Source organism: Aeromicrobium sp. (genome assembly GCF_032084975.1).
In the GTDB taxonomy this organism is placed as follows: Bacteria; Actinomycetota; Actinomycetes; order Propionibacteriales; family Nocardioidaceae; genus Aeromicrobium.
The window spans coordinates 1-55,826 of record NZ_DAMDLR010000017.1 but is presented as its reverse complement, the minus strand read 5'-3'; the positions used below and the strand labels follow the sequence as shown (position 1 = coordinate 55,826).

The following is a 55,826-nucleotide window of genomic DNA, read 5'->3' as shown; positions in this document are numbered from 1 at the left end:
GCTCGCGGCCCTCATGGGCCTGCCCGTCACGTACGTGTGGACGCACGACTCGGTCGGCGTCGGCGAGGACGGTCCGACGCACCAGCCGGTCGAGCACCTGTGGTCCCACCGCGCGATCCCGGGCCTCGACGTCGTGCGCCCCGGCAGCTGGACCGAGACGATCGACGCGTGGACGCGGATCCTCGAGTCCGACCGCCCGTCCGCGCTCGTGCTGAGCCGCCAGGGTGTGCCCGTCACCGGCGACCACGTCCTGCCCGAGCACGGAGCCGCCCGCGGCGCCTACGTGCTGGCCGACACCGACGGCACGCCCGACGCGATCATCGTCGCGACCGGCTCCGAGGTCGGCCTGGCGATGACGGCGCGCGAGCAGCTGGCCGAGGCCGGCGTCGCCGTCCGCGTCGTCTCCGCGCCGTGCCTGGAGTGGTTCGAGGAGCAGGACCGCGCCTACCGTGAGTCCGTGCTGCCGCGCTCGATCACCGCCCGGGTGAGCGTCGAGGCCGGCACCGGCACCGGTTGGCACAAGTACGTCGGCACGGACGGTGAGATAGTGAGTGTGGAGGAGTTCGGCGCGAGCGGTGCCGGTGACCTCGTGCTCGCCGAGCGCGGCATCACCGTCGACGCCGTCGTCGCCGCGGTCCACCGCAGCATCGCGTCCACCGCACCCGACCAGACCAGTCCGCTTCCCGGAGGGAACAGCTGATGACCAAGACCCTGATCGCCGGGCTCGACCGCCTGCCCGGCGTCGACCAGGTCGGCCTCGAGTCACGGGCGGCGCAGCTGGCCACCCGCTCGATCAAGACGACCTCCAAGCAGTGGGCCATCGACCTGGCCATCTCGATGGTCGACCTGACGACGCTCGAGGGCGCCGACACCCCCGGCAAGGTCCGCGCGCTCGCCACCAAGGCGCTGCGCCCCGACCCGACCGACCCGTCGTGCCCGCAGGCCGCCGCCGTCTGCGTCTACGGCGACATGGTCCCGTACGTGCGTGAGGTCGTCGGCGATCGCGTGCACGTCGCGGCCGTCGCCACCGCGTTCCCGTCGGGCCGCGCCGCGCTCGAGGTCAAGCTGGCCGACACCGCCGCCGCCGTCGCGAACGGCGCCGACGAGATCGACATGGTGATCGACCGGGGTGCGTTCCTCTCCGGCGACCTCGCGACCGTCCACGACCAGATCGTGGCCGTCAAGGAGGCCTGTGGCCCGGCCCACCTCAAGGTGATCCTCGAGACCGGCGAGCTGCAGACCTACGACAACGTCCGCCGCGCCTCGTGGCTCGCGATGGACGCCGGCGCGGACTTCATCAAGACCAGCACCGGCAAGGTCCAGCCCGCCGCGACGCTCCCGGTCACCCTGTTGATGCTCGAGGCCGTGCGCGACTACCGCATCGCCACGGGTCGTCAGGTGGGCGTCAAGCCCGCGGGCGGCATCCGGAACACGAAGGACGCGATCAAGTACCTCGTGGTCGTCAACGAGATCGCCGGCGAGGACTGGCTCCACCCGGACTGGTTCCGCTTCGGCGCCTCCTCGTTGCTCAACGACCTGCTCATGCAGCGCCAGAAGATGCTCACCGGCCGCTACTCCGGCCCCGACCACGTCACCTTGGACTGATACCCATGCCGAAGTTTGAATACGCCCCGGCCCCCGAGTCGCGCGCCATCGTCGACCTGGCCGCCAGCTACGGCCTGTTCATCGACGGTGAGTTCACCGACGGTGGCGGCGAGCCCTTCAAGACCGTCAACCCCGCGACCGAGGAGGTCCTGGCCGAGGTCGCCGAGGGCAACGAGGCCGACGTCGACCGCGCCGTCCGCGCGGCCCGCAAGGCCTACCAGCGCGTCTGGGGCCCGATGCCCGGCCGCGAACGCGCCAAGTACCTCTTCCGGATCGCCCGCATCCTGGCCGAGCGCAGCCGCGAGTTCGCCGTCCTCGAGACGCTGGACAACGGCAAGCCGATCAAGGAGTCGCGCGACGTCGACGTCCCGCTCGTCTCGCAGTGGTTCTTCTACCACGCGGGCTGGGCCGACAAGCTCGATCACGCCGGCCTCGGCCCGAACCCGCAGCCGCTCGGCGTCGCCGCCCAGGTCATCCCGTGGAACTTCCCGCTGCTCATGCTGGCGTGGAAGGTCGCGCCGGCGCTGGCGGCCGGCAACACCGTCGTGCTCAAGCCCGCCGAGACCACGCCGCTGACCGCCCTGCTCTTCGCGGACGTGTGCCGCCAGGCCGAACTGCCGGCCGGCGTCGTCAACATCGTCACCGGCGCCGGTGAGACGGGCCGGCTGCTCGTCTCGCACCCCGACGTCGACAAGGTCGCGTTCACCGGCTCGACCCCGGTCGGTCGCGAGATCGCCCGCACCGTCGCCGGCACGGACAAGCGCCTGACGCTCGAGCTGGGCGGCAAGGCCGCGAACATCGTGTTCGAGGACGCGCCGATGGACCAGGCGATCGAGGGCATCGTCCGCGGCATCTTCTTCAACCAGGGTCACGTGTGCTGCGCGGGCTCGCGCCTGCTGGTGCAGGAGAGCGTCGCGGAGGAGGTCCTGGACCGCCTGAAGACCCGCATGGCCACGCTGCGCCTGGGTGATCCACTGGACAAGAACACCGACGTCGGCGCGATCAACTCGGCCGAGCAGCTGGGCCGCATCCGCGACCTGGCCGCCACCGGCGACGACGAGGGCGCTTCGCGCTGGAGCGCTCCGTGCGAGCTGCCCGAGCGCGGCTACTGGTACGCCCCGACGATCTTCACCGGCGTCACGCAGGCCCACCGGATCGCCCGCGAGGAGATCTTCGGCCCCGTCCTGTCGGTGCTGACCTTCCGCACGCCCGCCGAGGCCGTCGAGAAGGCCAACAACACACCGTTCGGCCTGTCCGCGGGCGTGTGGACCGAGAAGGGCTCGCGCATCCTCTCGATCGCGAACCAGCTGCGGGCCGGCGTCGTCTGGGCCAACACGTTCAACCAGTTCGACCCCGCCTCGCCGTTCGGTGGGTACAAGGAGTCCGGCTACGGCCGCGAGGGTGGCCGCCACGGGCTGGCCTCCTACCTGGAGGGAAGCAAATGAGTGATCGACTCGACGTCCGCAAGACGTACAAGCTGTTCATCGGCGGGGCGTTCCCGCGCTCGGAGTCCGGTCGCACCTTCGAGGTGACCGACTCCAAGGGTCGCTTCCTGGCCAATGCCTCGAAGGCCTCGCGCAAGGACGGTCGCGACGCGGTCGCCGCCGCGCGCAAGGCGTTCGGCGGCTGGTCGACGCGCACGCCGTACAACCGCGGCCAGATCCTCTACCGCGTGGCCGAGGTCCTCGAGGGCCGCCGCGACCAGCTGGTCGCCGAGGTCCGTGCCGCCGAGGGCGTCACCGAGAAGCGAGCCAACGCGATCGTGGACAACGCGGTCGACACGTGGGTCTGGTACGCCGGTTGGGCCGACAAGCTCTCGCAGGTCGCCGGCAACGCCAACCAGGTGAACGGGCCGTTCTTCAACCTGACGTCCCCCGAGCCGACGGGCGTCGTCGTCATCGCGGCCCCGCAGCAGTCGTCACTCCTGGGACTCGTCGAGGTGCTGGCCCCCGTGCTGGTGGGCGGCAACACCGCCGTCGTCGTCTCCTCGTACGGGCGCCCGCTGCCGGCGATCACGCTGTCGGAGATCCTGTCGACGTCCGACGTGCCGGGCGGTGTCGTGAACATGCTGACGGGCGACATCACCGAGGTCGGGTCGTGGCTGGCCGGGCACCTCGACGTGAACGCGCTCGACCTGACCGGCGTGGACGATGCCGACGTCGCGCGCGACCTCGAGGCCGAGGCCGCGATCAACCTCAAGCGCGTCCTGCGTCCCGGCACGCCGACGGCCCAGTCGCTGCAGCGGATCACGCCGTTCCTCGAGACCAAGACCGTCTGGCACCCGATCGGCGTCTGACCGTCCCGGGGGACGCAGGATGAGGCATCTCGCCCCGCTGGGGTACCCGAATGCATCGTCCTGCGTCCCCCCGGCGGCCCGCTGACCCACGGCGATAACCTCGTACCTGTGCCGCACGTCGTGATCCTCGCCGGCCCCTCCGGCTCGGGGAAGTCGCACCTGGCCGAGCGGCTCGGGTGGACCGTCCTGCGGCTCGACGACTTCTACCACGACGTCGACCACCCGAACCTGCCGCGGAGCACGCTGGGCATCCCCGACTGGGATGATCCCCGCTCATGGAACCACGAGGCCGCGATGGCCGCGATCACGTCACTGTGCCGCGACGGGCGCGCCCACGTCCCGGTCTACGACATCTCGGTCAGCCGCGTGGTCGGCACGCACGAGGTCGTGCTGACGGGCGACCGCTTCATCGCCGAGGGACTGTTCGCGACCGACATGGTCGCGCCGTGCCGCGAGGCCGGCGTGCTGGACGCGGCGATCTGCCTCACCCGGCCCCGGCCGATCGTCTTCGCGCTGCGCCTCGTTCGCGACCTGCGCGAGGCCCGCAAGCCCCCGATGACCTTGGTGCGCCGCGGCTGGCGCCTCATGAAGGACCAGCCCCGCGTCATCGCCGAGGCACTCGAGGCCGGCTGCGTTCCCATGCACCCCAAGCGCGCCTACCGCTTCCTCACGCGCTGACCCGAGCCACCGTCCCCGCCACCAGCGGTCACGCCTGGGCTGCGTACCCCGGCTTGATGACCTCGTTGATCAGCACGAGTCGCTCGTCGAACGGCAGGAACGCGCTCTTCATCGCGTTGACCGTGAACCAGCGCAGGTCGCCGAGGCTGTAGCCGAAGGCGTCGGTCAGCAGGTTCATCTCGCGACCGATGGAGGTACCGCTCATCAGCCGGTTGTCGCTGTTGACCGTGACCCGGAAGTTGAGCTCGGCGAGCGGGCCGATCGGGTGGTCGGCGATCGACGTCATCCCCGGGACGGCACTGGTCTGCAGGTTCGACGACGGGCACATCTCGAGCGGGATGCGCGAGTCGCGGATGTACGACGCGAGACGCCCGAGCCGGGGAGTGCCGGAGAAGTCGATGTCGTCGACGATCCGCACGCCGTGGCCCAGCCGGTCGGCGCCGCAGCGCTGGACGGCCTGCCAGATGGACGGGAGCCCGAACGCCTCGCCGGCGTGGATCGTGAAGTGCATGTTCTCGCGGCGCAGGTACTCGAACGCCTCGAGGTGCAGGATCGGCGGGAAGCCGTCCTCGGCACCGGCGATGTCGAAGCCCAGCACGCCGCGGTCGCGGTACTCGACGGCCACCTTGGCGATCTCGAGCCCGCGCATGGCGTGACGCATGGCGGTGAGCAACTGGCCGACCACCATGGTGCGACCCGAACCGGTCACGTCGGCGACACCTTGGTCGATGCCCGACTGGACGGCCTCGACGGCTTCCTCGATCGAGAGCCCGGCACCCTGGTGCTGCTCGGGTGCCCAGCGCAGCTCGGCATAGACGACACCGTCGGCGGCCAGGTCGTGGACCGCCTCGCGGGCCACGCGGGCCAGGTCCTCGGGGCGCTGCATGACGGCGGTCGTGTGCTGGAACGTCTCGAGGTACCGCACGAGCGAGCCCGACGACGACGCCTCCTCGAACCACGCACCGAGCTGGTCGGGCGCCGCCGGCAGGTCGTGGCCGATCTCGAGCGCGATCTCGGCGACGGTCTCGGGGCGGACTCCCCCGTCGAGGTGCTCGTGCAGCGCGACCTTGGGGACGACCGCGATCTGCTCGGGAGTGGCCCTCATGCGCCCGGCTCCATCAGCAGCGTGACGGCCTCGGCGATGCAGGCGGGCTTCTCGCCGCCCTCGATCTCGACGGTGTGCTGCAACGTGACCTGCTGCCCCTTCTCGATGTCCGTGACCTCGAGGACCTCGACGCGGATGCGGACCCGCGAGCCCACCCGCACGGGCGCCATGAACCGGACGCGGTTGAGGCCGTAGTTCACGCGAGCGAGGTCGCCGGCGAAGGCGAAGACCTGGGCACCCAGGAACGGCAACAGGGACAAGGTGAGGTAGCCGTGGGCGATCGTGGTGCCGAACGGGCCCTCGGCCGCACGCTCGGCGTCGACGTGGATCCACTGGCGATCACCGGTGGCGTCGGCGAACATGTCGATCCGGTCCTGGTTGATCTCGATCCACGAGCTGACGCCCAGTTCGGTCCCTGCGGAGGCAGCGATCTCGTCTCGGTCGTTCAGGATGCGCATGACCTCGAACCTACCTTGTCGCCTCGGGCCGCCGGCGTGGTGCGTGTGCCCCTCAGCCGATCCTGTCGATGACCAACGGAGTCGTCTCGGGAGCGGAGTCGCCGATCTCCCAGCCGCCGTCGAGGGCCTCGCGCGCCCGCTCGAACCGCTCGGGCGTGTCGGTGTGCAGGGTCAGCAACGGCTGGCCCGCCCGTACCGTGTCACCGGGCTTCGCGTGGATCTCGACGCCGGCCGCCGCCTGCACGTCCTCGCCGGGTCGTGAGCGTCCGGCACCGAGCCGCCACGCCGCCACGCCGACCGCCATGGCGTCCAGCGAGGTCAGCACGCCATCGGTGTCGGCCGTGACGACCTCGGTCTCATGGGCCGTGGGCAGCGCCGCGTCCGGGTCGCCGTCCTGGGCGCGGATCATGGCCTTCCAGACGTCCATCGCGCGGCCGTCCCGCAGCGCGTCGGCCGGATCGACGTCCGTCACGCCGGCGCCGGCGAGCATCTCGCGGGCCAGGGCGACCGTCAGCTCGACGACGTCGGCCGGCCCTCCGCCGGCCAGCACCTCGACGGACTCACGAACCTCGAGCGCGTTGCCCGCCGTGAGGCCCAGCGGCACCGACATGTCCGTCAGCAACGCGACGGTCCTGACGCCGGCATCGGTGCCCAGCGCGACCATCGTCTCGGCGAGCTCACGCGCGTCCGTCAGGCTTTTCATGAAGGCGCCCGACCCGACCTTGACGTCGAGCACGAGCGCGCCCGTGCCCTCGGCGATCTTCTTGCTCATGATCGAGCTGGCGATCAGCGGGATCGCCTCGACGGTGCCGGTGACGTCGCGCAGCGCGTAGAGCTTCTTGTCCGCCGGCGCCAGCCCCGAGCCGGCGGCGCAGATGACCGCACCGATGTCCTCGAGCTGGGTCATGATCTCGTCGTTCGACAGGGCGGCGCGCCAGCCGGGAATCGCCTCGAGCTTGTCGAGCGTGCCGCCGGTGTGGCCCAGGCCGCGCCCGGACAGCTGGGGCACGGCGACGCCGCAGGCCGCCACGAGTGGCGCCAGCGGGAGGGTGATCTTGTCGCCCACGCCGCCGGTGCTGTGCTTGTCGGCGGTGGGGCGCGAGAGCGACGAGAAGTCCATCCGCTCGCCGGTGCTGATCATCGCGGCCGTCCAGCGGGCGATCTCGCGGCGGTTCATGCCGTTGAGCAGGATCGCCATCGCGAGGGCCGACATCTGCTCGGGCGCCACGACCCCGCGGGTGTAGGCGTCGACCACCCAGTCGATCTGGTCGTCGGTCAGCTCGTGGCCGTCGCGCTTGGCGATGACCACGTCCGTGGGGGCGAACTTCTCAGTCATGCCGGCACCTCCGTGGAAAAGGCACAGCACGCCGGCACCGGCATCGACGTTCTCATTTCTCGCTCCCGCTCAGTCATGCAGACACCTGGATGCTCTCGTAGCCGCGCAGCACCCAGGTGGGGCGCCGCGGGGACTCGCCGGTCAGGACGAGGTCGGGGAATCGGTCGAGCAGGGCACGCAGCGAGATGCTCAGCTCGAGGCGCGCCAGCGGCGCACCCAGACAGAAGTGGATGCCCAGGCCGAAGCCGACGTGCGGGTTCGGGTCGCGGCCGACGTCGAACGTGTCGGCGTCCTCGAACACCTCGGGGTCGCGGTTGGCCGAGCCCATCAGGCACGCGACCTTCTGGCCGGCCGAGACCACCTGGCCGGCGACCTCGACGTCCTTCGTGGCCGTGCGCTCGAACAGCTGGAGCGGAGCGTCGAAGCGGATCAGCTCCTCGAGCGCGATCTCGATCGGCACCTCGCCGCTGGTGACCCGCGCCAGCTGGTCGCGGTGGGTCAGCAGCGCATGGAAGCCGTTGCCGAACGTGTTGACGCTGGCCTCGTGGCCCGCGTTGAGCAACAGCACGACGGTGGCGACCAGCTCGTCGTCGGAGAAGCCCTTGCCCGCGTCGGTCTCGGCGATGAGGTCGCTGACCAGGTCTTCGCCGGGCTGGCGGCGCCGCATCGCGATGACCTCGTGCACGTAGTCCGAGAACGCGGCACTGGCCTCGAGCGCGGCGAGCTTCGTGGCCTCGTCGATGTCCTTCTCGTACATGTGCACGATCGCCTGACTCCAGCGGCGCAGGTCCTCGTGGTCCTCACGAGGAACGCCCAGCAGGTCGCAGATGACGTAGACGGGCATCGGCTCGGCGTAGTCGGCCAGCACGTCGAACGTGTCCGGCAGGGCGGCGACCATGTCGGCGGCCAGGGCCTCGATGCGGGGGCGCATGCGCTCGACGTGCCCGCGACCGAACGCGCCGGCCAGCAGGCGCCGCATGCGCGTGTGGGCCGGGGGCTCGTTCTCCATCAGCTGGTTGCGGTGGAGCGCGTTGAACGGCTCCATCTCCTCGACCGGCTCCCAGTCGTTCCACAGCCGGCCGAACGCGCGGTTCTTCAGGACGGCGCCGACGGTCGCGTGATCGGTGGCGAGCCACATCGACCACGGTTCGTGCCACACCAGCGGACCCTGCCGGCGCAGTCGCGCCAGCGCCGGATACGGATCCTCGAGGAACTGCGCCTCGGTCGGGTCGAAGCCGGTCATCAGGGTCACGCCAGGTCCTCCACGTCGAACGCGTCCGGCAGCACGTCGGTCATCGGCTTGACGCCGGAGACGGTCATCAGCTCGCAGGACGGGCCGCCGTTCTCCCACAGCAGCTGGCGACAGCGGCCGCACGGCATGATCACCTGGCCCTCGCCGTCGACGCAGACCACGGCCCGCAGGCGGCCGCCACCGGTGGAGTGCAGGGCCGAGACCATGCCGCACTCGGCACACAGGGCGACCCCGTACGCCGCGTTCTCGACATTGCAGCCCAGCACGACGCGGCCGTCGTCGACGAGGCCGGCCGCGCCGACCTTGTACTTCGAGTAGGGCGCGTACGCGCGCTCCATGACCTCGACCGCGTACTTCTGCAGGGCCGCCCAGTCGACGGGAGCCTCGGGCGGCGTGAAGCCGAAGCCGCTCATACGGCGTCCTTCGTGAGCTGGTGAACGGTCATCCTGCAGAGCCCTTCCGGTAGACCTTGCCGTCCGCGGCGGGCATCCTCAGGTTCTGGCTGAAGACCGCCAGCACGAGCAGCGTCGTGACGTAGGGGGTCATGGTGGCGAGCTCGTTGGGAACCTCGTCCGTGACCATGTAGATCCCTGCCACGAAGATACCCAGCACGGCCGCGATCAGGGCCGCGCGGTGTCCGTGCTGGCGCCACTGCCAGATCGCGAGCATGACCAGGAAGACGGCGACCAGCAGCAGCACCGCGTGGACGGTCTCGCCGCCGCCGCGCAGCCGCAGCGTGTCGGTGTAGCCGAACAGCGTGGCACCGGCGAACAGGCCGCCGGGACGCCAGTTGCCGAAGATCATCGCGGCCAGGCCGATGTAGCCGCGGCCGCCGGTCTGGCCGTCGCGGAAAGCGTTGGCCGCGACGAGCGCCAGGAAGCCGCCGGCCAGTCCGGCGAGGCCGCCGGACGTGATGACGGCGATGAACTTGTAGCGGTACACGTTGACGCCGAGCGACTCCGCCGCGGCCGGCGACTCACCGCACGAGCGCAGGCGCAGGCCGAACGCGGTGCGCCACAGCACCCACCACGTCACCACGAACAGAGCGATCGCGATGACCGTCAGCACGGACATGTTCGTCACGAGCGCCCGCAGCACGGAGGCGAAGTCCGAGACGAAGAACCAGTGCTTCTGCTCGATCTCGCCCAACGGCTCGGACAGGCCCGAGATCGTGATGTTGGGCAATCGGTCGATCGGCGGCGACTGGGTCTGGCCGCCACCGGGCACGCCGCTGAAGGCCATGCCCGCGAGGAACTGGACCGCGCCGGCCGCGATGATGTTGATCGCGACACCGGAGACGATGTGGTCGACCCCGAAGTAGACGGTGGCGACGGCGTGCAGCAGGCCACCCGCGGCGCCGAGCAGGATCGCGCCGACGACGCCCTGCCACGGACCGTAGAAGTAGCCGAAGTAGCCCGCACCGAAGGTGCCGAGCATCATCATGCCCTCGAGGCCGATGTTGACGACGCCCGCGCGCTCGGACCACAGGCCACCCAGGCCGGCCAGGCCGATCGGGACGGCCGCGATCAGGGTCGCGCGGATCGTGCCTGAGGACGTGAGGTCGTCGACGCCCGTGACGATGCGCAGCAGAGACATCACGACCAGGATGCCGGCGATGCCGATCAGCATCCACGGCCAGCTCAGGCGGAAACGACGCTTGGCGGCCGGGGCGCCGGCGACGGGGTCGGTCGCGACGCTCATCGCGCCACCTCCTGGGAGAAGCAACGGTAGGCAGGTGCCGCCATGAGCAGCCCCATTCTCGCTCGCTGGCGCTCGCTCATCGCGCCACCTCCTTCTCACGGGGTGCGGCATCCAGGGCCGCGGCGACGTTTCGCTGCTCCATGCGGACGCCGTAACGGCGCACGACCTCGTAGGCGATGACGACGGCCAGGACGATGACGCCCTGGGTGACCTTGACGATGTCCGGCGAGACGTCGAGCAGGATCTGCAGCGGGTTGGACTGCTGGTCCAGGAACGCGAACAGCAAGGCACCGAGTGCGATGCCGACCGGGTGGTTGCGTCCCAGCAGCGCGATGGCGATGCCGGCGAAGCCCAGCCCGGACTGGAACGTGGAGCCGTAGGCGTAGTCCTGGCCGAAGAGCAGCGGCAGGCCCACGAGGCCTGCGATCGCTCCCGACAGCAGCATGGTGACGAGCATCATCTTCTTGACGTTGATGCCCGACGCCACGGCGGCGCTCTCGGACTGGCCCGCGGCACGCAGGTCGAACCCGAAGCGCGTGCGGTTGATCACGAGCCAGTAGCCGATGCCGACCAGGATCGCGATGACCACGAAGCCGTAGACCTCGCCGCCGAGGAAGGGGATCCCCGGGATGTGGCTGCTCTCGGGCAGCGGCTTGGTCGAGATGACGTTGCTGCCCTCCTCGCGCACGGCGACCTTGCGCAGGAAGTACGCCACGACGGCCGTGGCGATCGAGTTCAGCATGATCGTCGAGATGACCTCGGAGACGCCGCGCGTGACGCGCAGCAACCCGGCGATGCCGGCCCACATGGCGCCGACGAACATGCCGGCGACCAGGGCCAGCGCGATGTTGAACGGACCCGGGAGCCACGCCTCGCCGGCGACCCAGGCGGCCGCGAACGACGCGATCCGGTACTGGCCGTCGACACCGATGTTGAACAGGTTCATCCGGAAGCCGATCGCCACCGCGACCGCCGACAGGTAGTAGACCGTCGCCGAGTTGACGATGTTGATCATCGTGCGGTTGCTGGGCCAGCTGAGGATCTGGCTCCACACGCCGATCCAGTCGTCACCGGCCAGGATCAGCACCAGGCTCGTGACGATGAAGGCGGTCAGCAGGGCCAGGACCGGAGCGGCCAGGGCGAGCGCGATCCGGTTCAGTCGCGACTGCGTCATCGGGCGTCCTCCTCGTCGGCGGCGCCGGTCATCGCGGAGCCGAGTTGCTGCGGGGTGACGCTGGCGGGATCGAACGTGCCGACCAGCTGACCGCGCAGCAGGACCGCGATCGTGTCCGAGAGGCCGATCAGCTCGTCCAGGTCGGCCGAGATCAGCAGCACGGCCAGGCCGTTGCGACGGGCGCGCTTGATGTGGTCCCAGATCGCGGCCTGCGCGCCGACGTCGACGCCGCGCGTGGGGTGGGCCGCGATCAGCAGGCTGGGCTCGCTGCTCATCTCGCGGCCGACGATCAGCTTCTGCTGGTTGCCGCCCGACAGCGCGCGGGCCAGGGTGTCGATGCCGGGTGTGCGCACGTCGTACTCCCGCACGATCCGCTCGGTGTCCTCCCGTGCGCCGGCCCGGTCGATGAACGGACCGGCGATGTTGGGCTCGCGCGTCTGGTGTCCCAGGACGCGGTTCTCCCACAGCGGGGCGTCCAGCAGCAGGCCCTGCCGGTGGCGGTCCTCGGGGATGTAGCCGATGCCCGCCTCGCGGCGGCGGCGCGTGGACCAGTCGGCGATGTCGCCGTCGTTGAGCTCGATGACGCCGGTGGCGTCGGGGCGCATGCCCATGATGGCCTCGACCAGCTCGGCCTGGCCGTTGCCCTCGACACCCGCGATGCCCAAGATCTCGCCCCGGTGGATGGCGAAGGAGATGTCCTCCAGCAGCGGGCGACCACCGGCGGGGTCGGGCAGCCCCAGCTCGCTGACCTCGAGCACCTCGACGTCGGTGACGGTGGAGGCCTCGGTGCTGGGGCTGGGCAGCTCGGAGCCGACCATGAGCTCGGCCAGCTGACGTGCCGTGACGCTGTGCCCCGGCACGGTCTCGACGGTGGTGCCGCGGCGGATCACGGTGACCGTGTCGGCGACGGACAGCACCTCGTCGAGCTTGTGTGAGATGAAGATGACGGCCAGCCCCTCGGCCTTGAGCCCCCGCAGGTTGTCGAACAGCTCGTCGACCTCCTGGGGCACCAGGACCGCGGTCGGCTCGTCGAGGATGATGATGCGGGCCCCGCGGTAGAGGACCTTGAGGATCTCGATGCGCTGGCGCGCACCGACGCCGAGGTCGGCGACCAGGTCGTCGGGGCGGATGCCCAGTCCGTAGGTGTCGGAGAGCTCGCGGATGCGCGCGCGGGCGCCGTCGCCGATGCCGTGCATCTTCTCTGCGCCCAGGACGACGTTCTCGAGCACCGTGAGGTTGTCCGCGAGCATGAAGTGCTGGAACACCATGCCGACCCCGTGCGCGATCGCGTCCGAGGGCGTCGACAGGCTGACTGCGTCTCCGTCGATCTCGATGACGCCCGAGTCGGGCTTCTGGACCCCGTAGAGGATCTTCATCAGCGTCGACTTGCCGGCGCCGTTCTCGCCCACGATCGCGTGGATCGTGCCGCGACGGACGTCGATGTCGATGTCGTGGTTGGCGATGACGCCGGGGAACGTCTTGCCGATGCCGCGCAGGCGGACGACGACGTCGGTGGAACTGGAGGGACCGGCTGGGGGCGCGGTCGGCGTGCTGCTCACGGTGTCACCTTTCGGTGGTCGGCGGACCCAAAGAGCAGGCCCGGCCCCACGCTACTATCGCGCAGGGCCGGGCCGAGGGCCTCAGTGCTTCGAGGACTCGCTCACTTGGACGGGACCGTGATGGTGCCGTCGATGATCTGCTGCTTGTACTCGTCGAGCTGGTCGGCGATGTCGTCGATGTGACCGCCGGTCTTCGAGTAGCCGACGCCGTCGACCTTGAGGTCGTAGACCTGCGGGCCGGCCTTGGGCGCACCGTCGTCGACGCTCTTGAGGAAGTCGAACACGGCGACGTCGATGTTCTTGACCATCGAGGTCATGATGACGTCGCGGACGGCCTCGTCGGCGGTCTTGGCCTGGTCGGAGTCGACGCCGATGGCCCACGTGGACGCGTCGGTGGCGGCCTGGAAGACGCCGCCGCCCGAGCCGCCGGCCGCGTGGTAGACGACGTCCGCGCCCTTCTCGAACATGCCGGTGGCGGCCGTGTTGCCCTTGGCCGGGTCGGCGAAGCCGCTGAAGTCCGGCGGCGTGCTGAGGTAGACCGACTGGACCTTGATCTTCGGGTCGACGGCCTTGACGCCGGCCTTGTAGCCAGCCTCGAACTTCTTGATCAGCTCGGTGTCGACGCCACCGATGAAGCCGACGTTGCCGGTCTCGGACTTGAGCGCGGCGGCGGCACCGACGAGGAAGGAGCCCTGCTCCTCGGCGAAGACGAGGTTGGTGATGTTGTCACCCAGGACCGTGCCCTCGTCGACGATGGCGAAGTTGACGTCCGGGTTCGCCTTGGAGATCTTGTCGACCGACTGGCCGTAGGCGAAGCCGACGGCGATGACCGGGTTGTAGCCGGCGTCGACGAGCTGCTGGAGGCGCTCCTCACGAGCGGACTCGGGCTCGCCGTCCTGGGCCTCGGCGTCCTTGACCTCGAAACCGAGCTCGCAGGCGGCCTTGTCCAGGCCCTTCGCTGCGGAGTCGTTGAAGGACTGGTCGCCACGACCGCCGACGTCGAAGGCCATGCCGACCTTGACGTCGCCCTTCTCGACACAGTCCTCGTCGCTGGCGCTGTCGTCCGTCGACTTCTTGGAGCAGCCTGCTCCGGCGAAGACCAGGGCCGTCACGGCGGCCACGGCGGTCAGTTTGTTCACACGACGCACTTTTTCCTCCTCGGGGCTGCGCCCGGAAGAGGGCGCACGCGATGTCACCACGAGGGTAGGCGTCCCAGGTGTCGCCGTTGCCCACTCCGCACGAACGGGGCACAACTGTCACCGAACCGTAATCAAATGGCGGACTAGGATCAGGCCATGCCCTTCTCAGGACCCATCGTCGTCGGACACGACGGCTCGGACTTCGCCGATCACGCCTTTCGCTGGGCGCTGAAGCTCGCCCAGCGGGCCCACATGCCGGTCACGGTCGTGCGCGCCTGGACGATGCGCACCGCGCCGCGTCCCAAGACCCAGGAGTTCGGCTACGTGCCGCCCGCGTCGGACTACGCCGAGGCCGTGCGTGAACGCCTCGAGGAGTCCACGCGCGCCGCCATGGCCGAGTTCCCGGACGTGGACGTCACCTTGAAGGTCGAACGCGGCCAACCAGCCACCGTCGTGGTCGAGGCCAGCCGCGACGCCGCGCTGCTCGTCGTCGGCCCCCGCGGGCTGGGCGGCTTCAAGGGACTGATGCTGGGCTCGGTCAGCGAGCACGCCGTCGGCGCGGCCTCGTGCCCCGTCGTGGTCGTGCGGGACGCCGGCGACCCGGCGCAGGCCGAGCCCGAGGCCTGAGTCAGTCGCGCTGACCGTCCCAGTCGACCCACACGATCGACCACTCCTGGTCGTCGGTGGCGTCGACGGACCACACCTCGTGGTCACGTTCGGTCAGGTAGCGCATCCCGCTGGTGAAGCCGTCGCACGCGACCGAGACGTCCTCCTCGCCGCTGGCGTGCGTCCGTACCGCCAACTTCCCGCCGCCGGTGCACACCACGCGGAAGGCGTAACTGCCGTCGGTGTCGAACTCGGCGGGCTGAGCGACCCCTCGGGCGGTCTGCACCGCCAGGATCGTGCCCTCCCGCACGAGGTCGAGCTTCGTCAGTCGCTCGAGCGGGGGCTCCGATGGAGAGGTGCTGGCGGAGTCGGGAGCGAGGGCAGCGACGGGCTCTGTGCCATCCGCCGTGCAGGCGCTCAGCACTCCCACCATGACCACCACGACCGCGAGCGAGTGAAGCGCGTGTTTTCCGCGGAATTCCGGGGCGGACGAGGCCATGGCCGACGCTAACAGCAGCGTGAAACCGGTGTCAACGGCGGTGACACGGACGCCGCGCGGCTTCGATGGTTGCCACGCCCGCCGCCACGCCCGGACGGCCAGGTCTCACTCCTGGTCCCAGTTCACCCACGCGACGGACCACTCCTGGTCTGCCTGCGCGTCCACCGTCCACGCCTGCGCGCGCTCGTCCATGACGAACCGCATCCGCGAGGTGTACCCCGTGCACGGCACCTCGACGGTGGCGCCGTTCCCCGCCGTGGTCGAGACCGTCACCATCTCGCCGTTCGCGCACGTGGCCAGCAGTGCGTAGCTGCCGTCGCTGTTGAAACTCGACGGCCCGGGCGTGGTCCCCCGTCCCGCGGACTCGGCCAGCACCTCCGCGCCCTCGGGCAGCTCAGGCGACGTCAGGGCGCCGGCGGAGGCCTGCGACTCGTCGGCGACGACGTCACGCGGGCCTTCGCCCGGGGTGCATGCGGCGAGCGCGGACGTCAGGAGCATCGACCCCAGGAACAGCGCCGTCCGCGCCCGCCAGCGGATCACTGCGTACGGAACCGCCACACGACCGCCGAGGGCGCCGTGGCGGTCTTCGTCGTTGTGGCGATGGCCGTCTGGTTGTTGGACCCGGTTCGGCGGATCGTGGCCCGGTAGGTGTACGTCCCGCGGTCACACAGGATCGTGGTTCGTGCCGGCACCGTCTTGCTGATCTTCGAGCCCCGGGTGGCGGAGACCTCGCCGGAGATGTTCACGGACGACTGACTCGACATGTCGGCGAGAAGCTTGATCTTGATCCCGCCGGAGAAGCTGTAGCCCATGCTCGCGGCGAACTTCGTGGTCTTCTCGACGTAGCACTCGAGCTTCGCCGAGCTGTTCGTCTGGTTGATGAGCCCGTCCGTGAAGAGCGTCTTGAACGTCGACTTCTTGGTCGACAGCACTTGGTAGCAGCGAACCTGGTTGGCCGCGGGGGTCTCGCATCGCGCCGGCGCGGCCTGAGCGCTGGTGGGCACGGCGGCAAGGCCGATTCCTGCGACGAGGGACCCGAGAATGAGCGGAACACGCATGGGCAGTCTTCTTCCCGATGGCAAGACAGCACCCCGTGCGGCCGTCTTTGGTCCACGCAAGGTAGCATCGCTCGACCAAGTGGTCAATGCGAGTTACACCGTCATTGCACGGCGGCGTTGGCCATCACCAGCGCACCGACGGCGATCGCACGCTCGTCGACCCGCAGGTTGCCCTGGTGCAGGTCGTACGTGGCGCCGCCGGGGGTCCGGGTGCCCAGGCGCGCCATCGTGCCGGGCAGCGTCTCGACGTACCAGGCGAAGTCCTCGCCGCCCAGGCTCTGCGACGTCGTCGCGACACCGTCCGGCCCGAGCGCGGCGGTGACGGCCCGGCGCAGCCGCTCGGTCACCGCGAAGTCGTTGACCACCGGCGGGACACCGCGCGTGTAGGCGAGGTCGACGCCCACGCCGAACGGCTCGACGATGTCGGCGATGATGCCGCGGACGAGGTGCTCGGCGTCGTGCCACGCGGCCGCATCGAGCATGCGCAGCGTGCCCTTGAGCTCGCCGACCGCGGGGATGACGTTGGCGGCGTTGCCGGCACTGACCTGACCCCAGACGAGGCTGGCTCCGGCGCGCGGGTCGAACCGGCGCGACAGCACGGCGGGCAGCTGGGTGATGAGGCTGCCGAGGGCGAACGTCAGGTCCTCGGTCAGGTGGGGGCGTGAGGTGTGCCCGCCGCGACCGTTGAGGACGACGTGGATCTGGTCGGAGGCGCCGGTGATCGCACCCTCGCGGATGCCGACGCGACCCACGTCCAGCGACGGGTCGCAGTGCAGCGCGAAGATCCGGCTGACCCCGGCGAGCACGCCCTCGGACAGCAGCCGCAGGGCTCCGCCGGGCATGACCTCCTCCGCGGGCTGGAAGATCAGCCGCACCCGCGTGGGCAGGCCGATCTCGCGGTCGGCCTCGGCCAGCGCGGAGGCGGCACCGACCAGCGCCGAGACGTGCACGTCGTGCCCGCAGGCGTGGGCGACACCCGGGTTCTTCGACCGCCACGGGTCCTGGGTCGTGTCGAGGATCGGGAGGGCGTCGAGGTCGGCGCGCAGCGCGACCATCGGCCCGCCGACGGGTCCGATGTCGACCGACAGGCCGGTCCCCTCGAACCGCTGCGGACTCAGGCCGAGCTTGTCCATCCACGACGCGACGATGTCGGTCGTGCGCTCTTCCTGCCACGAGAGCTCGGGGAAGGCATGCAGGTCGCGGCGGAGCTCGATCAGGTCAGGGGTGACCGTCTCCACGGTGCGCGCGATGGTCTCCTGGAACGTCATGACCTTTCGAGTCTACGCCTCCGCGACGCGCCCGCTCGCGACGTCCGGCCGGTGGAGGCGCCCAGCGTCACGCCTGCCGCGCCCGGTAGGCGGCCTGTGCCTCACGGTTCCCGCACGTCGTGCTGCAGAACTTGCGTGACCGGTTGCGCGAGAAGTCGACGACGACGTCGTCGCAGTCGGAGGCGGCGCAGACGCCGAGTCGCTCCATCTCGTCGGCGCGGATCAGGTCGATCAGGGCCATCGCGGTCTCGACCAGCACCCGTTCGTGCAACGGCCGGTCGTCCGCGATCGCGTGCACGTGCCAGTCGAGGCGGTCGTGGCGAACCAGCTGAGGCACGGCCTGCTGCTCGGCCAGGACCGCGTTCACCAGGACGACGGCGGTGTCGCGGTCGGCCCGCAGCAGCTCACGCAGCCGAGACCGGATCCCGCGGACGGCGTCCAGGTCGGCCCGCGTCCGTGGCCGCGCGCCGGTGTACTCCCAGCGGTCGAAGAACTCGTGCAGGTCGGCGAGCGTCGCCAGCCCGTCGGGCTCGGTGGCCGAGTTGGCCAGCTCCGCGGCCGATCCGAGCGCGTCGCTCACGTCAGGAGTGAAGACCATGTTGACACCTTACGACATGGAGGTCTAGCGTCAGGACTCATGAGCACGGACACTCCTGACGCCACCATCGTCGCCCGCCGGTCGGCGGCCGGCCTGGCACTGGCGCTCACGTCCGCCGTGGCCTTCGGGATGTCCGGCACGCTGGCCCGCGGACTGATGGACGCCGGCTGGTCGGCGGGCGCCGCCGTGGCGCTACGCGTCACGATCGCCGCCGTGGTCCTGGCCGTCCCCGGCGCGCTCGCCATCCGCGGACGCACCCGGCTGCTGATCACCCACGCCCGGACGATCGTGCTGTACGGACTGCTCGCCGTGGCCGGCGCCCAGCTGTTCTACTTCATGTCGGTCGCGCGCCTCGACGTCGCCGTGGCGCTGCTGATCGAGTACACCGCCCCGGTGGCCGTCGTGTGCTGGATGTGGTGGGCGGGTGGCCAGCGGCCGGGTCGCCTGACCGTGGTCGGCGCGGCCGTCGCGGCCGGCGGCCTCGTGCTGCTCCTGGACGTCGGCGGGACCGCGGTCGACGTCATCGGCGTCCTGCTCGCGCTCGGGGCGATGGTGGGTGCGGCCGCCTACTTCGTGATCTCGGCCGATGACACCAGCGGGCTCCCGCCGATCACCCTGGCGGCCGGCGGGCTGCTCGTGGCCACCGCCGTCTTCTGGCTCACGGCCCTGATCGGCTGGCTGCCGCTCTCGATGAACACGTCCCCGGTCACCTTCACCATCGGCACGGTGCCGTGGTGGGTCCCGGTGGTCCTGCTCGGCCTCGTCACCGCCGCGCTGGCCTACGTCACGGGGATCGCCGCCGCGCGACGACTCGGCTCGCGGCTCGCCTCGTTCATCGCACTCTCGGAGGTAGCGGCAGCCGTCGTCTTCGCGTGGGCCCTGCTGGACCAGAAGCCACAGCCGACCCAGTTCGTCGGAGCGCTGCTGGTCCTGGGCGGCGTCGTCGTGGTGAAGCTCGGCGAGCGCGAGGTCGGCTCAGTCGACCCCGACGAGGGCCTCGTGGTCGAGGTCCTGCCGGGAGCGCCGACGCAGCCGCGGTGAGATCTGCTCGCGCGTGACCGGATGCACCCGCGTGTAGAGCGCTGCGGCCACCACGATGCCCAGCGCGGACAGGGCACCGCCGATGATGAGCGTCCACCGCGCGCCGAACGCCTCGCCGATCCAGCCGATCAGGGGCGCCCCGAACGGCGTGCCGCCGAGGAACACCATGAGGTAGAGCGCGGCGACCCGCCCGCGCATCTCCGGTGCCGAGGTCATCTGGATCAGGCCGTTCGCCGAGGTGACCATGGTGAGCGACGAGAACCCCAGCAACGGCAGCAGCAGCGCGAACGTCAGGTAGCTCGGCATGAGCCCGGCGACGACCTCCGCCACGCCGAAGACGGTCCCGGCGACCACGACGAAGATCAGTCGCGGCCGAACGCGGCGCGCCGCCATCAGGGCGCCGGCCAGCGAGCCGATCGCCAGGATCGACCCGAGCACGCCGTACTCCCCCGCGCCCTTGCCGTAGACCTCGGTGGCCATCAGCGCGGACGTCATCTGGAAGTTCATCCCGAACGTGCCGACGAAGAACACGCACGTCAACAGCAGGAGCAGGTCGGGCCGCGAGCGCACGTAGCGCACGCCCTCGCGGACGGCGCCCTTGCGTTGCGAGGAGACAGGAGCCGGTCGCAGTCGTCGCTCGTCCAGCGCGCTGAGCGAGCCGAGCACGGCCAGGTAGCTGACGGCATTGGCCAGGATCACCCAGCCGGTCGCCTCGACGCCGCTGCCGAGCCACGCGATGAGCAGGCCCGCGAGCGCGGGGCCGATCATCCGTGCGGTGTTGAACGACGCCGAGTTCAGCCCGACCGCGTTCGACAGGTCGTCCTGGCCGACCATCTCGGCGACGAACGACTGGCGGGCGGGCGCGTCGAAGGCCGTGCCGACGCCGAACACGAACGCGATGACGTAGACGTGCCATTCCTGGACCGTCCCCGTGACGGCCAGCAGGCCCAGCAGCGCGGCGGGCAGGGCCATCGCCAACTGCGTGCACTTCAGCACCTGCTGCTTGGGGAACCGGTCGGCCACGACGCCCGCGATCGGGCTGAACAGCAGGGCGGGCAGCATCTGCAGTCCGGTCACGAGGCCGAGCGCGGCGCCGCTGCCGGTGAGGACGAGGATGAGCCAGTCCTGCGCGACGCGCTGCATCCAGGTGCCGACGTTGGAGACGAGGGCGCCGGAGGCGTAGACGCGGTAGTTGCGGACGTACAGGCTGCGGAACGTGGGACTCACGCTGTCACCGCCGCAGGAAGAACAGGGTCCGACGGTGACAGCGTGGGGCACTGACGGGTCACTCGCTGGCGCTCGCTCACGCGTCGTCCTCCGCGAGCCTGACCAACAGGTCGGTGGCATCCCGGAGGCGTGTGCGCTCGTCGGCGCTCAGCGTGGACAGGCGGCGGTCGAGCCAGAGGTCACGGCGCTGCCGCTCCTGCTCGAGGACCTTCTCGCCGAGGTCGGACATCGCCACGAGGACCTGGCGGCCGTCGTCGGGATGAGGGGTCTTGGTGATGTAGGCGTCGTCGAGCAGGCACTTGATGGTCCGGGTGACCGAGGGCTGGGACACGCGCTCGCGCGCGGCGATCTGGCTGGGCGTCGCAGGCCCGAGCACCCGCACGGACCCCAGCACCGAGAGCTGGGTGGCGGTGAGGTCGGACTGGCGCTCCTGGCGCAGGCGTCGGTTGAGTCGGGCCACCGCTTGGGCGAGACGCTGGGAGTCGGTGGGCATGTACTTAGCATAGTTCATTAACCACGCTAAACAAAGAGAGCCGGGTCACCCCGCGGTGGAACCACAGGCCCACTAAGGGGACGAGGAAGCGCTTCGAGCGCACCGGCGTCGGCCGGTACCAGCCACGCTCGAGATCTGCCGAATTCAGACCTTCTTGCCGCGGTCGGCCTTGCGCAGGCGGTAGGTGCGTCCCGTGGCGCCCGCGACCCAGCACGGTCACGCGGACCTGCGGACGCGCGCCCGGCACCGGGATACGCCGAAGGCCCGCCGTTCGGGCGGGCCTTCGGTCGATCGATCGGAGCGGGTCGTCAGCTGACCGTGAGGCGCACCCAGCGCATCGAGGCCTTGACGTGCTTGTTGCCCGAGTACACGAGCCGGTACTTGTGGGTGCCCTTCTTCAGGCCACCCACCTTGAACCCGACCTTGCTGCCCGACACCTTGGCGGCCCGGAGCACCTTCTTCCCGCTGCGGAAGGTGATCTTCCCGGTCAGCCTCGACGGGGCGATGCCGGTGTTCACCTGGACCACCACGGCAGCACGATGGTTCGGGAGCACCTTCGTCTTGTAGGTCATCCGCGACAGCGCGATCGCGAACGGGCCGACCTTCGCCGCGTAGGCGACGCCTGAGTCGTAGCCGGGCTTGGTCACGAGCACACGTGCGCGGACCTTGGCTTTCCGGTCGGAGATGCGAAGCCGGTAACGCGGCTCATCGGCTCCGGCGATCTTCGTGCCGTTGCGGTACCACTGGTAGCGCGTGATGACGCCCGCGACGTTCCAGGACCCGGCCGAGACCGAGAGCACCTCGCCGACGCGCTTGCGACCGGTGATCTTCGGCGACGCGGTCTTCTCGATCAGCGGCAGCCCGTGTGTGCCGGTCGGGCGCAGGGTGATGTCCCGATTGACCGTGGCGCCGGGGGCAACTGTGACTCGCTCAGCATCGGCGCGGACCGGCGTGCCGTAGCGAGAGCCATCCCAGTACGCGTCGGCCATGGTCCGGATGTCGCTGTCGAAGTGCACGAGGACGGGGTCGTTCGCGAGGGTCTTGACCGAGTACGAGCCCGAGCTGCTCAGCTCCACGATCGGAGTTCCGTCCCAGACACCGGAGTGCAGCTCCACGTCGACCTCCGCATACGCCGACGCCTTCATGCCCGCGGGCAACCGCACCGACCCGCGGATGACGCCGAGCTCCTCCATGGTCAGCTCGACCGACGCGGGCGTGCTGCCTGCCGCCACAGTGAACGAGGTCGACATCGCTCCGTACTTGTCGGACTTCTCCCGGTCGGAGCGGTACTTCGCCATGTACGTCCCCGGGGTCAGCCTGTCGAACGAGACCGAGGGCCCGGAGACCTCTTCGACTCCCCCGGAGGTCCACGGCAGGCCGCTGGGCCCCGCGGGGGCACTCCGGACGAGCGACACCCAGCCCGACTCACCCGCGGGGAAAGCGCTCCCGCCGGGACCGCGCAAGGTCACCTCGACCGAACCGGCGACGACGAGGTCGAAGTCCCTCCGCAGCGACTGCCCTCCTGAGAGCGTGAACTCCTCGGTTCTGACGCTGGCGTACAGCCCGTTCTTGTCGAAGACACGGACGTTGTACAGCCCCCCATCGGGAAGGTTCTCGAAGGAATACTCGGACTCACCCGCGCCCACGGTCGCGTGGTCGATGTCCCCGTTCTCCTGCTCCTCCAGCGTCACCTCGAAGTCTCCGGAAGTGATCGGGGCGCCGTTCGAGTCCCGCAGGACCCCGGAGATCGAGTTGTCGGCCGCTGCCTGAGCAGGCGGCGCGACGAGCGCACCCATGACCAGGAGCGCCATGAGCGCACCCAGAACCGGAATCCTCCATAACGAACGAAGCATCCTCAACCCCCGAGTAGTCCTGCTGTTGCTCCGGCACGTTAACACGCCAGAACGACGGAGGGGCCCGCCATCAGGCGGGCCCCTCCGTGCGAAGCGGTCTCAGACCAGCGCGTTGCGCAGGTCCTTGTACAGCGTGCTGATGACGTCGAGCGGGATGCCCTTGGGGCATGCCGCCGCGCACTCACCGATGTTGGTGCAGCCGCCGAAGCCCTCGTAGTCCATCTGCTCGACCATGCCCAGGACGCGGGACTCACGCTCGGGCTGACCCTGCGGGAGCAGGCCCAGGTGCGTGATCTTCGCGGCCGTGAACAGCATCGCCGAGCCGTTGGGGCACGCGGCGACGCAGGCGCCGCAGCCGATGCACGTGGCGGCCTCGAACGCGTGGTCGGCGTTCTCCTTCGGCACGGGCAGGTTGTTGGCCTCGGGCGCCGAGCCGGTGGGAGCGGAGATGTAGCCGCCGGCCGCGATGATGCGGTCGAGCGCGCCACGATCGACGACGAGGTCCTTGACGACGGGGAACGCCCCGGCCCGCCACGGCTCGATGTCGATGACGTCGCCGTCGCTGAACGTGCGCATGTGCAGCTGGCACGTGGTGGTGACCTCGGGGCCGTGGGCGATGCCGTTGATCACGACGCCGCAGGCACCACAGATGCCCTCGCGACAATCGGAGTCGAACGCCACGGGCTCCTCGCCGTCGAGCGTGAGCTTCTCGTTGAGGACGTCGAGCATCTCCAGGAAGGACATGTCCTCGCTGACATCGTCCAGCCCGTAGGTGACCATCTTGCCCTTGGTCGCGGCGTCCTTCTGACGCCAGACGCGAACGGTGATCTTCACTTGTAGCTCCTGGCCTTCATCTCGACGTATTCGTACTCCAGCGGCTCCTTGTGCAGGACGGGCTGGTTCTCGGCGTACTCCCACGCGGCGACGTAGGCGAACTCGTCGTCGTGACGCATGGCCTCGCCGTCCTCGGTCTGGCTCTCGGCGCGGAAGTGGCCGCCGCAGGACTCGCGACGGTTGAGCGCGTCGATGCACATGAGCTCACCGAGCTCGAAGAAGTCGCCGACCCGGTTGGCCCGCTCGAGGGTCTGGTTCAGCTCCTCGTTCTCGCCGGTGACCTTGACGTTGCTCCAGAACTCCGCCTTGAGGTCGCGGATCATCTGGATGGCCTTGATCAGGCCCTCCTCGGTGCGCTCCATGCCGCAGTAGTCCCACATGATCTGGCCGAGCTCCTTGTGGAAGGAGTCCACCGTGCGGGTGCCGTTGATCGACAGCAGCTTCTCGACCCGGTCCGTGACCGCCTGGCGCGCCTCGACCACGCGGGGGTGGTCGTCGGGCACGGGCTGGTACGGCGCCTTCGACAGGTAGTTCGCCAGCGTGTTCGGCAGCACGAAGTAGCCGTCCGCCAGGCCCTGCATGAGCGCCGAGGCACCCAGGCGGTTGGCGCCGTGGTCGGAGAAGTTCGCCTCGCCGGCCACGAACAGGCCCGTCAGGTTGCTCTGCAGGTCGTAGTCGACCCACAGGCCACCCATCGTGTAGTGCACGGCCGGGTAGATGCGCATCGGGCGCGTGTACGGGTCCTCGCCGGTGATGCGGGCGTACATGTCGAACAGGTTGCCGTACTTGGCCTCGACGGCCGGGCGGCCGAGCCGCTCGATCGCCTCGGCGAAGTCGAGGTAGACGCCCAGTCCGCCGGGGCCGACGCCCTTGCCCGCGTCGCACTGGTACTTCGCCGCACGCGACGCGATGTCACGCGGGACGAGGTTGCCGAACGACGGGTAGATGCGCTCCAGGTAGTAGTCGCGCTCGTCCTCGGGGATGTCGGCGGGGTGACGCTCGTCGCCGGACTTCTTCGGGACCCAGATGCGGCCGTCGTTGCGCAGCGACTCGCTCATCAGCGTGAGCTTGCTCTGGTAGTCGCCCGAGACGGGGATGCAGGTCGGGTGGATCTGCGTGTAGCAGGGGTTCGCGAAGTAGGCACCCTTGCGGTGCGCGCGCCACGTGGCGGTGACGTTCGAGCCCATGGCGTTCGTCGACAGGAAGAAGACGTTGCCGTAGCCACCGGTCGCCAGCACGACGGCGTCGGCGAGGTGGGTCTCGATCTCGCCCGTGAGCATGTCGCGCACGATGATGCCGCGGGCGCGCTCGGTGCCGTCCTCGTCGGGCACCATGATCAGCTCGAGCATCTCGTGGCGCGTGTTCATCTCGACCGTGCCGAGGCCGATCTGGCGCTCCAGTGCCTGGTAGGCGCCGAGCAGCAGCTGCTGGCCCGTCTGGCCGCGCGCGTAGAACGTACGCGACACCTGCACGCCACCGAAGGAGCGGTTGTCCAGGAGGCCGCCGTACTCGCGGGCGAAGGGGACGCCCTGCGCGACGCACTGGTCGATGATGTTCACCGACACCTGCGCGAGGCGGTACACGTTCGACTCGCGCGAGCGGAAGTCGCCGCCCTTGACCGTGTCGTAGAAGAGCCGGTAGATCGAGTCGCCGTCGTTGCGGTAGTTCTTCGCCGCGTTGATGCCGCCCTGCGCGGCGATCGAGTGGGCGCGACGCGGGCTGTCCTGGTAACAGAACGCCTTGACCTGGTAGCCGCCCTCGCCGAGCGTGGCCGCCGCGGAGGCGCCGGCCAGGCCGGTACCCACCATGATGACGCTGAGCTTGCGGCGGTTGGCCGGGTTGACCAGGTTCATGTGGGCACGGTGCTCGTCCCAGCGCTTCTCGATGGGGCCCGCCGGAGCGGCGGTGTCGCGGATCTCGTCGCCGACGACGTGAAAGTCCAAAGCCATGTTCATGTCTCTCTCAGTCGACGATCCCGAGCAGGATCGCCCAGGGCGGAATCAGGAAGCCGATGGTGATGATCGCCGCGACGATCCACGACAGGGGCGTCAGGCGCGAGCCGACGCGGGTGCCGCTGCCGTTGGCGCCGAGCGTGGTCAGGGCGCTCCACACGCCGTGCCACAGGTGCAGGCCGACGGCCAGCATCGCGACCGTGTAGGACAGCACGACCCACCAGATCTCGAAGCCGTTGACGACGCGCTCGTACGGGCTGTCGCTGGCGCCGCCGGGGTGGATCTGGTTCCCGGTCAGGTGCAGCAGGTGGTAGATCACGAACAGCAGGATCACGACGCCGCCCCACCGCAGGGTGAAGGACGCGTAGCTGCGCTGGATGCCCCGGCTGCCGCGCGGGGAGTGGTAGCGCTTGCCGCCCACGAAACCGGCCGCCTTGCGGTTGCGACGCCACAGCACCACGGCCGCGTACGCGTGCCCGATGATCGAGGCGAGCAGCAGGACGCGGATGATCCACAGCGCGCCCTCGTGCGGGAGGTAGGGCTTGCCCAGCACGCGCAGGTGGTGCGAGTAGTCGTCGAACGCCTCCTGGCCCGAGAAGACCTTGAGGTTGCCGTACATGTGCAGCAGCAGGTAGCCGACCATGATCAGGCCGGTCACCGCCATCAGGAACTTCAGCGCGACCGTGGACCGCTGAGCGGGCACGCGCGTCATCTGGGAAGTGGCCACGGCCACAGGTTAGGCGCGTTCGATGATTCACGCTAAGTCGAAGTAAGGCGGACTTTCATAGACATCGGCTATGGTGGCTCGGTGCAGTTGAGACACCTCGCCTACTTCGTGGCGGTCGCGGACGAGCACAGCTTCACCCGCGCCGCCGATCTGCTGGGTGTCTCGCAGCCCACGCTGTCCAAGCAGATCCGCGCTCTGGAGAACTCGCTGGGCACCCGGCTGCTCGTGCGCGACCGCGCGGGGATCGAGCTGACGAGCGCCGGCGAGGCGCTGCTCCCCCACGCCCACCGCATCCTCATCGAGGCCGAGAACGCGACGCGCTCGGTGCACGAGGTCGCGTCACTGCGGCGCGGACGCGTCCGGATGGGTGCGACACCATCCATGGTCGAGGGCCTGCTGGCGCCCGTCCTCACCCGATTCCGGGCCGAGCACCCGGCGATCGACCTCGAGGTGCACGAGGCCGGCTCGCGCGACCTCACCAGCGAGCTCTCCACCGGGCGCATCGACCTCGCGCTGCTGATCGTGCCACTGGCCGCGCAGATCCCCGGCCTGGAGACGTCGGTCGTCTACACCGAGCGGCTGGTGCTGGCCAGCCCCGCCGACGCCGACATGCCCGAGTCGATGGACGTCGCCGACCTCGCCGGCCTGCCCCTGGTGATGTTCCGCGAGGGCTACGACCTGCGCGACGTCACGCTGCGCGCCTGCCACACCGCCGGGTTCGAGCCGCGCCTGTCGGTCGAGGGCGGCGAGATGGGCTCGGTCCTGCGCTTCGTCGAGTCGGGCCTGGGGCACGCGGTCGTGCCGGACATCGTCATGGGCACCCGCGCCGGCCTGCGCCGCACCCGGCTGGAGAACCCGCCGCTGTCGCGCAGCATCGCAGTCGCCCACGGGCCGCTCGACACCCTGCCTCTGGCCGCGCGCTCGTTCCGCGAGCTGCTGGTCGAGACGCTCGCGCGGTGAGTCAGCCCAGTCCGAAGCGGTGGGTCGGCACCCAGCCGCGCTCGGCGTCGTCGACGTAGAGGTGGATCGCGTCGACGACGAAGGAGGCGCGGAAGTCCCGAAGGTCGGCCAGGGCGCGGTCGAGCGACGCGTCCTCGAGGTTGTGCGCGACCGTCACGTGCGGGTGGAACGGGAACTCCGGATCGGGCGCGCCGATCGCCTTGCGCACCCCCTCGGCCAGCGTCTCGATCTGGGCGATGCCCTCGCTGACCGCGATGAACACGACCGGCGAGATGGGCCGGAACGTGCCGGTGCCCAACAGGCTCACGGTGAAGGGCTCGAAGACGTCGGTCAGCTCGCGCAGGTCCTCTCCGAGCTCGTCGATGCCGGCCTCGTCGATCAGCAGTGGCGGCGCCAGCGTGATGTGGCTGGGGATGCGGTCCGCGAGCTCGTCGCCGTACGAACGACGCTTGTCGCGCAACGCCTCACCGTGAGGCTCGGGGATGGCGATGGAGACGCCGACGGTGATGGTCACGCCGATCCGGCCCCGGGCTTCACGAAACCGGAGCGCTCGTAGACGAGCTCGAGCGTGGGCGTGGCGACCTCGCGGGCACGGGCCGCGCCGTCGGCCAGGACGCGATCGAGCTCGCCACGGTCGTCGAGCAGCTCACGCGTGCGCGACCCGAACGACTCGACGAGGTCGCCGACGATCTCGGCCAGGTCGACCTTGAGGTGCCCGTACTGCCTGCCCTCGTACTCCTTGACGATGTCGTCGATCGTCCGGCCGGTCAGCACCGAGTAGATGGTGAGCAGGTTCGACACGCCCGGCTTGGCCTGCGGGTCGAAGCGGATCTCGGTCTCGGAGTCGGTGACGGCCGACTTGACCTTCTTCGCCGCCTGCTTGGCCGTGTCCGTCAGGTCGATGACGCCGGTGTGCACCGGGTTCGACCCGCTCATCTTGCTCGTCGGCTCCTGCAGGTCGTAGATCTTCGCCGTCTCCTTGACGATGTACGCCTCGGGGACGGTGAAGGTCTCGCCGAAGCGGTGGTTGAACCGCTGGGCCAGGTTGCGGGCGAGCTCGACGTGCTGGCGCTGGTCCTCCCCGACCGGGACCTTGTCGGCCTGGTAGATGAGGATGTCGGCGGCCATCAGGATCGGGTAGGTGAACAGCCCGACGCTCGCGAAGTCGGTGCCGGCCTTGGCGCTCTTGTCCTTGAACTGGGTCATCCGGCTGGCCTCGCCGAAGCCCGTGACGCCGTTGAGGACCCAGGACAGCTGCGCGTGCTCGGGCACGTGACTCTGCACGAACAGGGCGCTGCGCGCCGGGTCGACGCCCGCCGCGAGCATCTGCGCGGCGGCGACGTACGTGCGCTGGGCGAGCTTCGACGGGTCGTAGTCGACCGTGATCGCGTGCAGGTCCGGGATGAAGTAGAAGGCCTCGAAGTCGTCCTGCAGCGCGACCCAGTTCATGAACGCGCCGATGTAGTTGCCGAGGTGGTAAGAATCGGCCGTCGGCTGGGCGCCGGACAACGCTCGGGGAAGGCGGGACATGGGGTCGATTGTGCCAGCCGCGCCGGTGAGTAGGGTGATCGGCGTGGACGACGTTCGCCGCTGGCGGGTTCCCGGCCGGGTCAACCTGATCGGGGAGCACCTCGACCACAACGGGGGCGCCGTCCTGCCGATCGCGATCGACCGCAGCCTGCTGGTGAAGGCCCGTGGGCGGACCGATGGCATCGTCAATGTCTGGAGCCGCGGGGAGCGCGCGTCCTTCCCCGTCGACGTCTCCCCCGACGACGTGACCGACTGGTCCGCGTACGTCGCCGGCGCCGTCTGGGCGCTGCGCGCCGCGGGCGGCGACGTGACGGGCGCCGACCTCGTGCTCGAGTCCGACCTTCCCGTCGGCGCGGGCCTGTCGTCCTCGGCGGCACTGACCTGCGGCGTGGTTCTCGCGCTCGACGACCTCGCCGGGATCGACCGGCCCCGCGAGGAGACCGCCCGGATCGCGCAGGCCGCCGAGAACGACTTCGTCGGCACGCCGACCGGGCTGATGGACCAGTACGCCGTGCTCCTCGCCCAGGAGGGTCACGCGGTGCGCGTCGACTTCAGCGCACCCGAGCCCTCGGTCGAGCACGTCCCCGTCGACTGGGCCGACGCCGGTCTCGTGCTGGCCGTGATCGACACCGGGGCCCACCACCAACTGGCTGCCGGCGAGTACGCCGAGCGACGTCGCGAGTGCGCCGAGGTCGCGACCGCGCTGGGACTCGAGTCGCTGGCCTCCATCGGCCTGGACGGGCTGCTGTCCCTGCAGGACGAGACCCTCAAGGCGCGAGCCCGGCACGTCCTGACCGAGACCACGCGCGTCCGTGGCGCCGTCACCTCCCTGCGCCGGCGCGACTGGGCCCAGTTCGGCGCGATGCTGACCTCGTCCCACGAGTCGCTGCGCGACGACTTCGCCGTCTCGTGCGAGGAGTTGGACGTCGCGGTCGATGCCGCGCTGGCCTCCGGGGCCCTCGGCGCGCGCATGACCGGCGCCGGCTTCGGCGGCAGCGCCATCGCCCTCATCGCCCCGGACAAGGTCGACGCCCTCCGGGCCCGCCTCGAGGCCGCCCACGCGGCTCGCTCCTGGCCCGACCCGGAGGTCTTCACCGTCCGCCCCTCCCCCGGTGCCGCCCGCCTCGCCTGACGGGGGACGGATCTTTCTACCTTTCGCCGGCGTGGTGGGGCCGGATCCTGCGGCTCATTGGCCCATATATGGGCCGTGCCGACTCAAGATCCGTCGTCCACAACGGCGCGAGGCGCGACTCGGCCGTCCACAACCCGCTGCTCGGCTCTGGTCGGCTCCGCGCCAAGCGGCGAGCGTCAGCGCATGGACGACGTACTCACCACCGGCCAGGCGAACGAGCAGTACGGTCGCGCCACGGTCCGACGCCATCTGAGATCAGGGACCTGGCATCGCCCCACGCGGGGTGTCATCGTCACGCACAACGGCCCGCTGACCCAGGACCAACACGAGCGAGTCGCACTGGCGGCATCCCCCACCGGTTCAGCGCTCGGCGGACTGACTGCTGCCAGGCGGCTCGGCTTCCAAGGCTTCGCCGACGACCGGATCCACATCGTGCTGCCGGCGGGGGCGAAGGCGCCTGACCTCGACGCCGTCTTCCACTGGAGCACGATGCTCGACGCGCGCGATGTGCTCGTCAACCGTCATCCACGGATGACGACGCTCGAACGCAGCATCGTTGACGCCGCCGCCTGGTCCGAGTCGAAGGCGCGCGCCCGCGTCCTCGTGCTGGCCGCATTCCAACAGAGGCTGACCAGCGTGCGACGCATGCGGGACGCGCTCAGCCGCCGAGGTCCGTGCCGCCACCGGGCCGTCATCATCCAGTCGATCCTCGACGCGAACGGCGGGATCCAATCCCTGCCCGAGCGCGATTTCGACGAGATCCGCGTCCTCGCCGGACTCCCCCAGCCCGAACGGCAGGCTCCGATGAAAGGGCCTGAAGGGCGGTACTACCTCGACGTGTGTCTGCCGCAGCACAACCTCGCGATCGAGATCCATGGCATCCCGCACTTGTCGGTCGAGTCGTGGACCGGCGACCTGCACCGGTCCAACGAGATCGTGATCGACGGCCGTCGGACCCTCGCGTTCTCGTCGTTCGCCATCCGGCACGAACGCGCGGTCGTGATCGACCAACTTCGACGTGCCGCGGGCCTGCCCCCGACCGAAGTTGTACCGGTTCGACCCGTATATGGGCCGAACCGGCCCAAGATCGGTCCCACCCGCGGGCCGAAGGACGAAAGATCCGTCCCCACCCGGTCAGCCGCGGAAGCGGGCGGGCCTACGCTGGGCCGGTGACGCGAATCGCCTACCAGGGAGAACCCGGCTCGAACTCCCACATGGTCATCGACCTGCACCATCGCGAGGCGGAGGCGGTGGCCTGTGCCTCGTTCGAGGACGCCTTCGCCGCCGTGACCTCGGGACAGTGCGACCTGGCGATGATCCCGATCGACAACTCGCTGGCCGGACGAGTGGCCGACATCCACCACTTCCTGCCCACCAGTGGGCTGCACATCGTAGGTGAGCACTTCTTCCCCATCCGGTTCGCGCTGATGGGGACGCCGGGCACGACGCTCGAGTCGATCAAGACGGTCCACAGCCACGTGCACGCCCTCGGCCAGTGCCGGCGCATCATCCGCCAGCACGGCTGGACGCCGCTCATCTCGGGCGACACCGCCGGCGCCGCCCGCGAGATCTCCGAAGCGAACCAGGTGACGCAGGCCGCGATCGCGCCCCCGCTCGCAGCCGGGATCTACGGCCTCGAGGTGCTCGCCGAGGACATCGAGGACGAGGCCCACAACACCACCCGCTTCGTGCTGCTGTCGCGCGAGGACCGGCGGGCCCCGGCCGGCAACGGTCCGGTCGTCACGAGCTTCATCTTCAACGTGCGCAACCTGCCCTCCGCGCTCTACAAGGCACTCGGGGGCTTCGCGACCAACGGCATCAACATGACCAAGCTCGAGAGCTACATGGTCGGCGGCGAGTTCGCCGCCACGATGTTCCTCGCCGAGGTCGACGGGCACCCCGACGAGCCGGGACTCGCACGCGCGCTCGAGGAGCTGCGGTTCTTCACGACCGAGATCAAGGTCCTGGGCGTGTACCCGGCCGACCCGTTCCGGGCCGAGTCGCGGTGACCGACGCGACCTGGCCGCTGTGCGTCCCCGTCCTGAGCGACGGGCTGGTCACGTTGCGCGCCCACACGCCCGCGGACGTCGACCGGATGAACGCGATGGCGAACGACCCCGAGATGATCCGCTGGACCGCCGTCCCGACGCCGCACTCGCGCAGCGCCAGCGAGAAGTTCGCGTTCGAGATCATCCCGCACGGGTGGGACAGCGGGACGGTCATGTGCTGGGCCATCGAGTTCGAGGGCCGGTACGCGGGCAACGTCGACATCCGCGGCAAGGGGGTCCTGACGGACATCGGCTTCGCGCTGCACCCGGACTGCCGGGGCCAGTCGCTGGCCACGGCGGCGGCGCAGCTCGCGATCGACCACGCGTTCGTCGAGGCCGGCAAGGAGGCCGTCGTATGGCGGTCGCAGATCGGCAACCTGCCCAGCCTGCGCGTCGCGCACGCGTGCGGATTCCGCCTGACCGGGACCCAGCCCGACGCGCTGCTCGAGCGGGGCCGCATCCACGACGCGTGGATCGGGACGATCCACTTCGGCGACGCCCGCGTCCCCCGCACGACGTGGCGCGAGTCGACGCTCGACATCCCCGGAGCCCGCCTTCGGCCGCTCTCCACCAACGACGTCCCGCGCATCGTCGAGGCGTGCAGCGATCCGAGCACCCGCCACTTCCTGTCCGAGCTGCCCCATCCGTACGGGACGACCGAGGGCCTGGCGTACGTCCACGACTCGTGGTGGCAGGCCGCGGTCGGCAACCGCGAGACGTGGGCCATCGTGGACGGCGACGACCGACTCGTCGGCTCGATCGGCGTCATGGACCTCAACGATCCTGCGGGCGGCCACGGCGAGGTCGGGTACTGGACGCACCCCGACGCGCGCGGCCGCGGCATCATGACCGAGGCCGTCCGTGCCGTCGTCAAGCACGCGTTCGATCCCGATGGGCTGGACCTCCGCCGCGTCACGCTCATCGCGGCCGAGGGCAACACCGCCAGCCTGCGGATCGCCGAGACGCTGGGCTTCCACCGCTACGGCACCGAGAACGGCACGGCGCTGCTCGCCGACGGCACCCGCGTCGACCATCACCTGCACGAGCTGCTGCGCTGACGCGATCGGCACCCGACGCGCCGATGTCGGTGGCCGGGCGTAGATTCCCCGAGTGAGTCAATCGACGGACACCACGACCCTGCCCGCCAGCCCGTGGCCTGCCCTGTGGGCGATGGTGATCGGGTTCTTCATGATCCTGGTCGACTCGACGATCGTCTCGGTCGCGACGCCCGCGATCCGTGACGACCTGGCCGCGGACTACAACGCGGTCATCTGGGTCACCAGCGCCTACCTGCTGGCCTACGCCGTGCCGCTGCTCATCACGGGCCGGCTCGGCGACCGCCTCGGACCCAAGCGCGTCTACCTCACGGGACTCACGATCTTCACGGCGTCCTCGCTGTGGTGCGGCCTGACCGGGTCGATCGAGTGGCTCATCATCGCGCGGGTCCTCCAGGGCTTCGGCGCCTCGATGATGACGCCGCAGACCATGTCGGTCATCACGCGCACGTTCCCGGCCGACAGCCGCGGACGCGCCATGGCGCTGTGGGGTGCCACCGCGGGCGTCGCCACGCTGGTCGGACCCGTGCTCGGCGGCGTCCTCGTCGACACCGCCGGGTGGGAGTGGATCTTCTTCATCAACGTGCCGGTCGGCATCATCGGCTTCGTCCTGGCGTGGCGGCTCGTGCCGGCTCTCGAGACGCACTCCCACAGCTTCGACTGGGTCGGGGTGGGGCTCAGCGCGCTGGCGATGTTCCTCATCGTCTTCGGCATCCAGGAGGGCGAGGAGTACGACTGGGGCACCATCAACGGATGGCTCTCGGTGCCGCTGCTGATCGGTGTCGGACTGCTCGTGCTGGCCGTCTTCGTGTGGTGGCAGGCACGCAACCGACGCGAGCCGTTGGTGCCGCTGAGCCTCTTCCGCGACCGCAACTTCTCGGTGGCCTCGGTCGCCATCTCGACCGTCTCGTTCTCGGTCACGGCAATGGCGTTCCCGTTCATGCTCTGGACCCAGACCGTCCTGGGATACGACGCCACCCAGTCCGGCCTGCTGTTCGTGCCCATGGCCGTCGTGACCGCGGTGATGGCGCCCATCGTCGGCCGCATGGCCGACCGCCTCCCGCCGCGCCGCCTCGCGTCGGTCGGGTTCGCCGTCTCCGCGCTCGCGCTGCTGGGGACGGCCCTGGTCATCGCGCCGGACACGCCCCTGTGGCAGCTGCTCGTCCTCAACGCCCTGCTCGGCTTCGGCAACGCGTTCCTGTGGTCGCCGCTGGCGTCCACGGCCACGCGCAACCTGCCGATGTCGTCCGCGGGCGCCGGCTCAGGCGTCTACAACGCGACGCGTCAGGTCGGAGCCGTCCTGGGCTCGGCCGCGATCGCCGCTGCGATCACCGCCCGTCTCGCCGTGCACGTGCCCGGTGCCGGCGATGCGGGCGCCGAGGCCGTCTCGGGGCAGGGCCTGCCGGCCGAGTTCGCCGGACCGTTCTCGGACGCGATGGCCGAGTCGATCGTGGTGCCCGCCGTCGCGTTCGCCGTGGGCCTGCTGGTGGTGCAGTTCTTCGCGCGTCCCGCCCACGCGGAGCCTTCCACGTCCCGGAGCTCGCGGACATGACGACGGCGGCCGGGGCCCGAGGGTCCCGGCCGCCGCCGTCGTCGACTCAGAACGAGGCGAGCGTCTCGTTGAAGGTCGTGCTCGGGCGCATGATCGCCGCCGCCTTCTGCGGGTCGGGCTGGAAGTACCCGCCGAGGTCGGCGGGCGACCCCTGGGCCGCGAGCAGCTCGTCGACGATGGCCTGCTCCTGCGACGCCAGCTTCTCGGCCAGCGGTGCGAACGCGGCCGCCAGCTCGGCGTCGTCGCTCTGCGCCGCCAGCTCCTGGGCCCAGTAGAGCGCCAGGTAGAAGTGCGAGCCACGGTTGTCGATCGTGCCGAGCTTGCGGCCCGGCGAGCGGTTCTCGTCGAGGAACGTGCCCGTCGCGCGGTCGAGCGCGTCGGCCAGCACCTGGGCCTGCTCGGTGCCGGTGACCTTGGCGTACTGCTCGAGGCTGGGGACCAGCGCGAAGAACTCGCCCAGGCTGTCCCAGCGCAGGTAGTTCTCCTTGACGAGCTGCTGGACGTGCTTGGGGGCGGAGCCGCCCGCGCCGGTCTCGAACAGGCCGCCGCCGTTGATCAGCGGGACGACCGACAGCATCTTGGCCGACGTACCGAGCTCGAGGATCGGGAACAGGTCCGTGTTGTAGTCACGCAGGACGTTGCCCGTGACGCTGATCGTGTCCTCGCCGCGGCGCAGGCGCTCGAGGCTGAACGTGGTCGCCTCGGCCGGAGCCATGATGCGGATGTCGAGGCCGTCGGTGTCGTGCTCGGGAAGGTACGCGTTGACCTTCGCGATGAGGTTGGCGTCGTGCGCGCGCGTCTCGTCGAGCCAGAAGATCGCCGGCGTCTGCGAGGCTCGAGCGCGCGTGACGGCCAGCTTGACCCAGTCGCGGATCGGGACGTCCTTGGTCTGGCAGGCACGCCAGATCGAGCCGGCGGTGACCGCGTGCTCCATGAGGGTCTCGCCCGCGGAGTTCTTGACGCGGACCGTGCCGTCGACGGGGATCTCGAACGTCTTGTCGTGGCTGCCGTACTCCTCGGCCGCCTGCGCCATGAGGCCCACGTTCGGCACCGTGCCGATCGTCGACGGGTCGAGCGCGCCGTTGGCCTTGTGGTCCTCGACGACGGCCTGGTAGACGCCCGCGTAGCTGCTGTCGGGGATCACCGCGAGGGTGTCGTCCTCCTCGCCGTCGGGTCCCCACATGTGGCCCGACGTGCGGATCATCGCCGGCATGGAGGCGTCGACGATGACGTCGCTGGGGACGTGCAGGTTGGTGATGCCCTTGTCGGAGTCGACCATCGCCAGGCGCGGGCCGTCGGCCAGCGCGCGCTCGAAGGCGGCCTTGATCTCGGCGCCGTTGGCCAGCGCGTCGAGCCCGGCCAGGATGCCGCCGAGGCCGTCGTTGGGGCTGAGGCCGGCGGCCTTGAGGTCGTCGCCGTACTGGTCGAACACGTCCTTGAAGAACACGCGGACGACGTGGCCGAAGATGATCGGGTCGGAGACCTTCATCATCGTGGCCTTGAGGTGCACCGAGAACAGCACGCCCTCGGCCTTGGCGCGCCCGATCGCGTCGGCCAGGAAGGCGTCGAGCTGGGCGGCGTCCAGGAAGGTGCCGTCGACGACCTCTCCTTCGAGGACCTTGAGGCCCTCCTTGAGGACCGTGACGGTGCCGTCGGCGGCCTCGAGCTCGATCGACAGGGTGTCGTCGGCGGGCAGGACGACCGACTGCTCGTTGGTGCGGAAGTCGTCGTGACCCATCGTGGCGACCTGCGTCTTGGAGTCGCTGCTCCACGCGCCCATCGAGTGCGGGTTCTTGCGGGCGTAGCTCTTGACCGAGGCGGGCGCACGGCGATCGGAGTTGCCCTCGCGCAGGACCGGGTTGACGGCGCTGCCCTTCACCTTGTCGTAGCGCGCGCGGGCGTCGCGCTGCTCGTCCGTCGTGGGGTTGTCCGGGTAGTCGGGCAGGTCGTAGCCCTGCGACTGCAGCTCGGTGATCGCGGCCTTGAGCTGCGGGATCGAGGCCGAGATGTTCGGCAGCTTGATGATGTTGGCCTCCGGCCGCTTGGCCAGGTCGCCGAGCTCGGCGAGGGCGTCGGCCACTCGCTGGTCCTCGGGCAGCAGGTCGCTGAAGGCGGCGATGATGCGGCCGGCCAGCGAGATGTCCCGGGTCTCGACCTCGACGCCGGCCTTCGAGGCGTACGCCTCGATGATCGGCAGGAAGGAGTAGGTCGCGAGGGCAGGAGCCTCGTCGGTGTGCGTGTAGATGATCGTCGAGTCCGTCACGCCACCCAAACTACCGGGTGCGTGGGACATCGCCCCCGTCGCCCGTCGACACACCGGCGGCGTTCAATGTTGCGTTTGTCGAGTTGTATAGTCCACTATCTGGACTTAGGTCCGGAAGCGGACGCATCTTCGTACATTGCTCACCGAGTCACGGCGCCCCGCCGGGACCGACCGAGAGGAAATCCCCCATGACGCTTCGCCTGCGCCCCGCCGCGGTGACTGCCCTGCTGCTGGCCGCCTCCTGCACGCTCGCGGCCTGCAGCGCCTCCGGATCCGACGACACGGGCGAGCAGATCTCGATCGTCGGCTTCGCGGTGCCCGAGGCGGCGAACAAGGCCATCGCCGCCGAGTTCGAGAAGACCGACGCCGGCAAGGACGTCGGCTTCAAGACCTCGTACGGCGCGTCCGGCGACCAGAGCCGTGCGGTCGTCGACGGCCTGCCCGCCGACTACGTGCACCTCTCGGTGGCCACGGACGTCGACCGCCTCGTCGACGCCGACCTCGTCGACGCGACCTGGGACGACGGCCCCAACAAGGGCATCGTCTCCACCTCGGTCGTCGTGCTGGGCGTCCGTGACGGCAACCCCAAGGACATCCGGGGCTGGGACGACCTGGTGAAGCCGGGCGTCGAGATCGTGACGGCGAACCCCGCGTCGTCGGGCGCCGCCCGCTGGAACGCCCTCGCCGCGTGGGGTCACGTGACCGAGAACGGCGGCACCGAGGCCGAGGCGACCGACTTCGTCAACCAGCTGTTCGCGAACGTCGTCTCGCTGACCAACAGCGGTCGCGACGCCACGCAGAGCTTCCTCGGCGGCACCGGCGACGTCCTGCTCGCGTACGAGAACGAGGCGATCCTGGCCGCCCAGAACGACAACGGCTTCGAGTACGTCATCCCCGACACCACCCTGCTCATCGAGAACCCCGGCGCGATCCTGAAGGACTCCAGCGCGGCCTCGGCCGACTGGCTGGAGTTCGTGCTCGGAGAGGAGGGCCAGCGCCAGTTCGCACTGACCGGCTTCCGCCCGCTCAACCCGGCGAACCCCGGCACGGCCGACCTGGCGGCCCTGGGCCTGAAGCCCGAGGACATCAAGGGCGCACCCGACTCCTCCGACCCTTACCCCGCGGTCACGAACCTGCTGACCCTCGAGAAGAACTTCGGCGGGCCCGGCTGGGGCCAGGTCAAGGACAAGCTGTTCGGCGACGGCAAGGACGGTGCCCCCGTCGGCATCGTGACCGAGGCGATCGCGAAGTCGGGCAAGGCTGCCTCGTGACCTCAGCGGACCTGGGCGTGCGCGCCGACCGGCCGGGGACCTCCCGGCCGGTCGGCGCGCTGAACCGCACGTCCGGCATCGGCCTGGGCGTCACCATGACGTGGTTCAGCCTGCTCGTGCTGATTCCCCTCGCAGCGGTCATCGCCACCGCGACCGAGGGTGGCGTCGAGGCGTTCTGGCGCGCGGTCTCGAACGAGCAGACGGCGCACGCCATCCGGCTCACCGTCGTCTCGGCGCTGGCGGTGACGGTCACCAACGTCTTCGCCGGCACGGCGATCGCGTGGGTCCTGGTCCGCGACCGGTTCCCCGGCAAGGCGGTCCTCGAGGTGCTGATCGACATCCCGTTCGCGCTGCCCACGATCGTCGCGGGCCTCGTGCTGCTGTCGCTCTACGGCCAGGACAGCCCGCTGGGCATCGACGTCGCCAACAGCAGCCTCTCGGTCTACCTCGCGTTCCTGTTCGTGACCCTGCCGTTCGTCGTCCGCACCGTCCAGCCGGTCCTGGAGGAGCTCGACGTCGAGATCGAGGAGGCGGCGGCGTCCCTGGGCGCCAGCCGCTTCACCACGTTCACCCGGATCATCCTGCCGACGCTGACCCCCGCGATCGCGGCCGGCGCGACCCTGTCGTTCGCCCGCGGCGTCGGCGAGTACGGGTCGCTCGTGCTGCTGTCGGGCAACCTGCCGTTCGAGTCCGAGGTCGCGTCGGTGCGCATCCTGAGCGCGATCGAGAACGACAACCCCGCGGCCGCGGCCTCCGTCGCGACGCTGCTGCTGATCGTGGCGCTCGTCGTGATCCTGCTCCTGGACTTCATCCAGCGACGGGTGGCACGCCGTGGCTGACACCCGACGCATCCGTCACCACAGGTCCCCGGTCACCTACGCCCTGCGGATCTTCGTCATCACCTATCTCATCCTGCTCGTCGCGTGGCCGGTCTCGCTCGTCGTGACCAACACGTTCGAGAACGGCTTCGACGCCATGCGCGCGGTGTTCGCCGACGCGGACACCGTGGCCGCGCTGCGCCTGACCGTGGTCGCCGCGGTGGTGGCAACGGCGGTGAACACCGTGTTCGGGGTGGCGATGTCCCTGCTGCTCGTGCGCTCGGAGTTCCGCGGCAAGCGGTTGCTGAGCTCGCTCGTCGACCTGCCGCTGGCGATCTCGCCCATCGTCGTCGGCCTGTCGTTGGTCCTCGTCTACGGCGGCCGCGGCGGCTGGTTCGGTCCCACGCTCGAGAGCGCCGGGATCCAGATCATCTTCGCCACCCCCGGCATCGTCATGGCGACCGCCTTCGTCGCGCTGCCGCTGGTCATCCGTGAGGTCGTCCCCGTGCTCGAGGAGATCGGGCTGGAGCAGGAGCAGGCCGCCCGATCGCTGGGCGCCAACGCGTGGCAGTCCTTCTGGCGGGTCACGCTGCCCGGCATCAAGTGGGCCGTGATCTACGGCGTCGTGCTGACGCTCGCTCGCTCGCTGGGCGAGTTCGGTGCGGTCAAGGTCGTCTCGGGCAACGTCCTGGGCGAGACCCGCACCGCGACCCTCGCCGTCGAGGAGAAGTACCTCAACTGGGAGCAGGAGTCGGCCTACGCGATCGCGTTCCTGCTGGCCAGCGTCTCCGTCCTGTGCATCATCGTCGTGTCCGTCCTGCGCTCGCGCGCCGACCGGCACTGAGAACCAAGGAACCGTCATGAGCATCGAGATCTCGCAGGTCAACAAGTTCTTCGGCGACTTCGTCGCCCTCGAGGACATCAACCTGTCCGTCCCGACCGGCCAGCTGACCGCCCTGCTGGGGCCCAGCGGCGGCGGCAAGTCCACCCTGCTGCGCATCATCGCCGGGCTCGAGGACGCCGACTCCGGCCGCGTCGTCATCGAGGGTGTCGATGCCACGGGACTGCCGGCCCAGAAGCGCAACGTGGGCTTCGTCTTCCAGCACTACGCCGCCTTCAAGCACATGAGCGTCGCGAAGAACGTGGCGTTCGGCCTGGAGATCCGCAAGCGCCCGAAGGCCGAGATCGCGTCGAAGGTCGACGAGATGCTCGAGCTGGTCCACCTGAGCCAGTTCCGCGACCGGCTGCCGTCGCAGCTGTCCGGTGGCCAGCGCCAGCGCATGGCACTCGCACGCGCCCTCGCGATCGAGCCGACCGTTCTGCTGCTCGACGAGCCGTTCGGCGCCCTCGACGCCAAGGTCCGCAAGGAGCTGCGCGACTGGCTGCGACGGCTGCACGACGAGGTCAACGTCACCACGGTCTTCGTGACCCACGACCAGGAGGAGGCGCTCGAGGTCGCCGACTCGATCGTCGTCATCAACGACGGCCGTATCGAGCAGGTGGGCTCGCCCGACGAGCTCTACGACGCGCCCGCCAACGAGTTCGTGCTGAGCTTCCTCGGTCCCGTCACGCACCTGGGCGACCTGCACATCCGGCCCCACGACATCGAGGTCTCGGTGGACCCGCGACCGGACGCCGTCCACGGCCGCATCACGCGCTGGACCCGCATCGGCTTCGAGGTGCGCCTCGAGGTCACCCCCGTCGCGGGCCGCCAGGCGCCGGTGCTGGTCACGGTGACCCGCGCCGAGGCCGGCGCCCTGGGGTTGCAGCACGGCGACGACGTCTGGCTGCGGCCCACCGCAGGCGCCCAGGCCATCAGCCGCGGGGCCTGACCCGGCGTCAGTCTGCGCGCACCGGAGCCCAGCGCAGGCCCGCGAGGAAGACCAGCAGGCCCGCCGTGGACAGGCCGACGCCGACCAGCGCGGGTGCGGCGTAGCCGGCCCCGGCGGCGATGACGAGGCCACCGAGCCACGCGCCCAGTCCGTTGGCGATGTTGAGGCTCGCGTGGTTCAGGGCGGCACCGAGCATCTCGGCGTCGCCCGCCGCGGTCATGAGGCGGATCTGCAGGCCGATCGCGATGACGCTGCCGAGCGCGCCGATCAGGAAGACGCCCACGAGCGCCGCCGCCGCGACCTCGACGAACGTGTGGAACGCGAGCAGCACGAGCACCGTGGCGACGAGTCCGCCGATGACCTGGCGCACGTTGTCCCAGTCGGCCAGTCGGCCGGCGAGCCACGTGCCGGTGACCGACCCGACGCCGAAGACCAGCAGGAACATCGGGATGGCCCGCTCCGGCAGCTCGACCACGTCGGTCACGATCGGCGCGATGTAGCTGTACATCGCGAACAGCCCGCCGAAGCCGACGACGCCGGTGAGGAAGGCGGCGATCACCGCCGGTCGCCGCAGCGCACCGAGCTCGCTCCTGACGCTGGCGGACGGGTCGCCCGGAAGCGCCGGGACGAAGGCGACGACGAGGACGGCCGCGACGACGGCGATCACGACGACCGCGGCGTAGGCGGCGCGCCACGACCACAGCTGGCCGAGCCACGTGCTGGCGGGGACGCCCGCGACGGTGGCGGCCGAGAGGCCCATCATCACCATGCTGATGGCGCGCCCGCGGCGGCCCGGGGGCACCAGCGACGCGGCCACGAGGGACGCGACGCCGAAGTAGGCCCCGTGCGGGAGGCCAGCGACGACGCGGGCCAGCATGACGGGCACGTAGCCGCTCGCGACCGCGGTCAGCACGTTCCCCAGGGCGATCGCGGCGAGCAACCACAGCAGCAGGGCACGCTTCGGCATCCGTGCGCCCAGGGACACGATGAGCGGTGCGCCGATGACGACGCCGAACGCGTAGGCCGAGATGACGTGGCCCGTCGTCGGGATGTCCCGGTCGATGCTCTCGGCCACGTCGGGCAGCAGGCCCATCGTCACGAACTCGGTCGTCCCGATCGCGAAGCCGCCCAGCGACAGCGCCAGCAGGGCCAGCCCGACGTGGCGCGTGCCGGGCCGGGTCTCGATGCGGGTCGTGGTCACATGAGGATTCAAGGCCACGGGGTGCCCGTCGATTCCCGGCGGCCCGTGCGTTCCTGCTCACTTCTTGCCGCGGGCCCCGCGCACGGTCGAGGATCAGGGCATGACGCGCTTCGTCTTCAACACGGCGGCCACGCTCGACGGCCACCTCGCCGATCCCGACCACTCGCTGGCCTGGCTCTTCGAGGTCGAGGGCGGCACGCCCGACTCAGCCGAGCACGCCGACCCCTTCACGGCCTTCCTGGCGTCGATCGGCGTCACGGTGCTCGGCTCGTCCACGTACGAGTGGCTGCTGCGCGAGACGAACGCGCTCGACGAGCCCGGTGCGTTCACCGACGCGATGTCGGGCAAGCCGGCGTTCCTGTTCACCTCGCGCGACCTGCCCGTCCCCGCCGACGCCGACCTCACCGTCGTCTCCGGCCCGGTCTCGGACCACCTCGACCAGATCCGTGCGCGGGCGGGCGAGTCGGACGTGTGGGTGATGGGCGGCGGCGACCTGGTCGGGCAGTTCGACGACGCCGGCGCGCTCGACGAGATCCAGGTGTCGATCGCGCCGGTCACCCTCGGCGGCGGGCCGCCCTTGCTGCCGCGTCGCATCGGCTCGGACCGCCTCCGCCTCGTCGACGTCTCCCACCGTGGGCAGTTCGCCCATCTCACGTACCGGGTGAGCCGGTGATCGTGCCCGTACGCTGAGCGCGTGACCAGCGTCGCGATCGCCGCCCCCAACACTGCAGCCGCCGACGCGGGTGAGCAGATCGTCCGCGCGGGCGGCAACGCCATCGACGCCGCGCTCGCCGCCGCCTTCGTCACGATGGTCAACGAGGTCGGCCTCGTCTCGCCGAGCGCGGGTGGCTTCCTGACGATCCAGCCGCCCGACGGCTCCGCCCCCGTGACGATCGACGGCTGGATGGACATGCCGGGCCGCGACGTCCCCGAGCGGCTGGGCCGCGCCACGTGGGACGTCGACAGCATCTACGGCGGCGGCGTCGTCATGACGATCGGGCCCGGCTCGGTGGCGACGCACGGTGCCATCGCGGCCTTCGGCGAGGCCCATCGCCGGTGGGGGCACCTGCCCTGGGCCGAGCTGCTCCGCCCGGCGATCGACGTGGCGCGCAAGGGATTCCGGCTCAGCGCCGCCTCGCGCTATTACCTCGAGTACGTGCACGAGTCGGTCTTCGGCTGGGACGACGCCAGCCGGGAGGCACTGCACGGACCCGACGGCCGCCTCGCCGACCACGACCTCGTCGCCGGCGACCTCGCGGACACGTTCGAGCGCATCGCCCGGCTGGGGCCGCAGGAGTTCTACACCGGCGACGTCGGTCGCGCGATCGCCGCGGACGTCCTCGAGCGCGGCGGGCTGATGGGACCCGACGACCTCGCCGCCTACGCCCCCGTCGTCCGTCCTGCGCTCACCGCGCGGATGGAGGACTGGACCCTGGGGACCAACCCGCCGCCGGCCGTCGGCGGCGTGTGCGTCGCGGCGATGCTGCGCCTCATGGCTGGTCACGGACTGACGGACCGCGAGCTGCTCGTGCGGGTGCAGCGTCGCGTGCTCGGCGAGCGCCTGCGCGTCTTCGACCACACCGACGACCTCGAGCGTGATGCCGCCGCGTTCCTCGACCTCGTGGACCGCGACGGCCTGGCGGCGCTGGAGTCGGGGTCCACGGCCCACGTCTCGACCACCGACTCCGACGGCACCGCGTGCGCCGTGACGGTCTCGTCCGGCTACGGCTCGGGGATGGTCGCCCGCGGGACCGGCGTGTGGCTGAACAACTGCCTCGGCGAGCAGGAGCTCAACCCGCGTGGCCTGCACGGTCTGCCGTTCGGCTCGCGACTGCTGTCCAACATGGCCCCGACGGTCGGCCGCCACGCCGACGGCGGCGTGCTGGCGATCGGATCGCCCGGCGCCGACCGGATCACGACGGCGATCTTCCAGACGCTGACGGGACTGGTCGAGGACGGCCTGAGCCTGCAGGAGGCGATCGACCACCCGCGGGTCCACGTGCACCGCGCCGGGATGCCGACCGAGGAGATCAAGGTCGAGGACCCCGACGAGCTGACGATGTACTTCGGTGGCGTCGCGGGGACACTCCTGACGGGCGACGGGCGCCTCGTGGCGGCGGCCGACCCGCGGCGCGACGGCGCAGTCCGGCTGATCGGCTGACCTACGCTGGCGACGTGACCTCCGTGCCCATCGTCATCGCCCACCGGGGCGTCCCGGGCTCGCGACTCGAGCACACGCGGCCCTCGTACATGCTGGGGATCGCCGAGGGTGCCGACTACATCGAGCCGGACGTCGTCGCCACCCGCGACGGCGTCCTGGTGGTGCGCCACGAGAACGAGATCGGCGGCACCACGGACGTCGCGGGGCACCCCGAGTTCGCCCACCTGCACACCACGAAGTTCATCGACGGCGTCGCCCTGAACGGCTGGTTCACCGAGGACTTCACGCTGGCCGAGCTGAAGACCCTGCGCACCCTCGAGCGGCTGCCCCAGCTGCGACCCCAGAACCTGCCGCTCGGCGGCACCGAGCCGATCCTGACCCTCGACGAGGTGATCGACATCGCCGAGGCCGAGAACGCCCGCCGGGGCCCGGGCGCCGAGCCGCTCGGCCTCTACGTCGAGACCAAGCACCCGACCTACTTCCGCTCGATCGGCCACGACCTGAACGACCTGCTGATCGAGGTGCTGGAGCGGCGGGGCCTCAACCACGCGGGTGCCAAGGTGTTCATCCAGTCGATGGAGACGGCCAACCTGCGGGCGCTGCGCGACCGCACGCCGTTGCCGCTCGTCCAGCTCATGGAGCGCAAGGGCGCCCCCTACGATCTGGCGGCGACCTACGATCCGCGCGACTACCCCGCGCTCACGGCGCCGGCCGAGCTGGCCCGGATCGCCGAGTACGCGCAGGGCATCGGCCCGAACAAGAGCCTGGTGATCGCCCGCGCGCCCGACCACACCCTGCTCGACGAGTCCGGCCTCGTGCACGATGCGCACGAGGCCGGACTGCTGGTGCACATCTGGACGATGCGCGACGAGAACAACTTCCTGCCGAAGCAGATGCGGGTCGGCGAGGACAAGGCCGACCCCGGCGACGCGACGGCCGAGCTGCTGGCCTTCTTCGCTGCCGGGGTCGACGGGGTGTTCTCGGACTTCACACGGACGGCGGTGGCGGCGCGGGCGGCCCATCTGTCGTCGGCGGGGTCCACGGGTCCTGCGGAGTCGCCTCGGGCATGAGCAGCCACGCCGCGAGGTAGACCAGCAGGGTCGTCCCGACTCCCACCACGACCAGCACCACGGTGATGATCCGGATGAGCGTCGCGTCGACGCCGGTGTACTCGGCCAGGCCGCCGCACACACCGCCGAGCCACTTGTCGGTCGTGCTGCGGGTCAGCTTCTTCGGTCCGGGGACGGGGTTGGTCATGACTTCCTCCTGAGGGTCAGGGCGATGCCGGCGATGCCGACGAGGATGAGGGCGACCGGGCCGGCGACGACCAGGGCGCCGGCGGAGACCAGCTCCCACTCCAGCGCGGCCCAGGCGGCCACGACGAGGGCGAACAGGACTCCGAAGACGAGCGCGTCCCAGCGCATCGGATGCGTGTTCACCGGTTCATCACCACGATCTCGCCCGCTGTTCCGTGGATCTCGATCTCGAAGGCTCCCGGGGCGTCGGAGGACTTCTCGAGTTGGGGACCCTGGCCGTCGGTGACGCGGTCGAAGACCTGGATCCGGCCGCCGAGCCGCAGCGACGTGTCGACCGCGACGTCAAGGCCGTCGGGCACGTAGACGGTCGTGGATCCCAACCCGTTGCGGATCTCCAGCGTACGGCCGGCGAGGTTCTGCTGATCCGTGACCGACGTGAGGTCGACGACGACCTCTCCGGCACCTTGCTCGATCGCGACCGGGACGGCGGCGGCGACGGTCGGCTCACGCCGCACCTGCCCCGCGTCCAGGTTCGGCAGGAAGGACACCGCGGCCAGGACGGGGACCAGGAGCAGCCCCACCGGGATCAGCGCGCCCGGGTGCCCGACGCGGGTCCCCACCAGCAGTCCGCCGGCGACGATCGCCAGCGCGACCCCCGGGTACACCGCGGCGTCGACGGGCTCGTCGATGACGGACCACAGGGCCAGCGCTCCCATCGCGGTGACGATCGCGGACAGGGTGAGCAGCAGCAGGGCCGGCGACCACTTCTCCCGCGGGGGGCGCGGGGGCACGACCGAGGTCGGCGTGCCGGGCGGCGGGCCGAAGGGAGTGCCCGGCGGCCGGCCGGTCGGCGGGGCCGGGGCGTCGAGGACGGCGGTCGCCTCCCCCGGCGGAACGGGTTCTGTCATCTCGGTGTCTCCTGTCGAGGTCGGGGCGACGGGCTCGTCGGAGGCCGTGGCGTGGGTGGCGGGGGTGCCGTCCGTCGGGGACGGCTCGTACGGGGGCGGCGGCGCATACTGCGGCGGCTGGTGACGGCGGCGTGGGCGCACGACCACGAACCAGTAGACGGCGCCGACCGGTACCGCGATCCAGGCGAAGATCCACAGCTGCCACCAGAACCAGTCGCCCGCACCCCACGCGGAGTCGCCCAGCACCGCCAGGACGGCGACGACGGCGGCCACGATGAGGCCGATCGTCCGCAGCTGCGAGTCGGAGCGAAGGTCGAAGACGTCGCCGAGCACGCTGCGCTGAGCACCCTCGACGGGCACGAGCAACCAGCAGGCGACGTAGAGCAGCGGACCGGCGAAGCCGACGAGCGTCAGCACGACGAAGCCGACCCGCACGATGACGGGATCGATGTTGAGCGCCCGCGCGATGCCGCCCGCGACGCCGGCGATCATCTTCTCGTCGGTTGAGCGGCGCAGGGCATCGAGCTGCGAGCCGGGAGTGGGACTGGTCATGGCACCAGCCTGTCGCGCCCGGGGACCACGCACCATCAGGTGAACCCCTGACCGTCCCCCGAGGCTCCTCGAGGTCGCGCCGGGGTCGCACCTGATGGCGCACGCGCGCGCCTGCGTGTGAGGGTGGGGTCATGACGACCGCCGCTCCTGACGCGCCCGGTGCGGGCCGCGACGGCGGCAGCACCCGCTGCGCCTTCCGTCCCGCCGACGAGCGCATCGTCGCGGGCGTCAGCGCCGGGCTGGCGGAGCACCTCGGACTCCCCGTCCTGTGGGTGCGCGTCGGCTTCGTGGTCGGCACGTTCGTCCACGGCGCCGGCCTGCTCGCGTACCTGCTGTTGTGGTGGTTCCTGCCGCTGCAGGCGCCGGTCGACTCCCCGGGCCTCGCGTCCGCCCGTCGGCGGGGCCTGCGCTCGGGCTCGCGCGGGCCCGCGCCGCTCGAGATCGTCCAGAGCGCCGCGATCGCCGCGATCGGCCTGGGCGTCCTCGGACTGATGTCGTTGGGCAACGGGTGGCTCCAGGGCTGGATGCTGCCGCTGCTGCTGGTCGTCACGGGGGTCGCCGTGGTCTGGCGACTGTTCGACGACGCCACGTGGAACTCATGGCTGCGCCAGACCGAGGGCCCTGCGTCTCTGGTGCGGCTGCTGGTGGGCGTGAGCCTCATCGGCCTCGGCGCGGTCTACGTCCTGACGGTCAACCGCGGCTGGTCCGCGGCTCTGGACTTCGGCGCGGCCCTCGCGATCGCCGTCGCGGGCGTGGGCCTGATCCTGGGGCCCTGGATCCTCGGCCTGTGGACCGACCTGGGCGAGGAGCGCCGTGAGCGCATCCGCTCGCAGGAGCGCGCCGACGTCGCCGCCCACCTGCACGACTCCGTGCTGCAGACCCTGGCCCTGCTGCAGAAGAACGCGGACGACCCGGCCACCGTCGCCACCCTGGCCCGCAGGCAGGAGCGCGAGCTGCGCGACTGGCTCTACGGTCGGCAGGACCAGACCGCCACGTTCGCCACCGGTGTCCGCGACCTCGCCGCCGAGGTCGAGTCGAACCACCGTGTGCCGGTCGAGGTCGTCACCGTGGGCGACGCACCCGTCGACGAGGCCCTGCGCGCGCTGCTGGCGGCCACCGTCGAGGCGATCGTCAACGCCGCCAAGCACTCCGGCGCCGACCGGGTCGACGTGTTCGCCGAGCGACTCGGCGCCGGAGACGACGACCGCATCGAGGTGTTCGTCCGCGACCGCGGCACCGGCTTCGACCCCGACGCCATCCCGGCCGACCGCCTCGGCGTGCGGAACTCGATCATCGGCCGCGCCGAGCGCCACGGTGGCACCGCCCGCGTCCGCAGCGACGAGGACGGCACCGAGGTCGCCCTGACCATGCCTGTCAGAACCCCACCGAGGGAGAGCTCATGAGCATCCTGTCCGTCCTCGTGGTCGACGACCATGCGATGTTCCGCACCGGCGTGCGAGCCGAGCTGGAGCGGCTCGGCACCGGTCGGGTCGAGGTCGTCGGCGAGGCCGAGGACGTCGACTCGGCCGTCGAGGCCATCGCCCGGCTGCGACCCGAGGTCGTCCTGCTCGACGTGCACCTGCCCGGTGGCGGCGGTCCCGAGGTGATCCGGCGGACGCACGCGGGCACGACCACGTTCCTCGCGCTGTCCGTCAGCGATGCGGCCGAGGACGTCATCGGCGTCATCCGGACCGGCGCTCGCGGCTACGTCACGAAGAACATCTCGGCGACCGAGCTGTTGGACGCGATCGACCGGGTCGCGGGCGGCGACGCGGTCTTCAGCCCTCGCCTCGCGGGCTTCGTGCTGGACGCGTTCGCCGGCACCATCGAGGTCGCCCAGGTCGACGAGGACCTCGACCGGCTCACCGAGCGCGAACGCGAGGTGATGCGCCTGATCGCCCGCGGCTACGCCTACAAGGAGGTGGCCAAGGAGCTGTTCATCTCGGTCAAGACCGTCGAGACGCACGTGTCCAGCGTCCTGAGGAAGCTGCAGCTGTCGAGCCGCCACGAGCTGACCCGCTGGGCCAACGACCGCCGGCTGATCTGACCCGCCGCGTTGCCCCCGCCGCACCGTCTCCACTTCTGGACGCAGATTCACCTCGTTCGGCTCGTTCGAGGTGGACCTGCGACCGAAAGTGGGACGAGGGGCGGTCAATCGTGCGCGAGCGCCGGGTGCGGGTACGTCTCGGCGCGGTCCTGGAACGACAGGATCGCCGGGTTCACGACGACGCCGTCGCGGATCTCGATCGCTCGGGACACGACCGGCACGCCGTCCCAGCCCGCCGGTCCCGCCATCACCGACCCGAGGTGGGGAATCAGGGCAGAGCTGATCTCCCACGTCGCCGAGTCCCACAGCAGCGACGGACTGTGGTCCACCGCGTAGTAGAGGACGTGGTCGCCCACGAGGAACGTCGGCTCGTCGAACGTCGTGGGCCGGGCCCAGCTGAAGCCCATCCCCTCGTCGCACGACACGTCGACGATGATGCTGCCCGGCGCCATCGCCGCCAGGCCCTCCTCGTCCAGGAACGTCAGCGGCGCGTCCGGGTCCTGCAGCACGCAGTTGACGAGGACGTCGTCGTCCGCGAGGAACTCGGCCACCGGCACGAGCCCGTCCGACGTCAGGCACCACAGGCTCGCGGGGTCGTCGGCGCCACGCTCGAGCTGGACGATGTCAGTCCCGTGGATCGGTGAGCCGACCGCGGCGACCTCGCGGTTGGTCAGCACCCGGACGTCGGAGATGCCGTGGGCGTTGAGCGCGGTCACGGCTCCGCGAGCGGTGGCCCCGAAGCCGATGACGGTCGCCTTCATCCGACGGCCGTAGGCCCCGGTGCGGCCGGCGAGCTGAAGCGCCTGCAGCACCGAGCAGTACCCGGCCAGCTCGTTGTTCTTGTGGAAGACGTGCAGGGCGAACCGGCCGTCCTCGGCCCACAGGTTCATCGCCTCGAACGCGATCAGGGTGAGGCGCCGCTCGATCGCCACCTGCGTCAGCGCCGTGTCCTGGACGCAGTGCGGCCAGCCCCACACGATCTGTCCCACGCGCATCTGCGCGAGGTCCTCCGCCTGCACCTTCGGCAGCAGGATGACGTCACAGTCGGCGATCAGCTCCTCGCGAGACGCGATCCGTCCGACGTGGGGCCGGAGCTCGTCGTCCGAGATGCCGAAACGCTCGCCGTAGCCCTGCTCGAGGTGCAGGTACGGGCGCAGGTGCGCGTCGATGGCCGCGAGGTGTCGCGGGTGGATCGGCAGGCGGTGCTCGTTCTCCTTGCGCGAACGGGCCAGGACGCCGATGGAGAGCGGAGCCGCTTCTCGCGGCGAGGTGGTGTCGGCCGGGTCGGCCATGGGGAATCCCTTGATGGGGGACCTGAGAGGTCCCGATGCTCGAGCCTACGCCGTCGTTCGCGACGAGCGGCCCAGCGCGCTGATCAAGGCAGGTCGATCCGCAGGAACTCCGGCCGGTAAAGACTGGGGTCGTCCTGGATCCGTCCGGTCTCGGTGGTGTTCCTGCTCACCGAGACGACCATCGTGCCCGGCTCGGGCAGCAGCTCGGGGTGCGCCAGCGGCATGTACCGCAGGAGCGAGCCCGTCGAGGGGATCTCGGCGAGCGGCTCCCCCGCCGTGAACGGTCCGGTCGGTCCGGGTGCGGTCCACAGCACGAGATCGGTCCCGGCGAAGTCGTCGCGCTTGCTCAGGGCGTACCAGGTGTCGCCGTCACGGAAGACCGAGAAGGTCTGCGAGACGCCCTCGTCCTGGTCGATCAGCGTGGCGGCGCGCTCGGGGTCACGCTGCCACCGTTCGCCGTCCCAGTAGCGGAACGCGCGCAGGTCCGTGGCGTCGGTCAGCTTCACCCGCGCCACCGAGACGCCCCAGCCGAACCCGGGGGTGGAGCGGCTGGTGCCGTACAGGTAGACGTGGTCGCCGACGACGGTCGCGGCCGCGCCCCACGTCGGCCGCGAGACGTCGGGATCGTCCGGGCCGAGGTCGACGACACGCTGCAGCACGGGCGGCTGGCCGGGGTCGACGCGGAACACGGCGATCGCAGGTCCGAGGTTGCGGAAGCCGAGCGGCTCCTCGTCCTCGAACTGCTCGACCCGTTGCACCATGACGCCGACGAGGTCGGTGTCGTGCAGACGGACGGCGGCGATCGACATCGGCCAGTACCCCACCCCGTCGGCGCGATCGGGGATCACCGCGGCCCGGTCGCGACGCTGCAGGACGCCGGCACAGCCCTCGCTGAAGACCAGCATCGAGTTGCGCACCATCGCCCGCTGGGCGTAGTCGGGCCGGCGCAGGGTGTCGCCGAACACCATCAGCACGCGCTCGTCGACCAGGCGGGTGCTGGCACCCACGTCGCCGCCGACGAAGCCCGAGACGTCGCTGACGGTCTCGATCTGGCGGTTGAGCTCGCCGACGTCGCGCGGCTGGCGGAACGGCTGGCACGTCACCTCGAGCGCGGGATCGAGGTTCGTCGTGGTGAACGCCGGGACCGCCGGCGCCACGACGAGCGCACCCACCGCACCGACCGCCACGAAGGTCGCCAGGACCGGCCGCCGCCGCAGCGCCGGATGGTACGAGCGCAGGGTCGGCCGCGACTCGACCGCGGTCGCGGCCGCCAGGGTCGCCACGAGTCCGAGGACCGTCCATGCCGTCATCATCAGCACGACCCGTTCGGTGCCCGCGCCCTCGAAGTAGGCCAGTCCGCGGATCGCCCACGTGGCCGCACCGGGAGGCAGCCACGCCAGCAGCGTCGGCCACACCACCGGCAACGGCGTCAACGGCCACGCCCCGATCGCTCCCGGCACCCCGAGTGCCGACCCGGCGAGGGCGAGCGCCAGGCCCAGGCGGCCGAACCAGGCGATCAGCGCCAGTGTCACGGCCCCGACGCCGACCACGACGAGGGTGCCGAGAGCGGCCAGCGACCAGAACGGCGCGTCGAACCGGTCGACCACGGTCTCGCTGATGACGGCTCCGCCGACCCCGGCCACCGCGGCGCCCCCGGCCAACCCGGCGAAGCGCAGGACCACCAGGCGACGCCCGGCGGACCTGGCCCCGAAGACGTAGCTGAGCAGCGCCGCGAAGACGACGCCGAGCAGCGCCCACGCGACCCCGAGCCGGAACGGGCCGACGCCGTGCGGATCTCGCTCGCCCATCGCGATGCGGTCGACCACCGCGACGCTCTGCCCGCTGGCCGCGAGCAGGTCGGACACGACCTCGGTGACCTTCTCGGCCTCGGCCCGGCCCGCCGCGCTGGCCACCCACAGGGTGTGCCGGCTGTCGTCCCCCATCAGCAGCACGGCGGAGGTCCTGCGGTCACGCAGGCTGTCTTCGGCGACTTCCTGCGACGCGCTGATCCTGGCCGCGAGCGGGTGGTCCGCCGGGCCGTTCAGCGCGTCGCGCATCGTCTCGGCGTCGGGCATGGGGCCGACGACCGCCACGGGGATCTCACGCGGGGCCGCCTGGGTGAGACCGGGGATCTCCGACGCGGGGTCGACGCGCACCAGCACCACGGTCAACAGCATCGCGACCACGAAGCCGAGCGCGGTCAGGCCGACTCCCCGCACACGCAGCATGGCCTCACCGTAGCCGCGCACACTCGTGCCGACGCGCCGGGCGGGCCACCCCCCCGCACCGGCGCCACCTGCCTGTCGGACCGCGCGACTAGGCTGGATCCCGCGATGACCCTGCCTTTCCCCGTGCCCTCCGCCCGCCCGTCCCGCCCTGCTCCGGACGGTCCCGACGCGACCCCGGCGAAGCGCCGCACCGCGCGGTCGGACGAGCTGCTCGAGGGGCTCAACGACTCCCAGCGCACGGCGGTCTCGCACACCGGCGGGCCACTGCTGGTCGTCGCGGGTGCCGGCTCGGGCAAGACGCGCGTGCTGACGCGGCGGATCGCGTGGCTCATCGCCGCCCGCGGCGCCCACCCCGGGGCGATCCTGGCGATCACCTTCACCAACAAGGCCGCCGCCGAGATGCGCGAGCGCGTGGCCGAGCTGGTCGGTGGACGCGCCCGGATGATGTGGGTCTCCACCTTCCACTCGGCGTGCGTGCGGATCCTGCGCCGCGAGGCCGACAAGCTCAGCTTCACCTCGTCCTTCAGCATCTACGACGCGGCCGACACCCGCCGGCTCATGACCCTCGTGTGCAAGGACCTGGGTCACGACCCCAAGAAGGTCAACCCGCGCGCGGTGCTCAACTGGGTCTCGAACCAGAAGAACGAGCTGGTCGACCACGAGGACGCCGGCCGCAAGGCGGCCAACGCCACCGACGAGACGTACGCGCAGTGCTACGCCGAGTACCAGCGCCGGCTGCGCGCGGCCAACGCGATGGACTTCGACGACCTGATCATGAACACCGTGCACCTGTTCCAGGGCTGGCCCGAGGTGCGCGAGACGTACCGCCGCCGGTTCCGGCACGTGCTGGTCGACGAGTACCAGGACACCAACCACGCCCAGTACTCGCTCATCAAGGAGCTGTGCGACGAGGAGTCCGATCTCATGGTCGTCGGCGACTCCGACCAGTCGATCTACGCCTTCCGCGGCGCCACGATCCGCAACATCCTCGAGTTCGAGAACGACTTCCCCGACGCCGACACCGTTCTGCTCGAGCAGAACTACCGCTCGACCCAGAACATCCTCGCCGCGGCCAACGGGGTGATCGCGCGCAACCCGGGCCGCCAGGACAAGAAGCTCTGGTCGGCCGAGGGCGACGGCGAGCAGCTCGTCGGGTACGTGGGCGACGACGAGCGCGACGAGGCCCAGTTCATCGCCGACGAGATCGATCGCCTCTCCGACGAGGGGATCGCCTCTCCTCGCGACGTGGCGGTGTTCTACCGGACCAACGCGCAGAGCCGTGTGTTCGAAGAGGTCTTCATCCGCGTCGGGCTGCCCTACAAGGTCGTCGGCGGGGTGCGCTTCTACGAGCGCAAGGAGGTCAAGGACGCCCTGGCCTACGTGCGCGTGCTGGTCAACCCGCGCGACGCCGTCTCCATCCGGCGCGTGCTCAACGAGCCCAAGCGCGGCATCGGCGACCGGGCCGAGGGCGCGCTCGAACGCTTCGCCGCCCGCCATGGCATCAGCTTCTGGGAGGCGATGACCCGCGTCGACGAGATCGACGAGCTGGCCACCCGCTCGCGCACCGCCATCCGCACCTTCGCCACCACGATGGCCGAGCTCATGGAGCTGGCCCGCTCGGGCGCACCGGCGGACGCGGTGCTCGAGGCCGCCCTGACGAAGTCGGGGTACCTGACGGTCCTGGAGAACAGCACCGACCCTCAGGACGAGACCCGGGTCGAGAACCTGGCCGAGCTCGTCGCCGTCGCGCGCGAGTTCGTCGCGTCGGCGTCCACGCTCGACGAGGCCGACGACCCCGAGGACGCGACCGACCCCCTCGACGAGGTCCCCGTGGCCGCCGGCTCGCTCGACGCGTTCCTCGAGCAGGTGGCCCTCGTCGCCGATGCCGACTCGCTGCCGGACTCGGAGGACGGGGTCGTCACGCTGATGACGTTGCACACCGCCAAGGGCCTGGAGTTCCCGGTCGTGTTCCTGACCGGGCTCGAGGACGGGGTCTTCCCGCACCTGCGCTCGCTGGGTGATCCGGCCGAGCTGCAGGAGGAGCGCCGGCTGGCCTACGTCGGCATCACCCGCGCGCGCGAGCGGCTCTACCTGACCCGCGCCACGGTGCGCTCGGCGTGGGGCGCCCCGTCGTACAACCCCGCGTCGCGCTTCCTCGACGAGATCCCGGCGACCCTGGTCGACTGGCGCCGCGAGGCCAGCGCTCCCACGCAGTGGGCACCGCGGACCCCGGCGGCCTCCTTCAAGTCCTCGACCGTCGCCGCGCGGTCGAAGAAGCGCAGCACGGCCGAGATCGTGTCCCTGTCCCCCGGCGACCGCGTCACCCACGACAGCTTCGGGCTGGGCACCGTCGTCACGCTCGAGGGATCGGGCGACAAGTCGGTCGCCAGCGTCGACTTCGGCTCGGCGGGGGTCAAGCGGCTGCTGCTGCGCTACGCCCCGCTCGAGAAGCTCTGACGCGGGACCCGCGTCAGCAACGCCGCCACCCGGTGATCGAGTGACGGCGAGCTTGCGAGACGTGGTTCCGAGATCACGAGGACCTCACGACGGCGACCCGATCAGGGGTTGACGCCGTGCGCCTGCAGCATCGCGTACGGATCCACCGCACCGCCGCCGGGCGCGTGCACCTCGAGGTGCAGGTGCGGGCCGGTCACGTTGCCGGTCGAGCCGGTCGCGCCGATGACGTCACCGGGAGCCACCTGGTCACCCACCGAGACCTGGACCGAGCTCTGGTGGCAGTACCAGATCTCGGTGCCGTCAGCGAGCGTGATGATCGTGCGGTTGCCGTAGGCACCCTCGTAGCCGGTCGAGGTGACCGTGCCGGCGGCGACGGAGACCAGGGTCGAGCCCGAGGGCCCGGCGAAGTCCAGGCCGGTGTGGCGGCCGCTGCTCCAGTAGCCGCCGCCCTGGCCGAAGCGGGCGGTGATGCGGTAGCCGACCACCGGGATGACCCACTGGTTACGGGCGATCTCCGCTGCGCGGGACGCGTTCTTCTTGTTGACCGAGGCCTTCAGTTCGGCCAGCGCCTTGATCGTCTGCTGGGCCTGCATGGGCTTCTGAATCGCGAGCTCGCGGTCGTAGTTGCGCGAGACGTCGACCGCGTTGGTGGCGTTCGCACCCACGTAGCTGTTGGCCAGCGCCGCGTCCGCACCGGCCAGCAGGCCCGGCGACGTGAGGCTGACGGAGCCGACGGCGGCCACGAGCAGGGCGGCGGCACCGGCCAGCAGGCGCGTCCGGCCGGACGTGCGCGCGGCGCGGTTC

General features: G+C 70.6%; 53 protein-coding genes. 23 read left to right on the top strand and 30 right to left on the bottom strand.

Annotated features, from left to right (window positions below):
* The 5 genes from RT323_RS06560 to RT323_RS06540 all read left to right on the top strand — a co-directional run.
* Positions 1-700 (top strand): transketolase-like TK C-terminal-containing protein (locus RT323_RS06560; RefSeq protein ID WP_313406114.1); only part of this gene is annotated, 700 nt, incomplete at its 5' end.
* The gene (gene deoC / locus RT323_RS06555) at positions 700-1,605 is read left to right on the top strand and encodes a deoxyribose-phosphate aldolase (protein WP_313406112.1); all 906 of its coding nucleotides are present in this window, start codon (positions 700-702) and stop codon (positions 1,603-1,605) included. The genes RT323_RS06560 and deoC, both read left to right, overlap by 1 nt.
* 5 nt (positions 1,606-1,610) lie before the next feature.
* A complete protein-coding gene (locus RT323_RS06550; protein ID WP_313406110.1) occupies positions 1,611-3,050 on the top strand; it encodes an aldehyde dehydrogenase family protein in 1,440 nt (479 codons plus the stop codon).
* Complete coding sequence (locus tag RT323_RS06545) at positions 3,047-3,901, top strand: aldehyde dehydrogenase family protein (RefSeq protein WP_313406109.1); 855 nt, start codon at positions 3,047-3,049, stop codon at positions 3,899-3,901. Before RT323_RS06550 ends, RT323_RS06545 begins: the two co-directional genes overlap by 4 nt.
* Before the next feature lie 108 nt (positions 3,902-4,009).
* Complete coding sequence (locus RT323_RS06540) at positions 4,010-4,579, top strand: ATP-binding protein (protein WP_313406107.1); 570 nt, start codon at positions 4,010-4,012, stop codon at positions 4,577-4,579.
* 28 nt (positions 4,580-4,607) lie between these two features.
* On the opposite strand, the gene RT323_RS06535 is transcribed toward RT323_RS06540, so the two are convergent.
* From RT323_RS06535 to RT323_RS06495, 9 genes are all read right to left on the bottom strand, one after another.
* Positions 4,608-5,684, bottom strand: a complete 1,077-nt coding sequence (locus RT323_RS06535; protein ID WP_313406105.1) for an adenosine deaminase — start codon at positions 5,682-5,684, stop codon at positions 4,608-4,610.
* Positions 5,681-6,142 carry a MaoC family dehydratase gene (locus RT323_RS06530; protein ID WP_313406104.1) on the bottom strand — a complete coding sequence of 154 codons (462 nt, stop codon included), beginning with the start codon at positions 6,140-6,142 and terminating at the stop codon, positions 5,681-5,683. Before RT323_RS06530 ends, RT323_RS06535 begins: the two co-directional genes overlap by 4 nt.
* A gap of 52 nt (positions 6,143-6,194) precedes the next feature.
* Complete coding sequence (locus RT323_RS06525) at positions 6,195-7,478, bottom strand: thymidine phosphorylase (protein WP_313406101.1); 1,284 nt, start codon at positions 7,476-7,478, stop codon at positions 6,195-6,197.
* 73 nt (positions 7,479-7,551) lie between these two features.
* Complete coding sequence (locus tag RT323_RS06520) at positions 7,552-8,721, bottom strand: cytochrome P450 (RefSeq protein WP_313406119.1); 1,170 nt, start codon at positions 8,719-8,721, stop codon at positions 7,552-7,554.
* 5 nt (positions 8,722-8,726) lie between these two features.
* Positions 8,727-9,143 (bottom strand): cytidine deaminase, encoded by a 417-nt coding sequence (locus RT323_RS06515; protein ID WP_313406100.1) that lies wholly within the window; start codon positions 9,141-9,143, stop codon positions 8,727-8,729.
* A gap of 28 nt (positions 9,144-9,171) precedes the next feature.
* Positions 9,172-10,431 carry an ABC transporter permease gene (locus RT323_RS06510; protein ID WP_313406098.1) on the bottom strand — a complete coding sequence of 420 codons (1,260 nt, stop codon included), beginning with the start codon at positions 10,429-10,431 and terminating at the stop codon, positions 9,172-9,174.
* Between the two features lie 76 nt (positions 10,432-10,507).
* Positions 10,508-11,605 (bottom strand): ABC transporter permease, encoded by a 1,098-nt coding sequence (locus tag RT323_RS06505; protein WP_313406096.1) that lies wholly within the window; start codon positions 11,603-11,605, stop codon positions 10,508-10,510.
* Complete coding sequence (locus tag RT323_RS06500) at positions 11,602-13,164, bottom strand: ABC transporter ATP-binding protein (protein WP_313406093.1); 1,563 nt, start codon at positions 13,162-13,164, stop codon at positions 11,602-11,604. The genes RT323_RS06505 and RT323_RS06500 overlap by 4 nt, the downstream gene beginning before the upstream one ends.
* Positions 13,165-13,265: 101 nt before the next feature.
* Positions 13,266-14,303, bottom strand: coding sequence for a BMP family ABC transporter substrate-binding protein (locus RT323_RS06495; protein WP_313406091.1), 1,038 nt, complete (start codon positions 14,301-14,303; stop codon positions 13,266-13,268).
* Positions 14,304-14,459: 156 nt separating this feature from the next.
* On the opposite strand from RT323_RS06495, the gene RT323_RS06490 reads away from it, so the two are divergent.
* Positions 14,460-14,930 (top strand): universal stress protein, encoded by a 471-nt coding sequence (locus RT323_RS06490; protein ID WP_313406089.1) that lies wholly within the window; start codon positions 14,460-14,462, stop codon positions 14,928-14,930.
* A gap of 1 nt (position 14,931) precedes the next feature.
* On the opposite strand, the gene RT323_RS06485 is transcribed toward RT323_RS06490, so the two are convergent.
* The 5 genes from RT323_RS06485 to RT323_RS06465 all read right to left on the bottom strand — a co-directional run bounded on the left by RT323_RS06485 (position 14,932) and on the right by RT323_RS06465 (position 18,332).
* On the bottom strand, positions 14,932-15,408 hold the full coding sequence (locus tag RT323_RS06485) for a hypothetical protein (protein WP_313406087.1): 477 nt from the start codon (positions 15,406-15,408) through the stop codon (positions 14,932-14,934).
* 105 nt (positions 15,409-15,513) lie between these two features.
* Positions 15,514-15,948 (bottom strand): hypothetical protein, encoded by a 435-nt coding sequence (locus RT323_RS06480; RefSeq protein ID WP_313406084.1) that lies wholly within the window; start codon positions 15,946-15,948, stop codon positions 15,514-15,516.
* Positions 15,945-16,466: a hypothetical protein gene (locus RT323_RS06475; RefSeq protein ID WP_313406082.1), complete on the bottom strand. Its 522-nt coding sequence runs from the start codon at positions 16,464-16,466 to the stop codon at positions 15,945-15,947. Before RT323_RS06475 ends, RT323_RS06480 begins: the two co-directional genes overlap by 4 nt.
* Positions 16,467-16,567: 101 nt before the next feature.
* A complete protein-coding gene (locus RT323_RS06470; protein ID WP_313406079.1) occupies positions 16,568-17,734 on the bottom strand; it encodes an amidohydrolase in 1,167 nt (388 codons plus the stop codon).
* A 67-nt stretch (positions 17,735-17,801) separates the two neighbouring features.
* Positions 17,802-18,332: a CGNR zinc finger domain-containing protein gene (locus RT323_RS06465; RefSeq protein WP_313406076.1), complete on the bottom strand. Its 531-nt coding sequence runs from the start codon at positions 18,330-18,332 to the stop codon at positions 17,802-17,804.
* Between the two features lie 39 nt (positions 18,333-18,371).
* Between RT323_RS06465 and RT323_RS06460 the strand changes: the two genes are divergently transcribed.
* Positions 18,372-19,373 carry a DMT family transporter gene (locus RT323_RS06460; protein ID WP_313406073.1) on the top strand — a complete coding sequence of 334 codons (1,002 nt, stop codon included), beginning with the start codon at positions 18,372-18,374 and terminating at the stop codon, positions 19,371-19,373.
* On the opposite strand, the gene RT323_RS06455 is transcribed toward RT323_RS06460, so the two are convergent.
* The 6 genes from RT323_RS06455 to RT323_RS06430 all read right to left on the bottom strand — a co-directional run bounded on the left by RT323_RS06455 (position 19,308) and on the right by RT323_RS06430 (position 26,459).
* Entirely contained in the window at positions 19,308-20,600 is a 1,293-nt protein-coding gene (locus tag RT323_RS06455; RefSeq protein ID WP_313406070.1) for an MFS transporter, read from the bottom strand. The two genes, RT323_RS06460 and RT323_RS06455, sit on opposite strands and share 66 nt — an antisense overlap.
* A 76-nt stretch (positions 20,601-20,676) precedes the next feature.
* Positions 20,677-21,093, bottom strand: coding sequence for a MarR family transcriptional regulator (locus tag RT323_RS06450; RefSeq protein WP_313406067.1), 417 nt, complete (start codon positions 21,091-21,093; stop codon positions 20,677-20,679).
* Between the two features lie 308 nt (positions 21,094-21,401).
* Positions 21,402-22,904, bottom strand: coding sequence for a carboxypeptidase-like regulatory domain-containing protein (locus RT323_RS06445; RefSeq protein WP_313406065.1), 1,503 nt, complete (start codon positions 22,902-22,904; stop codon positions 21,402-21,404).
* A 141-nt stretch (positions 22,905-23,045) separates the two neighbouring features.
* A complete protein-coding gene (locus tag RT323_RS06440) occupies positions 23,046-23,780 on the bottom strand; it encodes a succinate dehydrogenase/fumarate reductase iron-sulfur subunit (RefSeq protein WP_313406062.1) in 735 nt (244 codons plus the stop codon).
* Positions 23,777-25,735, bottom strand: coding sequence for a fumarate reductase/succinate dehydrogenase flavoprotein subunit (locus tag RT323_RS06435; protein WP_313406060.1), 1,959 nt, complete (start codon positions 25,733-25,735; stop codon positions 23,777-23,779). Before RT323_RS06435 ends, RT323_RS06440 begins: the two co-directional genes overlap by 4 nt.
* A gap of 7 nt (positions 25,736-25,742) precedes the next feature.
* Entirely contained in the window at positions 25,743-26,459 is a 717-nt protein-coding gene (locus RT323_RS06430) for a succinate dehydrogenase cytochrome b subunit (RefSeq protein WP_313406058.1), read from the bottom strand.
* A gap of 81 nt (positions 26,460-26,540) precedes the next feature.
* On the opposite strand from RT323_RS06430, the gene RT323_RS06425 reads away from it, so the two are divergent.
* Positions 26,541-27,419 carry a LysR substrate-binding domain-containing protein gene (locus RT323_RS06425; RefSeq protein ID WP_313406056.1) on the top strand — a complete coding sequence of 293 codons (879 nt, stop codon included), beginning with the start codon at positions 26,541-26,543 and terminating at the stop codon, positions 27,417-27,419.
* 1 nt (position 27,420) lies between these two features.
* On the opposite strand, the gene RT323_RS06420 is transcribed toward RT323_RS06425, so the two are convergent.
* Positions 27,421-27,933, bottom strand: a complete 513-nt coding sequence (locus RT323_RS06420) for a 2'-5' RNA ligase family protein (protein WP_313406053.1) — start codon at positions 27,931-27,933, stop codon at positions 27,421-27,423.
* A complete protein-coding gene (gene trpS / locus RT323_RS06415; protein ID WP_313406051.1) occupies positions 27,930-28,949 on the bottom strand; it encodes a tryptophan--tRNA ligase in 1,020 nt (339 codons plus the stop codon). The genes RT323_RS06420 and trpS overlap by 4 nt, the downstream gene beginning before the upstream one ends.
* 43 nt (positions 28,950-28,992) lie before the next feature.
* Between trpS and galK the strand changes: the two genes are divergently transcribed.
* The 5 genes from galK to RT323_RS06390 all read left to right on the top strand — a co-directional run bounded on the left by galK (position 28,993) and on the right by RT323_RS06390 (position 34,736).
* On the top strand, positions 28,993-30,081 hold the full coding sequence (gene galK, locus RT323_RS06410) for a galactokinase (protein ID WP_313406049.1): 1,089 nt from the start codon (positions 28,993-28,995) through the stop codon (positions 30,079-30,081).
* Between the two features lie 183 nt (positions 30,082-30,264).
* Positions 30,265-31,254, top strand: a complete 990-nt coding sequence (locus tag RT323_RS06405) for a hypothetical protein (RefSeq protein WP_313406047.1) — start codon at positions 30,265-30,267, stop codon at positions 31,252-31,254.
* Positions 31,255-31,259: 5 nt separating this feature from the next.
* Positions 31,260-32,090, top strand: coding sequence for a prephenate dehydratase (locus tag RT323_RS06400; protein WP_313406117.1), 831 nt, complete (start codon positions 31,260-31,262; stop codon positions 32,088-32,090).
* Positions 32,087-33,187, top strand: a complete 1,101-nt coding sequence (locus RT323_RS06395; RefSeq protein ID WP_313406044.1) for a GNAT family N-acetyltransferase — start codon at positions 32,087-32,089, stop codon at positions 33,185-33,187. The genes RT323_RS06400 and RT323_RS06395 overlap by 4 nt, the downstream gene beginning before the upstream one ends.
* A 52-nt stretch (positions 33,188-33,239) precedes the next feature.
* Entirely contained in the window at positions 33,240-34,736 is a 1,497-nt protein-coding gene (locus RT323_RS06390; RefSeq protein ID WP_313406042.1) for a DHA2 family efflux MFS transporter permease subunit, read from the top strand.
* Positions 34,737-34,782: 46 nt separating this feature from the next.
* Here RT323_RS06390 and RT323_RS06385 read toward each other — a convergent pair whose 3' ends face one another.
* A complete protein-coding gene (locus RT323_RS06385; protein WP_313406040.1) occupies positions 34,783-36,999 on the bottom strand; it encodes an NADP-dependent isocitrate dehydrogenase in 2,217 nt (738 codons plus the stop codon).
* Positions 37,000-37,187: 188 nt separating this feature from the next.
* Between RT323_RS06385 and RT323_RS06380 the strand changes: the two genes are divergently transcribed.
* From RT323_RS06380 to RT323_RS06365, 4 genes are read left to right on the top strand one after another with little or no spacing between them, the layout of a single operon-like run.
* The gene (locus RT323_RS06380; RefSeq protein WP_313406037.1) at positions 37,188-38,270 is read left to right on the top strand and encodes a sulfate ABC transporter substrate-binding protein; all 1,083 of its coding nucleotides are present in this window, start codon (positions 37,188-37,190) and stop codon (positions 38,268-38,270) included.
* The gene (cysT, locus tag RT323_RS06375; protein WP_313406035.1) at positions 38,267-39,109 is read left to right on the top strand and encodes a sulfate ABC transporter permease subunit CysT; all 843 of its coding nucleotides are present in this window, start codon (positions 38,267-38,269) and stop codon (positions 39,107-39,109) included. Before RT323_RS06380 ends, cysT begins: the two co-directional genes overlap by 4 nt.
* A complete protein-coding gene (locus tag RT323_RS06370) occupies positions 39,102-39,932 on the top strand; it encodes a sulfate ABC transporter permease subunit (protein ID WP_313406032.1) in 831 nt (276 codons plus the stop codon). The genes cysT and RT323_RS06370 overlap by 8 nt, the downstream gene beginning before the upstream one ends.
* A 16-nt stretch (positions 39,933-39,948) precedes the next feature.
* Entirely contained in the window at positions 39,949-40,920 is a 972-nt protein-coding gene (locus RT323_RS06365) for a sulfate ABC transporter ATP-binding protein (protein ID WP_313406030.1), read from the top strand.
* A gap of 7 nt (positions 40,921-40,927) precedes the next feature.
* Here RT323_RS06365 and RT323_RS06360 read toward each other — a convergent pair whose 3' ends face one another.
* Positions 40,928-42,121, bottom strand: coding sequence for an MFS transporter (locus tag RT323_RS06360; protein WP_313406027.1), 1,194 nt, complete (start codon positions 42,119-42,121; stop codon positions 40,928-40,930).
* 100 nt (positions 42,122-42,221) lie between these two features.
* Here RT323_RS06360 and RT323_RS06355 point away from each other — a divergent pair, with 100 nt between their 5' ends.
* Genes RT323_RS06355 through RT323_RS06345 form a run of 3 tightly spaced genes read left to right on the top strand, consistent with a single transcriptional unit; the run spans position 42,222 to position 45,352 of the window.
* On the top strand, positions 42,222-42,794 hold the full coding sequence (locus RT323_RS06355) for a dihydrofolate reductase family protein (RefSeq protein WP_313406026.1): 573 nt from the start codon (positions 42,222-42,224) through the stop codon (positions 42,792-42,794).
* A gap of 21 nt (positions 42,795-42,815) precedes the next feature.
* Positions 42,816-44,282, top strand: a complete 1,467-nt coding sequence (locus RT323_RS06350) for a gamma-glutamyltransferase (protein WP_313406024.1) — start codon at positions 42,816-42,818, stop codon at positions 44,280-44,282.
* Positions 44,283-44,296: 14 nt separating this feature from the next.
* Entirely contained in the window at positions 44,297-45,352 is a 1,056-nt protein-coding gene (locus RT323_RS06345) for a glycerophosphodiester phosphodiesterase family protein (protein ID WP_313406022.1), read from the top strand.
* On the opposite strand, the gene RT323_RS06340 is transcribed toward RT323_RS06345, so the two are convergent.
* From RT323_RS06340 to RT323_RS06330, 3 genes are read right to left on the bottom strand one after another with little or no spacing between them, the layout of a single operon-like run.
* Positions 45,270-45,539, bottom strand: coding sequence for a PspC domain-containing protein (locus RT323_RS06340; protein WP_313406020.1), 270 nt, complete (start codon positions 45,537-45,539; stop codon positions 45,270-45,272). The genes RT323_RS06345 and RT323_RS06340 overlap by 83 nt on opposite strands.
* On the bottom strand, positions 45,536-45,721 hold the full coding sequence (locus RT323_RS06335; protein WP_313406017.1) for a hypothetical protein: 186 nt from the start codon (positions 45,719-45,721) through the stop codon (positions 45,536-45,538). Before RT323_RS06335 ends, RT323_RS06340 begins: the two co-directional genes overlap by 4 nt.
* Positions 45,718-46,998, bottom strand: a complete 1,281-nt coding sequence (locus tag RT323_RS06330) for a PspC domain-containing protein (protein WP_313406016.1) — start codon at positions 46,996-46,998, stop codon at positions 45,718-45,720. The genes RT323_RS06335 and RT323_RS06330 overlap by 4 nt, the downstream gene beginning before the upstream one ends.
* 131 nt (positions 46,999-47,129) lie before the next feature.
* Between RT323_RS06330 and RT323_RS06325 the strand changes: the two genes are divergently transcribed.
* Together RT323_RS06325 and RT323_RS06320 are read left to right on the top strand one after the other, a co-directional pair.
* A complete protein-coding gene (locus RT323_RS06325; RefSeq protein ID WP_313406014.1) occupies positions 47,130-48,401 on the top strand; it encodes a PspC domain-containing protein in 1,272 nt (423 codons plus the stop codon).
* On the top strand, positions 48,398-49,045 hold the full coding sequence (locus RT323_RS06320; RefSeq protein ID WP_313406011.1) for a response regulator transcription factor: 648 nt from the start codon (positions 48,398-48,400) through the stop codon (positions 49,043-49,045). Before RT323_RS06325 ends, RT323_RS06320 begins: the two co-directional genes overlap by 4 nt.
* A 104-nt stretch (positions 49,046-49,149) precedes the next feature.
* On the opposite strand, the gene RT323_RS06315 is transcribed toward RT323_RS06320, so the two are convergent.
* A complete protein-coding gene (locus RT323_RS06315) occupies positions 49,150-50,337 on the bottom strand; it encodes a N(5)-(carboxyethyl)ornithine synthase (RefSeq protein WP_313406008.1) in 1,188 nt (395 codons plus the stop codon).
* Positions 50,338-50,420: 83 nt separating this feature from the next.
* Entirely contained in the window at positions 50,421-52,565 is a 2,145-nt protein-coding gene (locus RT323_RS06310) for a DUF4185 domain-containing protein (RefSeq protein ID WP_313406006.1), read from the bottom strand.
* A 105-nt stretch (positions 52,566-52,670) separates the two neighbouring features.
* Here RT323_RS06310 and pcrA point away from each other — a divergent pair, with 105 nt between their 5' ends.
* Complete coding sequence (gene pcrA, locus RT323_RS06305) at positions 52,671-55,022, top strand: DNA helicase PcrA (protein ID WP_313406004.1); 2,352 nt, start codon at positions 52,671-52,673, stop codon at positions 55,020-55,022.
* A gap of 101 nt (positions 55,023-55,123) precedes the next feature.
* Here the strand turns inward: pcrA and RT323_RS06300 are convergent.
* On the bottom strand, positions 55,124-55,826 hold a 703-nt coding region (locus RT323_RS06300), incomplete at its 5' end, for a M23 family metallopeptidase (protein ID WP_313406001.1).

Excerpts from the sequence above, each read along its gene's own strand:
- RT323_RS06320 (WP_313406011.1), top strand. The coding sequence starts at position 48,398 with ATGAGCATCCTGTCCGTCCTCGTGGTCGACGACCATGCGATGTTCCGC.
- RT323_RS06340 (WP_313406020.1), bottom strand. The coding sequence starts at position 45,539 with ATGACCAACCCCGTCCCCGGACCGAAGAAGCTGACCCGCAGCACGACC.
- RT323_RS06525 (WP_313406101.1), bottom strand. The coding sequence starts at position 7,478 with ATGACTGAGAAGTTCGCCCCCACGGACGTGGTCATCGCCAAGCGCGAC.
- RT323_RS06310 (WP_313406006.1), bottom strand. The coding sequence starts at position 52,565 with ATGCTGCGTGTGCGGGGAGTCGGCCTGACCGCGCTCGGCTTCGTGGTC.
- RT323_RS06490 (WP_313406089.1), top strand. The coding sequence starts at position 14,460 with ATGCCCTTCTCAGGACCCATCGTCGTCGGACACGACGGCTCGGACTTC.
- RT323_RS06520 (WP_313406119.1), bottom strand. The coding sequence starts at position 8,721 with ATGACCGGCTTCGACCCGACCGAGGCGCAGTTCCTCGAGGATCCGTAT.
- RT323_RS06485 (WP_313406087.1), bottom strand. The coding sequence starts at position 15,408 with ATGGCCTCGTCCGCCCCGGAATTCCGCGGAAAACACGCGCTTCACTCG.
- RT323_RS06515 (WP_313406100.1), bottom strand. The coding sequence starts at position 9,143 with ATGAGCGGCTTCGGCTTCACGCCGCCCGAGGCTCCCGTCGACTGGGCG.
- RT323_RS06380 (WP_313406037.1), top strand. The coding sequence starts at position 37,188 with ATGACGCTTCGCCTGCGCCCCGCCGCGGTGACTGCCCTGCTGCTGGCC.
- RT323_RS06325 (WP_313406014.1), top strand. The coding sequence starts at position 47,130 with ATGACGACCGCCGCTCCTGACGCGCCCGGTGCGGGCCGCGACGGCGGC.
- RT323_RS06460 (WP_313406073.1), top strand. The coding sequence starts at position 18,372 with ATGAGCACGGACACTCCTGACGCCACCATCGTCGCCCGCCGGTCGGCG.
- RT323_RS06470 (WP_313406079.1), bottom strand. The coding sequence starts at position 17,734 with ATGACGTTCCAGGAGACCATCGCGCGCACCGTGGAGACGGTCACCCCT.
- RT323_RS06475 (WP_313406082.1), bottom strand. The coding sequence starts at position 16,466 with ATGCGTGTTCCGCTCATTCTCGGGTCCCTCGTCGCAGGAATCGGCCTT.
- RT323_RS06550 (WP_313406110.1), top strand. The coding sequence starts at position 1,611 with ATGCCGAAGTTTGAATACGCCCCGGCCCCCGAGTCGCGCGCCATCGTC.
- RT323_RS06545 (WP_313406109.1), top strand. The coding sequence starts at position 3,047 with ATGAGTGATCGACTCGACGTCCGCAAGACGTACAAGCTGTTCATCGGC.
- RT323_RS06535 (WP_313406105.1), bottom strand. The coding sequence starts at position 5,684 with ATGAGGGCCACTCCCGAGCAGATCGCGGTCGTCCCCAAGGTCGCGCTG.
- RT323_RS06510 (WP_313406098.1), bottom strand. The coding sequence starts at position 10,431 with ATGAGCGTCGCGACCGACCCCGTCGCCGGCGCCCCGGCCGCCAAGCGT.
- RT323_RS06355 (WP_313406026.1), top strand. The coding sequence starts at position 42,222 with ATGACGCGCTTCGTCTTCAACACGGCGGCCACGCTCGACGGCCACCTC.
- pcrA (WP_313406004.1), top strand. The coding sequence starts at position 52,671 with ATGACCCTGCCTTTCCCCGTGCCCTCCGCCCGCCCGTCCCGCCCTGCT.
- RT323_RS06530 (WP_313406104.1), bottom strand. The coding sequence starts at position 6,142 with ATGCGCATCCTGAACGACCGAGACGAGATCGCTGCCTCCGCAGGGACC.
- RT323_RS06450 (WP_313406067.1), bottom strand. The coding sequence starts at position 21,093 with ATGCCCACCGACTCCCAGCGTCTCGCCCAAGCGGTGGCCCGACTCAAC.
- trpS (WP_313406051.1), bottom strand. The coding sequence starts at position 28,949 with ATGTCCCGCCTTCCCCGAGCGTTGTCCGGCGCCCAGCCGACGGCCGAT.
- RT323_RS06465 (WP_313406076.1), bottom strand. The coding sequence starts at position 18,332 with ATGGTCTTCACTCCTGACGTGAGCGACGCGCTCGGATCGGCCGCGGAG.
- deoC (WP_313406112.1), top strand. The coding sequence starts at position 700 with ATGACCAAGACCCTGATCGCCGGGCTCGACCGCCTGCCCGGCGTCGAC.
- RT323_RS06365 (WP_313406030.1), top strand. The coding sequence starts at position 39,949 with ATGAGCATCGAGATCTCGCAGGTCAACAAGTTCTTCGGCGACTTCGTC.
- RT323_RS06505 (WP_313406096.1), bottom strand. The coding sequence starts at position 11,605 with ATGACGCAGTCGCGACTGAACCGGATCGCGCTCGCCCTGGCCGCTCCG.
- RT323_RS06315 (WP_313406008.1), bottom strand. The coding sequence starts at position 50,337 with ATGGCCGACCCGGCCGACACCACCTCGCCGCGAGAAGCGGCTCCGCTC.
- RT323_RS06435 (WP_313406060.1), bottom strand. The coding sequence starts at position 25,735 with ATGAACATGGCTTTGGACTTTCACGTCGTCGGCGACGAGATCCGCGAC.
- RT323_RS06405 (WP_313406047.1), top strand. The coding sequence starts at position 30,265 with ATGGACGACGTACTCACCACCGGCCAGGCGAACGAGCAGTACGGTCGC.
- RT323_RS06330 (WP_313406016.1), bottom strand. The coding sequence starts at position 46,998 with ATGACCAGTCCCACTCCCGGCTCGCAGCTCGATGCCCTGCGCCGCTCA.
- RT323_RS06445 (WP_313406065.1), bottom strand. The coding sequence starts at position 22,904 with ATGGCGCTCCTGGTCATGGGTGCGCTCGTCGCGCCGCCTGCTCAGGCA.